Genomic DNA, 47517 nt, shown 5'->3' with positions numbered 1-47517 from the left:
CCGACCCCGCCGACCGGGTGCGACGCCTGGTCTCCGCGGCGGAGAGCGCGTGGCGCGCCGGGCTGCCGGACGCGGCCGTCGACCTGCTCGACCGGGCCTCCGCCCTGCCCCAGACTCCCGAGCTGCGCATCCGCGCGGCCGCGCTGGACGGCGCGGTCGCGATGCGCACCGGGTCGATCGAGCGCGCGCGCGACGTGCTCATCGCAGCAGGCCTCGCAGCCGCCCCCGACGACCCGGACGCCGCCATCTGGCTGCTCGCGGACGGGATCCTGGCCAGCCAGTTCGCGGGCGACATCGCGGCGGCCGCGAGCGCGGCGAGCCGCATCGGCGAGCTGGAGCCGCGCACCGCGAGGGCCCGGTGGGTGGGCATCATGGCGATGGCCGTGGCCGGCGTCCTGACCGGGCGCGGCGGGCCTGAGCTGCTGCGGACGGGCATCGCCCAGGCCGAGCCGTTCCTCGACGACCCCCAGGTCGCTCCGTGGCTGGTCGTCGGCCCCCTCTACCTGCGCGAGAGCGCGGTCGGCCGCGACGTGATCCCGACGGTCGTCGCCCACACGCGGCGCCGCACCGACATCGGCGGCCTGCCGCTCCTGCTGTTCTACGTCGCGCGCGACCAGGCGACCACCGACCGGTGGGACGACGCCGTCGCCTTCTACACGGAGGCCGTCCAGCTCGCCCGCGAGGCGGGGCAGTCCACGGACGTCGCCGCCTGCCTGGCGGGGCTGGCGTGGGTCGAGGCCCGCCGCGGCGAGGCGGACGCGTGCCGCGCCCACGCCGGCGAGGCGCTCGCGGTCACCCGCGCACACCACCTGGGGTTCTTCCAGGTCTGGGCGATGACCGCGCTGGCCGAGCTCGAGCTGGGCCTTGGCCGGCCCGACGCCGCGCTCGAGGGGTATCTCGCGCTCGAACGGCTGCTCGACGAGCTGGGCCTGGTGGACGTCGACGTGTCGCCCGCCGTGGAGATGGTCGAGGCGCTCGTCCGCCTGGGCCGCGACGACGAGGCGCGCGAGCTGGCGTCGTCCCTGACCGAGCGCGCCGAGCTCAAGGGCCAGCCCTGGTCGCTCGCGCGCGCCGCCCGGGCCGCCGGCCTCACGTGCCCCGACACCGACGTCGACGTCTGCTTCTCGGTCGCGCTGGCCTACCACGGGCACACGCCCGACGACTTCGAGACGGCCCGCACCGAGCTGGCCTACGGGGCCCGGCTGCGCCGCCTGAAGCGCCGGGTCGACGCGCGCGAGCACCTGCGTACCGCGCTCGGGACGTTCGAGCGGCTCGGTGCCGTGCCGTGGGCCGACCAGGCCGCCGCGGAGCTCCGGGCCAGCGGCGAGACGGCGCAGCGCCGCAGCACGACCGGCCTCGACCACCTCACGCCGCAGGAGCTGCAGGTCGCCCGCATGCTCGCGGGCGGCCGGACCACCCGCGAGGCGGCTGCGGCCCTGTTCCTGAGCCCGAAGACGATCGAGTACCACCTGCGCAACGTGTACCTCAAGCTCGGGGTGCGCTCCCGGTCGGAGCTCGCCGGCGCGATCACCGGATGACGGGTCTGTCCCGCTATGTCCCCGAGCGCTACGGTGCGAGGACCACCTCGGAGGGGGCCGACGATGGCAGACGTCGACACAGCGGGCACCGTCGTCCTCGACCAGACGACCCGCAAGACCTATCGCTACCTGCGCGTCGCGGTGGTGGGCATGACGCTGCTGCTGGTCACCTCGCTGGTCATCGAGATCGTGTGGGGCGACGGGCCGATGCTCGGCTCGATCAGCGCGTACTACTACACCCCGGTCAAGGCCGTGTTCATCGGTGCGCTGGTCGCCATCGGACCCGCGCTCGTCGCGATCAAGGGGCGGCCCGGCTGGGAGGACGCCGTGCTCGACCTCGCCGGCATGGTGATCCCCGTAGTCGCGTTCGTGCCGACGCCCCTCAAGCACGGCTGCGGCGCCGGCATCGCGACCTGCCTGCCGCCCGAGCTGGTGCCCGGGGTCGAGAACAACGTCAGCGCCCTGCTCGTGGTCGGGGCCGTCGCCCTGGTCTTCGCGTGGTGGAGCGCGCGCCCCCGCGGCCGGGCGATGACGATCGCCCTGCTGGTGGCGACCGGCGCGTGGCTGGCCTTCGGCCTCTGGTTCGTCCTCTCGCGCGACACGTTCCTCACCGGCGCGCACTACGCGGCGGCCATCACGTTCTTCGTGCTCATCGCCGGGGTCGCGTGGATCAACGGCCGACGCGCGCCCGAGCGCGGGAACGTGCGCGGCATGACGCCGCACGGCTACGCGGGCACGTACAAGGTGATCAGCCTGCTCATGGCGCTGACCATCGTCGTCGCCGGCGTGCTCTACGGCGGAGCGGCGCTGACCGGCCACAAGCTCTGGTTCGCGACGATCTTCGTCGTGGAGGCGATCCTGCTCGCGCTCTTCGTCGTCTTCTGGGTGCTGCAGACGGCGGAGAACTGGAACGAGGAGGCGGTCGAGACCGCCCCGCCCGTCCCCTGATCAGTCGGCGACCACGACCCGGATCTCGTTGTTCCACGGGTCCTCGAACGCGAGCACCTGGCCGTCGTCGCGGACCGCGATGCCGCGGCTCGCCAGCCGGGCGCCCAGGGCTCCCCGCTCGTCGGCTGTCGGCAGCTCGATCGTGACCTCGCCCAGCCCGAGCGCCGGCCACCGGCCCTGCGCCCCGCGGCTCTGCCACGTGTTCATCGCGAGGTGGTGGTGGTACCCGCCGGCCGAGACGAAGAGCGCCTGCGTGCCGTACATCGCGGTGACCTCGAAGCCGACCGTGTCCACGTAGAACTGCTGGGCGGTCGCGATGTCGCCCACCTTGAGGTGCACGTGGCCCACGGCCGCGGCGCCGTCGAGGGCGTCGGGGTCGGCGAGGTTCTCGCGCAGGAAGCCGTTCGGGTCGAGGTACTCGGTGGCCATGGCGACACGGCCGTTCTCCCAGCCCCACTGCTCGCGCGGCCGGTCCCAGTAGAGCTCGACGCCGTTGCCCTCGGGGTCGTCGAAGTAGAGGGCCTTGGACACCAGGTGGTCGGAGCTGCCGGTGAACGACGCCGGGAAGTGCCTCGCGACCGAGAAGACCGACGAGGCCAGGTCGGCCTGCTGGTCGAACAGGATCGCGGTGTGGAACAGCCCGGCGGCGGTCGACGGCGCGTGCTTGAGCAGCGGCGTGTGCTCGAGCACGACCGCCGGCACGCCCTGGCGGCCGAGGGTGACGCGGTCGCCCTCCTGGCCGAGCACGGACAGGCCGATGCCACGCGCGTAGTAGTCGGTCATGGCGTCGAGGTCGCCCACCTTGAGGGTGACGGCACCGACGTCGGTGCGGCCGTCGAGGATCTCGCTCATGACGTCAGCCCGAACCCGCCGGTCCACGACGTCTTCTCGGTCGCGGCCAGCGTGATCTGCAGGAACCCGAGGGCCTCGAGCTCGTGGGCCCGCTTGAGCGAGCCGGCGTCGACCGCGCGCAGCCCACCCGCCTCGACCACGGCGGCGAGGGCCGCCTTGGCGTCCGCGTCGTCGCCCGCGATGAGGACCGCCGTCTTCTGGTCGCCCACCTCGCCGGTGGTCAGCGTCGCGCCGAAGGTCGTGTTGAACGCCTTGAGCACGGAGGCGCCGGGAACGGCCTCCGCGAGGACCGCGGCGGCGGAGCTGCCGGCCGGGACGACGAGCCCGTCGAACGTCTCGGCGTCCACCGGGTTGGACAGGTCCACGAGCACCTTGCCGTCGAGCTGGCCCTCGTACTGCGCCAGCACCTCGTCGTAGGCGCTGTACGGCAGCGCCAGGACGACGATCTCGCCCGTGATCGGGTCGCCCACCGCGCCGTGCTTCGCGCCCGGGATGGCCGTCGCGACGGGGCGCCGCGTGAGCACCTGCGCCTCGTTGCCGCCGGCGATGACACGCCAGGCGATGGCCGCGCCCATGGTCCCGGCCCCGATGACCGTCACTGTGCTCACAAGGTCCTCCTCGTTTGTTGTTGCTACAACTACTGTACCGCTAATAGTTGTAGCGTCAAGTGTTTGCTACGATCGAGCGCATGACGGACGTGCGATGGCTCAGCGAGGACCAGCTGCGCGCCTGGAAGAAGCTCATCGCCGTGGTCGAGCTGCTCCCCGGTGCGCTCGAGTCGCAGCTCCAGCGCGACTCCAGCCTGAGCCACTTCGAGTACTTCACGCTCGCCATGCTCTCCGAGGCCCCCGACCGGACACTGCGGATGACCTCGCTGGCCGCGCACACGAACGCGACGCTCGCGCGGCTGTCGCACGTCGTCACGCGCCTGGAGAAGCGGGGCCTGGTCCGGCGCGAGCCGTGCGCCGAGGACCGCCGCGCGACCAACGCGATCCTCACCCCCGCGGGCTGGAGCACGGTCGTGGCGGCCGCGCCGGGCCACGCCGGGAACGTCCTGGCCACCGTGATCGACCCCCTGACCGACGCGGACGTCGCCGACCTGGACCGCATCATGGGCCGGATCCTCGAGGTCCTCGACCCCGCGCACGTCATGGTGGACGCCGTACCGACCGATGACTGAGGTGTGCTCCTCGCGATCCTGCTGACCGGCTTCCTCGCCCTCGCGGCGGGCATCGCCGTGCGGTGGCGGCTGCGCCGGGTCGACGTGCTCGGCCGGGTCGCGCCCTTCCCGACCATCCGGGTGGGCCTCTCGCTCGCGCTCGCGCTGGCCTGCGCCATCCCGTTGGGCATCCAGGCCCGGGTCGAGGGCCGGCTCGAGCGCGCCGCCACGCAGATCGCCGGCACGCCCGTCCAGGTCCACTGCCAGGGGCTCGGGCAGGCGTTCCTCGACCTCGGACCCGAGCTGGGCTTCGTCCGCTGGGGTGCCGACGGGGTGCCCGAGCACTCCACGCTGATCAAGATCACCCCGTGCGCGCGGTTGCGCGCGTGGCTGGACTCCGCGAAGGACCACCCGACCCTCGACCAGGTCATCGCCGTGCACGTGCTGACGCACGAGACCATGCACATGGTCGGCTTCACCGAGGAGGCCCACGCCGAGTGCGCCGCGGTGCAGCGGGACGCGGCGATGGCCCAGGCGCTCGGCGCGTCGCCGGCGGAGGCCGCGGCCCTCGCGCGCACGTACTGGACCGAGGTGTACCCGCGGATGCCGGAGGGGTACGTGGGCGGCTGCGGTGCCGGCGGCCAGTTCGACGAGAGGCTGCCCGCACCTCCCTGGTGACGCGCCGACCGCCGGGTGGAGCATGAGGGACATGGGCCGCAGGACGTCGACGTCCTCCCACCCCGGCAAAGGAGGCCGCCGTGTGCCGCTGGCTCGCGTACACGGGTTCGCCCGTGCTCATCGAGGACCTGCTCTACAAGCCGACCAACTCGCTGGTCATGCAGAGCCTGCACAGCCGGCTCGGCGCGGAGGCCACCAACGGCGACGGCGTCGGGGTCGGCTGGTACGACCAGCACTCCCCCACGCCTGGGGTGTTCCGCAGCATCGAGCCGGCGTGGAGCGACCGGAACCTGCGGGAGCTGGCCGGGCACGTGCGGTCGGGCGTCGTCCTGGCGCACATCCGCGCCACCAGCGGCTCCGCCGTGCAGCAGACCAACTGCCACCCGTTCCGGCACGGCCGGTGGTTGTGGATGCACAACGGCCTGCTCGCCGGGTTCTCCTCGATGAAGCGGGACCTGGTGCTCGCGGTGGACCCGGACCTGTACCCGCTGATCGAGGGGTCGACCGACTCCGAGGTGCTCTTCTTCCTCGCCCTCACGTTCGGGCTCGAGGACGACCCGCCGACCGCGGTGGCGCGGGCGGTCGGGCTGGTCGAGGAGGTCGGCCGCGCGCACGGCATCGCGTTCCCGGTGCAGATGACCGTCTGCGTCAGCGACGGCGCGCGCGTGTGGGCCTTCCGCTACTCCACCGAGGGGCAGAGCCGGTCGCTGTTCCGCAACGCCGACGTGGCCGTGCTCAAGCAGCAGTACCCCGAGAACCCCGTGCTGCACGACCTCGCTGACTGGACGCGCGTCGTCGTGTCCGAGCCGCTGGGCGACCTCAAGGGCGCCTGGCACGAGGTGCCCGAGAGCAGCTGCCTGCTCATCGACGAGGGGCGCGAGGAGCTGACGGCGTTCGCCCCGGCGTGACGCCGTCGGGGCTTCTCGTCACATGCCTGTCACGTGGGTACGGTTCACTCGGCAGACCATGGACCTGACCTCGCTGGACCGCATCCGCGCGGCACACCACCGGACCGACCTCGCGATCGGCCCCGGCAGCGCGCCCCTGGCCGGCGGCACGTGGCTGTTCTCGGAGCCGCAGCCCGACCTCACCGAGCTGGTCGACCTCACCACGCTGGGCTGGCCGGCCGTCGAGCACACGGCCGACGGGATCTCGCTGGCGGCCACCTGCACGATCCGGCAGCTGGTCGACCTGGCGCCGGTCGACGGCTGGGTGTCGCAGCACCTCGTGGTGCGGTGCGCGCGGTCGCTGGTGGCGTCCGAGAAGATCTGGGACTGGGCGACCGTCGGCGGCAACGTCTGCACGGCCCTGCCCGCGGGGGCGCTGACCTCCCTGGCCGTCGCGCTCGACGCGACGGCGGTGGTGTGGACGCCCGACGGGGGCGAGCGACGACAGCCGGTCGCCGCGTTCGTGACGGGCGTCCGGACGACGACGCTCGCGCCGGGCGAGGTGCTGCGGTCGCTCGAGCTGGCGTCGTCCGTCCTGGCCGAGCCCGCCGCGTTCCGCCGCGCCGCGCTCACCCGGCACGGCCGGTCGGGCGCGATCGTCGTCGGCCGACGGTCCGCCGCCGGGCTCGTCGTGACCCTGACGGCCGGCGTGACCCGCCCGCACCGGCTCGCGTTCCCGTCGTTCCCGGGTGCCGACGAGGTCCGCGCGGCGATCGAGCAGGTGGACGACTGGTACGACGACCCGCACGGCGCCCCCGACTGGCGGCGCGCCATGACGCTGCGGCTGGCCGAGCAGGTGCGGGAGGAGCTCTCGTGAGGCTCGAGGTCAACGGGTCGGCGGTGGAGGTGGAACCGGCGCCGGGCCAGGTGCTGCGCACGCTGCTGCGCGAGCAGGGGCACGTCGAGGTCAAGAAGGGCTGCGACTCGGGCGACTGCGGCGCGTGCACGGTGCTGCTGGACGGGCGGCCCACCCACTCGTGCCTGGTGCCCGCGTACCGGGCCGCCGACCGCGCGGTGACCACCGTGTCGGGGCTCGACCCGGAGGTCGGGGAGGCGTTCGTCGACGCCGCCGCGTTCCAGTGCGGGTTCTGCACGGCCGGGCTGGTGACCACGGTGGCGGGCCTGCACCTGCACGACGACGACGAGGAGACGGCCCGGCTGCTCAAGGGCAACCTCTGCCGCTGCACCGGCTACCGCTCGATCTGCGACGCGGTCGCCCGCCGTCGCAACACCGTCGACCCGGTCGCGGGGCAGGACGCCGGCCGGTCGGTGCGCTCGCCCGCCGCGCGGCGGATCGTGACCGGGCGCGAGCCGTTCACGCTCGACGTCGCCACCACGGCGCTGGCCCACCTGGTGGTGCTCGGCAGCCCGCACGCCCACGCCCGGATCGTCTCGATCGACGCGACCGACGCTCTGGCCGCGCCCGGCGTGCTGGCGGTCCTCACCCACGAGGACTCCCCCGCGACGCTCTTCTCGACCGCCCGGCACGAGAGCCGGCTCGACGACCCCGACGACACGCGCGTGCTCGACCCCGTGCTGCGGTTCCGCGGCCAGCGGGTGGCGGTGGTGGTGGCCGAGTCGGTCCGGGAGGCCGAGCGGGCCCGCACCCTGCTGCGCGTCGAGTACGAGGTGCTGCCCGCCGTGGTCGAGCCCGAGGCGGCGCGGGCGCCGGGCGCCCCGCTGGTGCACGGCGACAAGGGGCCCGAGGCGCGCATCTCCGAGCCGGGCCGCAACGTGGTCGCCCAGCTGCACGCCGAGATGGGCTCGGTGGGCGCCGCGCTGGCGTCGTCGGCCCACCGCGTCAGCGGCACGTACCGCACCAGCCGCGTGTCGCACGCCGCGCTCGAGACCCACGCGACCCGCGGCTGGCTCGACCAGGACGGCCGGCTCGTGCTGCGCACCAGCACACAGGTGCCGTACCTGGTCCGCGACGAGATCGCCCACATCTTCGGCCTCGACCCGGCCACCGTGCGGGTGTTCACCGGGCGCGTGGGCGGGGGGTTCGGCGGCAAGCAGGAGCTGCTGACCGAGGACGTCGTCGCCCTCGCCGTGCTGCGCACCGGCCGCGCGGTGCAGTACGAGATGACCCGAGCCGACGAGTTCACGATCACGCCCACCCGGCACCCCGTCCGCGTCGAGGTCGAGCTGGGTGCCGACGCCGACGGCGTGCTCACCGCGATGCGCATCGACGTCCTCAACAACACCGGCGCGTACGGCAACCACGGTCCGGGCGTCATGTTCCACGGCGTCAGCGAGTCGATGGCCGTGTACCGGTGCCCCAACAAGCGGGTCGACGCCGAGTCCGTCTACACCCACACGCTGCCGTCGGGAGCCTTCCGCGGGTACGGGCTGGGGCAGATCATCTTCGCCATCGAGTCGGCGATGGACGACCTCGCGCGGTCGGTGGGCATCGACCCGTTCGACCTGCGGCGCCGCAACGTCGTGGTGCCCGGCGACCGGCTGCTGGTGGTCGACGCCGAGGAGAAGGGCGACCTCGACATGCACTCCTACGGCCTGGACCAGTGCCTCGACCTGGTGCAGACCACGCTCGCCGACCGGTCGCTCGACGCCGTGCCGGTCCCCGCCGGGACGCGGGTCGGGTCAGGGATGGCGATCGCCATGATCGCGACCATCGCGCCGCGCGGGCACTTCGCCGAGGCGTCGGTGCGGCTGCTCGACGACGGCCGGTACCAGGCGAGCGTCGGCACCACCGAGTTCGGCAACGGCACCACGACCGTGCACGGCCAGCTGGTCGCGCAGGCGCTGGGCACCACCGTCGACCGCATCGTCATCGCGCAGTCCGACACCGACGTCACCGGGTACGACACAGGGGCGTTCGGCTCCGCGGGCGTCGTCGTCGCGGGGCTCGCCCTGCACCGGGCCGCGCTGCAGCTGCGGACCAAGATCCTGTCCGCCGCGGCCGCGCTGCGCGACCACCCCAGCGACGAGCCCCGCACCTGGGACGTTGAGGACCTGACGCCGGACGCGGCGAGCGGGGTGCCCCTGACCGAGATCGCGCGCGCCGCCCCGGGGCTCACGGGCCAGGGCACCCACGACGGCACCCCGCGGTCGGTCGCGTTCAACGTGCACGGCTTCCGCGTCGCGGTGGACACCGCGACCGGCGAGGTCACCGTGCTGCGCTCGATCCAGGCCGTCGACGCGGGGACCGTCCTGCACCCCGAACAGCTGCGCGGGCAGGTCGAGGGTGGCACGGGCCAGGCGATCGGCTCCGCGCTGTACGAGGAGGTGCGCCTGGACGACGAGGGCCGCGTGACCACCGCCTCGTTCCGCAGCTACCACGTGCCGCAGATGATCGACCTGCCCCGCACCGAGGTCCTGTTCGCGCAGACCAGCGACGGCCTCGGCCCGCTCGGCGCCAAGTCGATGAGCGAGGCGCCGTACAACCCGGTGGCCCCCGCGCTGGCCAACGCGATCCGCGATGCCCTCGGCACCCGCCCGCACGAGCTCCCGATGTCCGCCGACCGCCTCTGGCGCCTGACCCACCCCTGACCCCGCCCGCTCCCCGCCGTCCCCCGGACGTCCGCACGATCGAGCGCCCGGGCGACCGAATCTGCGGACGTCGCCCCCGACCCACGGCTGCGTCCGCACGATCGAGCGCCCGGGCGACCGAATCTGCGGACGCAGGCTTGGGAGCAACCAGGGACGTCCGAGCAGATGTGGCCCAGGGCCTCACCTTGCTCGGACGTTGCGGTCCCCCACCGCGGACGTCCGCGCAGATGTGGCCCAGGGCCTCTGTTTGCTCGGACGTTGTGGGGGTCGGGGCTGCCCCGTCGGGGCTGCCCCGTCAGGGCAGCGGGTGGGCCGTGGGGCGGTGGATCGGGCCTGCCAGGTCCGTGAGGGGGCGGCCCGTCGCGCCGGCGCGTGACGCCAGCACCTCCGCCAGCACCGAGATCGCGGTCTCGGCCGGGGTGGAGGCGCCGACGTCCAGGCCGATCGGCGCGTGCAGGCGGGCGAGCTCGTCGGAGGTGGCCCCCCGCGTCACCAGCGCGGCGGACCGGCGGTCCTGGGTCCGGCGCGAGCCCATGGCCCCCACGTACCCGGCACCGGAGCGCAGGGCGGCCAGCACGAGGTCGGCGTCGAACCGGTCGTCGTGCGCCATCACGCACACGACGTCGCGCGCGCCGAGCACCTGCTGCCCGAGGTGGCGGACCGGCCAGTCGACGAGCACCTCGTCGGCCCCCGGGTGCCGGCGCGGTGTGGCCAGCACGGCCCTGGCGTCGCACACGGTGACCCGGTACCCGACGGCGCGCGCGGCGGCTGCCAGCGCGGACGAGAACTCGAGCGCCCCGTAGACCAGCATCCGGGGCGGCGCGGCGGCCACCTCGACGAAGACCTCGACGCCGCCGTCGGGCCCGGCCGCGCGGAGCAGGCCCGAGCGGTCGACATCGGGCGCGAAGCCCTCGGGCAGCCTCCCGCCCAGCGGCGTCACCACGACCGCGTCCTGCCCGCGCGCGGCGGCCGCCAGCGGCGGCACGTCGGCCGGACCGAGCTCGCGCGCGTGCACCCGGAGCACGCCGCCGCAGGTCAGGCCCACGGCGAACGCGTCCTCGTCGGTGACCCCGTACTCCTGCACGCCGGGCGCGGCCCCCGCGAGGACCGAGGTGCACAGCTCGTACAGCGCGCCCTCGACGCACCCGCCGGCGACGCTCCCGATGACCGCACCGGTGTCGTCGACCGCCATGGAGGTGCCCACCACCGTGGGTCCGCTGCCGGTCATCGAGACGACCGTGGCGACGGCCACCCGGTGCCCGTCGGTCAGCCGGGCCAGCAACCGCTCCGCGAGCTCGAGCACTCAGGTCACCTCCCCGACACACGACGGTGCTACCAAGACCCCATGCTGACACTCACGGGCGCCCGGGTCGTCGTCGTCGATGCGGCGACCGAGCGCACCGGGGACGTGCACGTGACCGCCGGCGTCGTCACGCCGGAGCCCGCGCCCGGCGCGGAGCGGCTGGACGTCGACGGCTGCGTGGTGACGCCGGGCCTGGTCAACGCCCACCACCACCTGCTGCAGACCGCCTTCCGCACGCTGCCGGGGACCCGGGGCGTGCCGATGTCCGACTGGCTGCCGACGATGGCCGCGGCCTACGCCGCGGCCGGGGTGGACGGCGGCCTGAGCTCCGTGGCCGCCGCCGCCGGCCTGGCGGAGGCCCTGCTCAGCGGCGTGACCACGGTCGCGGACCACCACCTGACCTGGCCCGACGACCCGGCCGCGTCGGTCGACGTCGCGCGCGGGACGGCGGCCGCCGCCGAGCGCCTCGGGGCGCGGCTCGTCCTGGTCCGGGGCAGCGCGCGGGACGACCCGGAGCGCGCGGCCCTGTCCGCGGAGGCGATCGTCGGCGCCCTGCCGCAGAGCCCGATGCTGCAGCTCGCGGTGGGCCCGGCCGGCGTGCACAGCGATGGTCCGGAGACGTTCCGGCTGCTGGGCGAGGTGGCGGACCGGCACGGCCTGCGCCGCCGCACGCAGGCGAACGAGCAGGTCGACGTGGTCGCCGCCCAGGGGCGCTACGGCCGCCGACCGCTCGACCTGCTCGACGAGTGGGGCTGGCTGGCACCGGACGTCACGCTGGCGCACCTGTGCGGGATCACCGCCGACGAGCTGGCGCGGATCGCGGCGAGCGGCGCGACGGCGACGCACGCCCCCGGCTGCGACCTGCCGATGGGCTGGGGCGTCGCGCCCGTGGCGGCGCTGCTCGACGCGGGCGTGCCCGTCGGGCTGGGCACCAGCGGCGGTGGGAGCAACGACGCGGGCCACCTGCTGGCCGACGCGCGGCTCGCGATGCAGGTGGCGCCGCTGGTCGGCCGTCCCCTGTCCGCGCGCGAGGTGCTGGGCCTGGCCACGGCCGGGTCGGCGGCGGGACTGGGCCGCCCGGAGCTCGGTCACCTGCGCCCCGGCGCGGCCGCGGACCTGTGCGTGTGGGACGTGTCCGGCGTGGCGGACGCGGGCGTCGCCGACCCCGTCGCCGGACTGCTCTGGGCCGCCCCGGGCCGCCGGCCGCGACATGTGGTCGTCGGCGGGCGCGTCGTGGTGCGGGACTTCGTGCTGCAGACCGCCGACGAGGCCGACGTCGTCGCAGACCTGCGCCGCCGCGTCGGCCGCTGAGGGCTCACAGCTCGAGCACCAGGCCCGGGCCGGCGGCGCGCGAGACGCAGATCATCATGGTCGTCCCGCTGCCGCCGGGCCCGATCACCGAGTCGCGGTGCTCGACCGCCCCCTCGAGCACGGGGGTCTCGCAGCTGCCGCACGTGCCCACCCGGCACGAGGAGACGACGACGGCGCCGCTGTCCTCGACCACCTCGAGGACGCTGCGCCCCGGCGGCACGGTCAGCGTGGTGCCGGACAGGGCGAGCTCGACGTCGAACGGCTCGCTCCACACGGGCGGCCCGAACTCGCGCGCCTCGAACCGCTCGGCGTGCACCGACCAGCCCGGCACGGCATCGACGGCGGCCTCCGTCGCCTCCAGCAGCCGGCGCGGCCCGCAGCAGACCACCTGCCCCGCGGGGCCCACCGCGAGCGCGGAGACGTCGAGCCGGCGACCCTCGTCGGCCGCGTAGACGTGCACGCGGGGGTCGGCAGCCAGGTCGTCGACGAACGCCATCGTGGACCGCGAGCGCCCCGCGTAGTGCAGGGTCCAGTCGGCGCCGGCCGTGCCGGCCGCGGCGAGCATCGACAGGATCGGCGTGATCCCGATGCCGCCCGCGACGAACACCGTCGGGCCGTCGGGCGAGAACGTGTAGTGGTTGCGCGGTCCGCGCAGCCGCAGGGCGTCGCCCACCGCGAAGCCGTGCGCGGCGACCGAGCCGCCCCGCCCGTCGGGCTCCCGCAGCACCGCCACGCGGTACGTCCCGCGGTCCGCGGGGTCCCCGCACAGCGAGTACTGGCGCTCGAGGCCGTCGCCGAGCAGCAGGTCGATGTGCGAGCCGGGGGTCCACGGCGGCAGCGGCCGGCCGTTGGCGGGCACCAGGTCGAGCGCGACGATCCCGTCGGCGATCTCGGTGCGCGCCCGCACCACCACGGGCCGCTGGATGTCGCTGAACACGCTCACGGGCACTCCTGTGTTGTCGGTCGAGACCGGCGGAGCGTCAGGGTACGAGCCTCGTGTTAACGGGGAGCGGCGGCCCGTGACCTAGATGGAGTGCTGCGGTTACACGTCGGTAACTCGGCCTGCTTAGCGTGCGCAGAGCAGCGTCGAACGCTGCACACCCGCGACGGCGCACCCGCCCCGGGTGAGTCGCGCGCTCCGGCCGGAGGGACGCGATGTCGGCTCTGCCCCGCATCATCGAGCGGCTCACGCACGCGCGCCTGGCCGACGGCCGGACGGTCGACGTGCGGCTCGCGGGGCCGGTCGTCGCGGAGGTGGTCCCGGCGGGGACGCTGGCCGCGGGCGACCCCGACACCACGCTCGAGCTGGACGGCTTCCTGCTGCTGCCGGCGCCGGCCGAACCCCACGCGCACCTGGACAAGGCCCTCTCCTGGGACGCGATCCGGCCGCCGATGGGCGACCTGCGCCTGGCGATCGACTCGTGGCACGCGCACTCCGCGCGCATGACGGTCGACGACATCGCGACCCGCGCCCGCACGCAGGCCCTCACCATGCTGGCCCACGGCACCACTGCGATCCGCAGCCACGTCGACCTGCTGCACGGCGACGACCCGCTGCGCGGCGTCCGCGCGCTGGTCCAGGTCCGCGACGAGCTGCGCGGGCTGCTCGACCTGGAGCTGGTCACGCTCGGCGGGTACCTGACGCCCGTCGAGGACATGGAGGCCGCGCTGGCCGCCGGGGTCGAGCTGGTGGGTGGCGCACCGCACCTGGCGCCCGACCCCGTCGCCGAGCTGCACCGGCTGCTGGCCGTCGCGCGCCGGCACGGCGTGGGCGTCGACGTGCACACCGACGAGAGCCTCGACTGCGACGTCACGCTCGACGTCCTGGCCCGCGCGGTCCTCGACTGGGAGGTGCCGGTCAGCGCCGGGCACTGCGTGCGCCTGGGCACCCTCGACGGGCCGCGCCGCGACCAGGTGATCGCGGACGTCCTCGCGGCCGACGTCGGGATCATCGCCAACCCGATCACCAACCTGTACCTGCAGGGCTGGGAGTCCGACGTCGCCACCCCGCGCGGCCTGACCGCGGTGCGCGCGCTGGTCGACGCGGGCGTGCGGTTCGCCGCCGGCGCCGACAACGTGCGCGACCCGTTCAACCCGCTGGGCCGCTCGGACGCGCTCGAGACGGCGATGCTCCTGGTCGTCGCGGGCCACCTGTCGGTCGACGAGGCGTACGCCGCGGTCAGCACCGGCGCGCGGGACGTCATGGGCCTGCCCGCGGCCGGCGTCGAGGTCGGTGCGCGCGCCGAGCTGCTCGCGGTCCGCGGCGACGACCTGGTCGGCGTCGTCGCGACCGCCACCGCCGACCGGTACGTCCTGCACCGCGGACGGCTCGTCGCCCTCAGCGAGACGCACACCCAGGTCGCCGCCCCGGCACTCCTGGCCCCCTCCTACCCCGAAGCGAGGTGACCGTGTCCCTCACGACACCCACCAGCACCCCGTCGGCGCCGGCGCACCGCGCCGGACCCCTGCTGGGGTTCCACGACGTGGCGATGACGTTCCCCGACGGGACCACCGCGCTCTCGGGCGTCGACCTGACCGTCAGCCGGGGCGAGTTCGTCTCGGTCGTCGGCCCCTCGGGGTGCGGCAAGTCCACGCTGCTGCGCATCGCCTCGGGCCTGGAGACGGCCAGCGCGGGCGTCGTGGAGCTGGCCACGGACCACATCGGGTACGTGTTCCAGGATGCGACGCTGCTCCCCTGGCGCGACGTGCAGGGGAACGTCGAGCTGCTCGCCGAGCTCAAGGGCCGCGGCGTCAAGGCCCGGCGGGAGGCCGCGGCGACCGCCATCCGGCTGGTCGGGCTCGCGGGCTTCGAGAAGCACCTGCCCAAGCAGCTGTCGGGCGGCATGAAGATGCGCGCCTCGCTCGCCCGGTCGTTCACCCTCGACCCCGAGCTGTTCCTCTTCGACGAGCCGTTCGGCGCGCTCGACGAGATCACGCGCAGCCGCCTCAACGACGAGCTGCTCAAGCTCTTCACCGAGCAGCACTTCGCCGGGCTGTTCATCACGCACTCGGTCGCCGAGGCCGTCTACCTGTCGACCAAGGTCGTCGTCATGTCGGGCCGGCCCGGCCGGCTCGTCGGCACCTTCGACGTCCCGTTCCCGATGCCCCGGGACCCCGACATCCGGTTCTCCCCCGAGTTCGCCGCCGTCGTCGGCGAGGTCTCGCACGCCCTCAAGGAGGCGCACAGCTGATGGCCACCACCACGCTCGAGGACGTCACCGCGACCACCCGGCGACCCGTGCAGGCGGCCCGTCGCCGCCGGCGCCCGGTCATCACGTGGGTGGGCCCGGTCGTCGTGTTCATCGGCTTCATCGGCCTCTGGTACGCGCTCGCCGCCTACTACGCCTCACGCGGCCTGCCGTACTTCGTGCCGTACCCGCACCAGGTGCTGGCGGTCCTCACAGACCCCGAGGAGCTGCAGACGCTGGGCACGGCGCTGCTGCACAGCACCGAGGTCGCCATGACGGGTCTGGCCTTCGCCATCGTGCTGGGCACGGCCTGGGCGGTGATCATGTCGCAGGCCGCGTGGGTCGAGCGGTCCCTGTTCCCGTACGCCGTGGTGCTGCAGTGCATCCCGATCCTCGCGCTCGTGCCGCTCATCGGGATCCTGTTCGGCTACAACTTCCAGGCGCGCGTCATCGTCACCATCCTCATCGCCCTGTTCCCCATGGTCTCCATGACCCTGTTCGGCCTGCAGTCGGTGGCCAAGCAGCAGCGCGAGCTGTTCCAGCTGCAGGGCGTCAGCCGCGTGACCATGCTGCGCAAGCTCCAGTTCCCCGCCGCGCTGCCCTCGATCTTCGTCGGCCTGCGCACCTCGGCCGGGCTCGCGGTGGTCGGCGCGGTCGTCGGCGACCAGTTCTTCCAGCGCGGCAACCCGGGCCTCGGCGTCCTCATCCAGGTCTACGCCTCGCGGCTGCAAGGCCCGCAGCTGTACGCCGCGATCCTCGTCGCCTCCCTGCTCGGCGTGGCCGTCTTCGTGGTCTTCGGCTGGCTCGGACGGCTCGTCGTGGGCCGTTGGTACGACTTCACCTGATCCCCGGCCGCGGCCCACCCCCTCCCGCTGCCGTCGCTGCACCCTCCCCGCCCCTCCCCTGAAAAGAGCCCCCATGCGCACTGCTCCCCGCACGACCGCCGCGGCCGTCGGCCTCCTGCTCACCACGGCCGCCCTGGCCTCCTGTGCCGGCGGCGCCGGCGACGCCGAGACCACCGCGGCCACCGCGGCCGCGGGCGGCGTCGACCTGTCCGACGTCTGCCCCGCCACGGTCGTCGTGCAGACCGACTGGAACCCCGAGGCCGACCACGGCCACCTGTACGAGCTGGTCGGCCCGGGCTACACCGTCGACGCGAACCAGAAGTCGGTGACCGGCGACCTCGTGGCGGGCGGCAAGCCGACCGGCGTGAAGATCGAGGTCCGGGCCGGCGGCCCCGCGATCGGCTTCACTCAGGCGTCCGCGCAGATGTACCAGGACACGTCGATCACGCTGGGCTACGTCTCCACCGACGAGGCCGTGCAGCTGTCGGACAAGTTCCCGACGACGGCCGTGTTCGCCGAGAACGACAAGTCGCCGATGATGGTCATGTGGGACCCGGCGACGTACCCCGACGTCACCGACATCAAGAGCCTCGGCACCGCGCTGAAGGACTCGGGCGGCGTGATCCGGTACTTCAACGGCGCCGCATACATGAGCTACCTGCTCGGCTCCGGCACGCTCGACGCGTCCGTGACCGACGGCAGCTACGACGGCACGCCGGCGAACTTCGTCGCGGCGCAGGGCAAGGACGCGCAGCAGGGTTTCGCCACCGCCGAGCCGTACATCTACGAGAACGAGGTCACGGCCTGGGGCAAGCCCGTCAAGCTCGAGACGATCTACGACGCCGGGTTCCCGTTCTACCCCGAGGCCATGTCGGTGCGCAGCGGCGACCTCACGGACCTCACCCCGTGCCTCGAGAAGCTCGTCCCCGTGATGCAGCAGGCGGACGTCGACTACATCTCCGACCCGAGCACGACGAACGCGCTGATCCTCGACCTGGTCGACCAGTACAACAACGGCTGGGTCTACTCCGAGGGCGTCGCGGACTTCGCGGTCGAGCAGATGAAGAAGCTCGACATCGCGTCCAACGGTGACAACGACTTCGTCGGCGACATGGACGAGGCGCGGATCCAGAAGATCATCGACATCGCCGGCCCCATCTACACCGACGCGGGCGCCCCGCCGAAGGCCGGGCTGACGGCGAAGGACCTGTTCACCAACGAGTTCCTCGACGAGTCGATCGGCTTCTGACCACCGGGGTGGGGGGGGGGGCCGACGCTCCGCCCGCCACCCTCCCGCACGCTGGAGGGACTTCCATGGAGACGACGACGGCCGTCGAGGCGCTGACCGACGAGCTGCGCGCCCTGCTCGGCGAGGCCGGCGTGACCACCGACCCGCGCGTCCGCGAGCGCGTCAGCGTGGACGGCGCCACGATGTCGCCGCTGATCCTCGAGCTGCTGCCGCTCGGGCTGGCGGACGTCGTGGCGTTCCCGACGAGCGCCGAGCAGGTGGCGGCCTGCGTCGCCGCGGCGGTGCGGCACCGCGTGCCCGTGACGCCCCGCGGCAAGGGCACCGGCAACTACGGCCAGGCCATCCCCATGCCGGGCGGCCTGGTGCTGGACCTGACGCGCGCCCGGGCGGTCGTCGAGGTGGGCGACGGCTGGGTGACCGCCGAGGCGGGCGCGACGATGGTCGCCCTCGAGGCGGCCGCGCGCGAGACCGGCCAGGAGCTGTGGATGTACCCGTCGACCGCGCAGTCGACCGTCGGCGGCTTCCTGTCCGGGGGCTCGGGCGGTACGGGGACCATCGTGCACGGCGCCAACCACCAGGGCTTCGTCGTCGCGCTCGACGTCGTGCACGCGACCGGCGACCCCGTGCTCGTGCACGTCGAGGGCGAGGAGGCGCAGGCCTACGTGCACAACTACGGCACCGCCGGGATCCTCGCGCGCGCCACGGTGCGGCTCGACCCGCTGCGGGACTGGCGCGGGTTCTACGCCAGCTTCGCCGAGCAGCACGACGCCTTCCGGGTGCTGCGCGAGCTCGGCCGCCTCGACCCGGCCCCCCGTCTGGTGTCCGCCGACCACCCGGACGTCGCCGCGGCGCTGCCGCCCGACCCCGCGATCCCCGAGGGCCGCGCGAGCCTGCGCGCCATCCTCGACCCCGCCGCCGTCGACGCCGCGACCGCCCTGGTCATCGCCGCGGGCGGCCGGGTCGAGGACCTGCGCGACGGGCCGCAGGCCTCCCTCAAGCTCTCCGTCCTGTCCTACAACCACCCGATCGAGTGGCTGCAGAAGGCGGAGCCCGGCACGTACGTGCACCTCGAGGTCGGCGGCGACGCGCTGGTCGACCGGCTCGACGAGGTGCAGGCGACGATCCCCGGCGGCCTGCTGCACCTCGAGGCCGGCCACACCGTGCCCATCGGCATGCTCGCGGGCGTGTACGAGGGGCCCGAGCGGCTCGACGAGGTCATCCTCGCGCTCGGACGGCTCGGCGTCGGCGTGCACAACCCGCACCAGTGGAACGTCGACTTCGAGGTCGAGCGCACGCTGGCGCTGGCCCGGGACACCGACCCGCACGGCCTGCTCAACCCCGGCAAGCTCAACCCCGGCTACGCCGGCCCGCGCAAGGGAGCCATCCGATGACCCGCCTGCTGGCCGAGCTCTCCGGACCGGCCACCCGCACCGTGCTGGGCCCCGACTCCGTTCTGGTGGTCCCCACCGGCGCGATGGAGCACCACGGGCCGCACCTCCCCCTGATCACCGACGCGCTGATCGCGGAGAGCGTCGCCACGGCCGCCGTGCAGCGGGCCGCGGAGGCCGGGCTCGACGTCTGGCAGCTGCCCACCCTCACGTACACCAAGTCCGACGAGCACTCGTGGGCGTCGGGCACCGTCTGGGTCTCGTGGGACACGCTCATGTCGACGCTCGTCGACATCGGGCGGTCCGTGGCGGCGACCCCGGCGCGGCGGCTGGTGTTCCTCAACGGCCACGGCGGCAACACCGCGGTGCTCGGCGTGGCGCTGCGCGAGATCCGGCGGCTGCACGGGCTGCTGACGTTCTCGATGCCCGCGGGCGTGCAGGTCGCGGGCGCGGGCGGGGAGCACGAGCCCGACGAGCACGGCCTCGGCATCCACGCCGGCTACGGCGAGACGTCGCTGGTGCTGCACCTGCGCCCCGACCTGGTGGACCTCGCGCAGGCCCGGCGCAGCGTCCCCGAGCACATCGGCGCGCTGACCCACCTCGGCTTCAACGGGACCACGGCGCAGTTCGGCTGGCTGAGCGACGACTTCGGGCCCGACGGGGTGATCGGCGACCCCACGGGCGCCACCGCGGACGCCGGTGCGGTGCTGTTCGACGCGTCGGTCCGCCGCGCCGTGGACGTGCTGACCGAGATCGCGGCGTTCACGCACGCCGGTCCGGGCGCATGATGTGCCGATGACGCTCTCCCCCGAGCCGTGGTCACCGCCGGTCGCCCCCGACGACGCTCCCCCCGAGCACCCCGTGTGGGACCCCATCCCCGCGGCCGTGCCCGTCGACGCGGCCGACCCGCCCGAGGTGCCCGACGAGGCGCTCGCGCTCCTGCGGGAGTGGTTGCCGGCCAACGACGACCCCGACCGGCCGGCCGTCACCCTGGCGACGGTGGACTCGTCCGGCGAGCCCGACGCCCGGACCGTTCTGCTCAGCGAGCACGACCGGTCCGGCCTCTACGTCCACACGGACGCCGCGTCCCGCAAGGTCGCCCAGCTGACCGCCCACCCCGCGGTCGCGGTCGTGGCGCGCTGGGACGACCCCCTGCGCCAGCTGGTGGTGCGCGGCCTGGCCGAGCCCGCCGACCGCACCGAGACGGACCGCGCCTACGCGCTCCGGTCGCGCTACCTGCAGCAGCTGGCCTGGGTGAACACCCCGGAGGTCGCCGCGCTGCCGCCCGAGGAGCGGCGCGCCGCCTGGGACGCGTTCGCCGCCGAGCACCCGGTGCTCGAGCCGCCCGAGTCGTGGGTGGGCTTCCTCGTCCGGCCGACGAGCCTCACGTTCTGGACGGGCGACCCCGCGTCCGTCAGCCACCGCCGCGAGTACCGGCTCGTCGACGGCGCGTGGACCGTCACCGAGCTGCCCGGATGAGAGGACGAACCCCGCCCATGACGGCCCGTCTGCAGTCCCACCAGTACGGCAAGGCCGAGACGCGCGTCGTGCGCGTGGTGCGGGACACCCCGCGCCACGAGATCCGCGACCTCAACGTCTCGACGGCGCTGCGCGGCAACTTCGCCGAGGCCTACCTCGAGGGCGACCAGTCCGCGGTGCTGCCCACGGACACCCAGAAGAACATGGCCTTCGCCTACGCGAAGCGGCACGGGGTCGCCTCGCCCGAGCACTTCGCCACCCTGCTGGCCCGGCACTTCGTCGACGACGTCGCCCCCGTCTCGGGCGCCCGCGTGGACGTGCAGGAGTACGCGTGGGTCCGGGTCGAGGTCGACGGCGTGGAGCACGACCACACCTGGGTGCGCAGCGGCCAGGAGGTGCGGACCGCGTCGGTGACGGTCGACGACACCGGGACCACGGTCATCGCGGGCCTGAAGGACCTCACGGTGCTCAAGTCGACCGGCTCGGAGTTCCGTGGCTTCCTGCGGGACGAGTTCACGACCCTCTCCGAGGCCGACGACCGCATCCTCGCGACGTCCCTGGTCGCGCAGTGGCGGTACGCGCCCGACGCCGACCTCGACTACGACGCCACCTACGCCGCCGCCCGGGCCGCCCTGCTCTCCACGTTCGCCACCCGGCACTCGCTCGCCCTGCAGCAGACGCTCTGGCACATGGGCGTCGCGGTGGTCGACGCGATCCCCGAGGTGGTCGAGGTCCGGTTCGCCGCGCCGAACAAGCACCACTTCCTCGCCGACCTGCGCCCCTTCGGCCTGGAGAACCCCGGCGAGGTCTTCTTCGCCGCGGACCGCCCGTACGGCCTGATCGAGGCGGTCGTCGTCCGCGAGGGGGCGCCGGCTGCCGACGCGGCCTGGACCCGGTCGGTCGGGGCACCCTGATGACCGCCACCCTGCGCACCCCCGGAGGCCACCCGTGACGCCCGACGACGAGAGCTGGCTGTCCCAGGCCGTCGCGCTGGCGACCGCCAACGTGGCCGACGGCGGAGGCCCGTTCGGGGCGGTCGTGGTGCGCGCAGGCGTGGTGATCGGCGTCGGCCAGAACCGGGTCACCCGCGACAACGACCCCACCGCCCACGCCGAGGTCCAGGCGATCCGCGCGGCCTGCCGCACCATCGAGAGCTTCTCGCTCGAGGGCGCCACGGTCTACAGCTCGTGCGAGCCGTGCCCGCTGTGCCTGGCCGCGTGCCTGTGGTCGCGGGCCGACCGGGTCGTGTTCGCCGCCGACCGGCACGACGCGGCCCGCGCGGGCTTCGACGACCGCGCGTTCTACGAGCTCTTCGCCGCCGACCGCGACACCTGGCCGATGCCCGTCCTGGCCCACCGGGTGCCGACGGCCTCGGACCCGATCGAGGCCTGGCTGGCCCGCCCGACCAGGATCGAGTACTGACTCAGCTGCCCCGGTACGTCGAGTACGCGAACGGGCTCAGCAGCAGCGGCACGTGGTAGTGGCTGTCGTCCACGACATCGAACACGACCGCGACCTCGGGGTGGAAGGCCGCCTGCCCGGTCGCGGCGAAGTATGCGGCGGTGTCGAACGTGAACCGGTACCGGCCCGGGGCCACCGCGTCAGGCGCGAGGGAGCGCGCCCGGCCGTCGGCGTCGGTCACCCCGGACCCGACCGGCACCCACGCGTCGGCGACCCAGGAGTCCAGCGCGACCGGCACCCCGACCGCGGGGCGTCCGAGCGCGGTGTCGAGCACGTGCGTGGTCAGCTGGCTCATGAGGCCTCCTCGAACAGGGTGCGCAGGCGCAGGAGCGCGATCTGGCGGAGCTGGTCGGCCACCTCGGCGACCTCCGCCTCGTCGGACAGGGTGAGCCGGCGGCGGAGCTCGTCGAGGATCTCGGGGCGGCTGCGACCGGCGGCCCGGACGAGGAAGATGCGACCGAACCGCTCCTCGTAGGCCCGGTTGCCCGCGGCCATGGCCTCGACGAGCGCGGGGTCGTCCGTGGCGGACGCGGCCTGCTCGGACCGGCTCAGGCCGCCGGCCTGCTCGCCGATCCGCGGGTGGGTGGACAGCGCCTCGTCCACCTCCGCGGGGCTCAGCCGGCGGGCGGCCAGGTCCGCGACGGCGACCAGCGAGTCGACCGACGGGTACGGGCAGCCCGCGGCGACCTCGTCGACCCACCTCGCCACGTGCAGCGCGGTGGCCAGGCGCGACCGGGTCTCGGCGCTCTCGACGATCATCGTGTCTCCTTCCCTGCGCAGCCCTGCGATGGCACCGTACAGGCGTGCCCACCACCGACCGCAGCACCCTGTGCGGGATCGTCCTCGCGGCCGGCGCGGGCCGGCGGCGAGGCAGCCCCAAGGCGCTGGCGGTCGGCGCCGACGGCCCCTGGCTGGCCGAGGCGGTGCGGCTGCTGCTGGCCGGCGGCTGCGCGCGCGTCGTCGTCGTGCTGGGCGCGGGTGCCGACGAGGCGCGCGCGCTGCTGCCGGACGACGCCCGGGTCGAGGCGGTGGTCGCGCAGCGCTGGGAGGACGGCATCGGCGAGTCGCTGCGCACCGGGCTGGCCCACGCCACGGGCGACGCGGTCCTGATCACGCTGGTGGACCTGCCCGGCACCCCGGTCGCCGTGGTCGACCGCCTGCTCGCCGCCGACGGCGCCCTGCGGCAGGCGGTGTACGGCGGCCGCCCGGGGCACCCGGTCCTCGTCGCGCTGAGCCACTGGGCGCCGCTCGCGGAGACGCTCGACGGCGACCGCGGCGCCCGCGCCTACCTGCGGGCGCACGGCGTCACCGAGGTCGAGTGCGGGGACCTGCACGACGGGCTCGACCGGGACACCTAGGAGGCTCCCTCGAGCGACGCGAGCGGCAGCTCGACCCCCCACTGCTGGGCCGCCGCGGTGATCCGCGACCGCAGCTCCCCGGGCGCGGCCGACGCGAGCGGCGAGGTGGACCGCCCGTGCTCGGACACCAGCACGCCGCCGACGTAGACCTGCGCGAGGTTCCGCAGCCCGCACGCCATCACGTACGTCGCCGGCACGTCCCACACCGGCCCGGTGTCGGGCGACCGGTGGTCGACCACGACGAAGTCGGCGAGCTTGCCCACCTCGAGCGACCCGATCCGGTCCTGCACCCCGAGCACCTCGGCCGCGCCCAGGGTGTGCATCCGCAGCACGTCCGCCGGCATCAGCACCGAAGCGTCCGTGTGGAGCGCGCGCGTGGTGTAGAGGCCGATCCGCATGTTCCCCCACGGGTCGGAGATGTCGGTGCACGACTGGTCGTCCAGCCCGAGCCCCACCCGGATCCCCGCGTCGCGCAGCCGGACCACGTCGGCGAACCCGGAGCCGAGCCGCCCGTTCGACGTCGCCTGCCAGACCACCCCGCACCCGGTGGACGCCGCCACGTCGACCATGACGTCGGTCGGGTGCACGAAGTGGCCGAACAGGAAGTCCGGTCCCAGCGCACCCGCGGACCGGTACCAGTCGAACTTCTCCCGCTGCGTCTCGATGCCCTGCGCGGTCTCGACGAAGTGCGCCTGGTTGGTGATCCCGTGCTCGCGCATCACCGCCACCTCGAGCGCGGCCGACCGCGGCGCCGACGCCCACTGGACGGCCCCCATGACGGACGCCCCGAGGTGCTGGTCGGCGGGCGTGCGCAGCGCCGACTCCCGCACCAGGTCGCCGAACACCCCGAGCACCTCGTGCTCGGGGCCGGCCTCGTCGTCCAGCCGGACCGCATTGACCACGCGCAGCCCGGCGTCGGCGACGGCGTCGAACTGGCGCGTCACGAACTCGACGGGTGCCACGCGACCGAGCGCCGGCGAGGCGGTCACCGGGTCGTACCGCCACGTCACGCGCGAGCGCGTGAAGTTGTACGCGCTGGTCACCCCGTTGGCCAGGAAGTCGAGGGCGCCGTGCAGGGTCGACCAGTAGAGGTCGTCGGGCGAGCACTTGTCCATGACCTCGACCATCGACAGCACCCAGGGGTAGAGGGTCGACCCGGGCGAGATCCCGCGCATGCCCGAGGTGAACAGGTGCGAGTGCGCCGACACGAACCCCGGCGCGACCATCGCGCCGCCGGCGTCGAGCACCGGCACGCCGCTGACCAGCAGCGACGCCTCGGGCGCGCCCGGCCCCATCGCGGCGATGCGGCCGTCGTCGCCCACCAGGAACCAGCCGAGGAACCAGTCCGGTCCCGTGTCGGCGACGGGGATCAGCAGGGCGTCGTGCACGAGGAGGCGCATGGCCGTCATGGTCCCCGGCGCAGATGTCGGTGAGATTGCCGGGATGTCGCGTGTCGAGTTCGCGTGGTCGACTGCGTCATGGGGACGACAGCAACCCACGACCAAGGAGAACCGCCGTGAAGTACGTGATCCTCATCCACGCCAACCCCAAGCCCTGGGCCCACCCGACCTCGCGGTTCACGCCCGAGGGCCGCGCTGTGCCCGCCGACGAGCAGGCGGAGATGGACCGCCAGTTCGACACCCTGCTCACCGAGCTGTCGCAGTCCGGTGAGCTGGTGACGGCCGAGGCGCTGGCCGACCCCCGGGAGTCCACCGTCTACCGCTGGCGCAGCGGCGGCTCGCTGGCCAGCGAGGGTCCGTTCGCCGAGACGCAGGAGCAGCTGGCGGGGTTCTTCCTCATCGACTGCGCGTCGCGGGAGCGTGCCGAGCAGGTGGCGGCGCAGTTCGCCGGTCCGGGCAGCCCCGCGGAGCTGCGCCCCGCCTACGTGTGGGGGTGACCCCGGGAGGCTAGCCTCGGCCGGGTGAGGGCCCCCAGCACGCCCGACGCCGCCGTGGGGGCACCGCCCACCTACGTCGACGTCCGGCACCGACGCAGCGTGGCCGACGCCCGCGCGGCCTTCGTCTGGCTGGTCGTCCTGGTGGCGGGCGTGCTCCTGGCGACGGTCGCGGCCGAGACGATGCAGGGCTTCGCGCAGGACCTGCACCGCGGCATCGGCCGGGTGCCCCGCGCGGTGTTCGACGTCTTCCTGGTGCTCGTCCAGGTGACGTACATCCTGCTGCTCACCGTCACCCCGCTCGTGCTGGCCGCCACCCGGCGGTTCGCGCTGCTGGGCCGGGGTGCGCTCGCGCTCGCGCTCGGGCCGCTGCTCTTCCGGGTGGTCGAGCTGATCCCGCAGGTCCCGACGACGTCGCTCCAGCTCGGTGACGCCCTCGAGCTCACGCGCGTCTCGTGGCCGCCTACGGGCGTGCTGGCCGGGTGCACCGCGCTCGCGGTGGTCACCAGCCCGGCGCTGCGCCGGCCGTGGCGGCGCGCGGTGTGGGTGCTGCTCTGGGCCCTCGTCGCGCTCCGCGTGATCACCTCGGCCTCGGCGCCGCTCGACGTGGTCGTGGCCATCGGCGTGGGCGGCGTCGTGGGGTCGGCCGTCATGCTGGCGTTCGGCAGAACGGTCGGCGAGCTGACGCCCGCCGGCGCGCGGCGCACCCTGGCCGAGGCGGGGCTGGACCTGGAGGCCGACCCCGAACCGGTCGACGGCGGGTGGACGTTCCGCGGCCGGGCGGGCACGGGGCCGGTCGCGGTGCGGGTGGTCGGCGAGCACGACTGGAGCGCCGCGCGCCTGGACCAGGCGTACCGGCGGCTGCGGTGGCGGAACGTCGGCGACGACGAGGTCGAGCCCGAGCCCGCCCGCGCCGTCACGACCGAGGCGATGACGGCCCTGCTCGCCGCGACGCACGGCGTGCGCGTCCCCGCCGTCCGGGCCGTCGCGCGGGCCCCCCGCGGCGAGTCCCTGCTGGCGGTGGACGAGGTCCCGGGCCGACCGCTGTCGACCGTGGGGCCGGACGAGCTCACCGACGCCGTGCTCCAGTCCGCCTGGGCCCAGGTCGGCCTGCTGCGCTCGGTCCGCATCGCGCACCGCGAGCTCGACCTGACGCGCCTGAGCCTCGACGGCCAGGGGCGCGTCTGGTTCACCGACCTCGACCACGCCCAGCCGGCGGCCAGCGACGAGGTCCTGGCCTGGGACGTCGCCGCCCTCCTCGCCGCGACGGCACCCCTCGTGGGCCCGCAGCGCGCGGTCGCGGCCGCCGACGCGGCCCTGGGCCACGACGCGCTCACCGTCGCGCTGCCGCGCCTGGCTCCGGCGAGCCTGTCCGGCCCGACGCGGGCCGCGGTGAAGGCGGCGGGCGGGATCGCGCCGCTCGTCGAGGAGGTCCGGCGCGTCACCGGGGCGGGCGAGCCCGACTTCGAGAAGGTCGCCCGGTTCAAGCCGCGCACGCTCGTGATCTCCGCGTTCCTCGCGGTCGCCGTCTACTTCCTGGCCCCGCAGCTCGCCGACCTCCCGCGGTCCGTCCAGGCGATCGGGGGCGCGGACCCCCGGTGGGTGATCGCGGTGGTGCTCGCGTCCGCGGCGACCTACCTCGGCGCGGCGCTCGGGCTCGCCGGCGGCACGCCCGGGCGCGTCCCGGTCGGCGAGGCGACGAGCGTGGCCCTCGCCTCGTCGTTCGTCGCGACCTTCTCGCCGCCGGGCCTCGGGCAGGTCGGGCTGAACATCCGCTACCTGCAGAAGCGCGGCTTCCCGACGCCCGTCGCCGTCTCGGCCAGCGCCGCCAAGGAGAGCGCGGTGCTCGTCGTGCACCTGCTGATCCTCGCCACGTTCGCCATCCTGGCGGGGTCCACGGGCGCGCTGTCGGCGGAGGTCGACAAGCTGCCGCCGGCGGGGGTCGTCGTCGCGATCGTCGCGGGCGCGCTCGTCCTTGCCGGCGTGGCGCTCGCCGTCCCTCGCCTCCGGGCGCTGCTGCGCGACCGGGTGGTGCCGGCCGTCCGGTCGTCGGTCGACGCCATGCGGGTGGTGGTCTCCAGCCCCGTCAAGCTGGTCACGCTGCTGGCGGGAGTGGCGCTGCTGCCGCTGGGGTTCGCGACCGCGCTGTACTTCTCGGTCCGCGCGGTCGGGGTGCACGACGCGAGCTTCGTCGCCGTCGCCCTCGTGTCCCTGACCGCCGGCGCGATCGCGACCGCCGCCCCGACGCCGGGCGGCGTGGGCATCGTCGAGGCCGTGCTGCTGGCGTCCCTGACCGGGATCGGCGTGCCCTCCGGCCCTGCGCTGGCCGCGGTGCTGCTCTACCGCCTGGGGACGTTCTGGCTCCCGATCGTCCCCGGGCTGGTCTCGTTCCGCGTGCTCTCGCGGCGCGCCGTGATCTAGCGGCTCAGTCCGCGACCGTCCGCGAGCGCGTCGCGAACTCCTCCGACACCGGCGGCAGCAGGCAGAAGAGGAGCCCGGCGGGGTCGGCCAGGACGGCGTAGTCGTCGTACCGCGTCCGCACGGTCGCACCGAGCGCGGTGAGCCGGGCGATCTCGGCCTCGAGGTCGTCCGTCTCGATGTCCAGGTGGTAGCGCGGTACCGGGTCGTCCCCGATGTCCTGGGTGGCGACGTGCGGCAGGGCCGCGGCGTCCCGCAGGCCGACGAACGGCTCGCCCGGGACCGGGTGCGGGGTGGCCGCCAGGGCGCCCGACCAGAACGCGGTGACCGCGTCGAACCGGTCCGCCGGGGCGTCGATGATGACCTCGCGAAGCATGATCCGGTGCACCCGCCCGAGCGTAGTGTCAGACCCGTGATCGAACATGTGTTCGTGTCCGCCGCCACCATCCTGCACGCCGACCTCGACGCCTTCTACGCCTCGGTCGAGCAGCGCGACGACCCGCGCCTGCGCGACCGCCCCGTCGCGGTCGGCGGCGGCGTGATCCTGGCCTGCTCGTACGAGGCCAAGCGCCGCGGGGTCCGCACCGCGATGGGCGGGCGGCAGGCGCGGGCGCTGTGCCCGGACCTGGTGTTCGTCCGGCCGAGGTTCGACGCCTACGTCGAGGCGAGCAAGGCCGTGTTCGAGCTCTTCCACCAGACCACCCCCCTGGTCCAGGGCGTGTCCATCGACGAGGCGTTCCTCGACGTGGCGGGGCTGCACCGCATCGACGTCCCGCCCGTGGATATCGGCGCCCGCCTGCGCGCCCGGGTGCGCGCCGAGGTCGGGCTGCCCATCACCGTGGGGGTCGCGCGCACGCCGTTCCTGGCCAAGGTCGCGTCGCGCGTGGCCAAGCCGGACGGCCTGCTCCTGGTGCCGCCGGACGCGGAGGACGCCTTCCTGCACCCCCTGCCGCTCGAGCAGCTCTGGGGCGTGGGCGAGGTGACGGCGCGCAAGCTGCACTCGTACGGGCTGGTCACCGCCGGGGACGTCGCGGCGCTGCCGTCGTCGGTGCTCGTCGGCACGCTCGGGCCCGCCGCCGGGCGCCACCTGTACGCGGTGGTGCACGGGCGCACGCCGGCGGCCGTGGTGGTCGGTCGGTCCCGCGGCTCGATCGGGGCGCAGCGGGCGCTCGGGCACGGGCCGCACGAGCCCGAGGCGGTGCGCGCGGCCCTGCTCGGGCTGGTCGACCGCGTGTGCCGCCGCCTGCGCACGGCCCACCGGACCACCCGGACGGTGGTGCTGCGGCTGCGGTTCGAGGACTACACCAAGGCGACGCGGTCGCGGTCGTTCGCGCAGGCCACCGACTCGGGCGAGGACATCGCCGCGGCCGCGGTCGCCCTGCTCGAGTCCGCCCGGCCCCTGATCCGCGCCCGCGGCATGACCCTCGTCGGGGTGGCGCTGACCGGGCTGGCGTCCGCCGAGTTCGTGCAGCCCGCACTGCCGCTCGACCACCCCGACCGCGGCGGCCTGGACCACGCGGTCGACGCGGTCGCGCGGCGGTTCGGCACCCAGGCGGTGGTGCGCGCCAGCCTGCTGCGGCGCGGCGAGGGCATCGCGGTGCCGCTGCTGCCCGACTGACCGGGCCTACAGCGACACCGTGTCGGCGTACACCAGCCGCGGCACCGGCACCGCCGGCGCGCCCGGCACCCCGGGATCGGCGTCGAGCAGCTCGTGCTCCTCCACCAGCACGCGCCAGTCGGACTCGGCCGCACCGGGCTGCCGGAGGTCCGGGGCGCCGCCGGGCAGCACCACGGAGCCGGTCCACGTCGCGCGGAACCCGCCGGCCTCCTCGACGCTCACGGCGAGCAGGTCGGACGCCGTCATGGTCGACCACTCCAGGTCACCCGCACCCGCGGCCCGGGTCTGCACGGTCGCCCGGACGGTCCGCGACTGCTGCAGCCGGGACGCCCGCACGCCGGCGTCGCCGGTCGGGCTGTCCGCGCTCAGGTCCTCGCCGGCCAGCTCGGGAGCGCCGTGCGGGTCGAACCGCAGCCAGCTGACCACGCCCGTCAGGGTCACCTGGACGTGCCGCGGGTCGGGCCGGCTCACGGTGAGCGTGCGAGTCGGCAGGGGCTGCACCCAGCCGGTCAGCGCGACGGGCGAGAGCGAGCAGCCCTCGATCGAGTGCGGCTGGAAGCGCGCGACGGCGAGCCGCACGAACGGCCACAGGGCCGGCGTCTCCTGCAGCGCCACGTCGACGAACCACCGGCCCGAGGCCTCGTCGAACTCCGGCTGGTAGCCCAGCACGCGCACGGCCGGATGGAGCCGCACGTCGCGCAGCGGCACCGCGGCCGCGACGGCGACGGGGTTCCCCGGCCCCTCGGGCCAGCCCCGGTCGCGCCCACCGACGACCCGTCCGTCCAGGGGCGGGTGGATCCCGACGGCCTCGGACGCGCCCGTCTCGACGACGTCGAGCACCAGCTGCCCGAACGTCAGCAGCGGGGGCACGGTCGGGTTCGCGGTCGGCCCGCCGTGCTGCACGATCGGGTCGGCGGCCCAGAGGCTGGTCGCGCCGTCGGGCGCCTGGGTCGCCTTGGGCTGCCTCGTCCACGTGCCGTCGCCGCCCCGCACCCACTCGTCGGTGTCGAACACCAGCACCCCGAGCAGCTCGCCGTCGCCCGAGGAGAACCACGGCCGGGCCAGCCAGACGCGCACGCCGGAGCGGCGCACCTGCCGCCACGCGAACGGGTCGGCGGGCTCCGCCTGGCTCTCCCAGCGCAGCAGCGGCAGCGCGTCGAGCACGGTGGGCGCCGCCGGCCGCGCCGACGACGGGATGTCGAGCACGACCGCCTCGCCCGGCACGGGCTCCGCGGGGAGCTCGGCCGGGGAGAAGAACTCCGCGTACCGGGTGGTCCCGCTCGGCACGTAGGTGACCCGGCGGTAGTGGGTGTCCTCGAACGTCTGCAGCATCCGGTGGAACCCGATCCCGCCCAGCGCCTGGGCCAGCGGACCGGTGGGCAGGAAGTCGTAGAGGAACAGCACGCCCGAGGTCTCGCGCTCGGCGACGGACGAGCGCACGACGACATCGGACTTGACCGCCACCTGCGGGGTCGAGGCGGCAGGGTCGTCCACCGTCTCGGTCCAGGACGCCTGCACCACGAGCGTGTCGGTGCTGGCCCCGTGCACGTCGACCAGCCCGGTGAACGCGGCGACCGAGCGGCCCTGCGGCCGCAGGAACACCTCGAGGGCGGACAGGGCCGGCGGGTGCACCGGCGTCGGCACGGCGTGCACCAGGCGCACATCGGTCGACGGGGTGAGCCACCAGGTCCACCCGGACGACGCAGCGCGCATGAGGGCCGCCGCGGCGATCACCTCGTCCGTGGTGTACCCGTCGGCCGGGTCGGCGACGCTGGCCAGGTGCGAGCGCCACAGCCCGAACCGGTCGAGCGACCGCACGTCGAGCGTGCTGGACACCGCGACCCGCACCTGCTCGCCCGGCGGGAGCTGCACGTGCACCTCGTGGCCCACCACCTGGGCGCCCAGGCGCTCCCCGGGCTCGACGACGAGGCGCAGCGGCTGCAGCGACGGCCACGCGCCCGGGTAGGGCACCGTGACGGCCTGCAGGGCGCGCGGCTCGGGCAGCACGTGCGGCGCGCCCGCCTCGTAGAACACGAGCGAGACGCCGGTCGCGTACGGGTCCGGCAGGTACGGCAGCCGCAGCGCGTCGGTGCCGTGCACCACGTACTGCCCCTCGCCGATCGGGCGGCCGCGGTCGGCCGTGATCTCCGCCAGCGTGGCCCGGTGCGCGGACCCGGTGTCGGCGCCGGGGCGGTCCTTCAGCGCGATCCCCGGCTGCTCGTCGGTGGCCGTCGCGTCGGTGAGGCTGGGCACGTGCTGGTCGAGCAGCGTGCCCCGCTCGGCGAGCGCGATCGCGTAGAGCCGGCGGATCTCGGCCGCGTCGCCGGTGCCGATCGCCGCGTCGAACAGGCCCGCGGTCTCGGCCTCGAGCTGCGTGGACTTGGGCGGCGCGACGTGCCGCTCGGACGTCGCCGGGCTGCCGCTGCGCACCACCAGCGCCGCGGGCTGCTCGCCCGGCGTGAGCTCCTCCTTGACCACCAGCGCGGGCGCGGGGACGGGCTCCCACCGCAGGTACGGACGCGGCGTGGTGACCACGGACCGGGCCGGCAGGCGCAGCTCGTCGGGGAGCAGCAGGTCGTCGTTGGCCGCGAGACCCGCGAAGTCGCCGGCGTCGATCCGCAGCTGCGGCCGCACGCGCAGCGCTCCTCCGTTCTCGGCGAGGATCCGCGACGCCGCCGCGACGTCGTCGAACACGCGCTGGGCGGGCGGCGGCTCGTCGGGCGTGGCCGCGCGGGCCACCAGGTTCTCCAGCGTGGCGTCGATCCGCGCGTCGCCGGACAGCAGCTCGTCGGGCAGCCGGACCACGCGCGGCGACCCCGCGCGCAGGTGCTCGATCACCGTCTGCCGCCGCGCCTCGGCGACGCCGCCGCGGTCCCGTCGGGCGTAGGCCGCGCGCACCCGGTCGAGGTGCCCCTGGGCGGCATCGATCTCATGCGGGCCAACGGGGAGGCGGCGCCGACGCGCGGGCGGCACCTGCGGCACGGAGTTGCCGGCCAGGTCCACGGCCAGCACGCGGAAGCTGTACGACGTGCCGTACCGCAGCCGCGGCAGGCTCAGCGGCTCCACCCGCGAGACCGTGTGCGCGCCGTCGATGGGCTCGTCGGGCAGCGTGTCGACGACGGCCTCGGTCGCGCCGTCGGGACCGGGCGGCTCCACGTGCACGATCGTCAGCCCGGGCCGCGGCGCCGACAGGCTCCACCCGTCCCAGCCGGCGACCACCTCGTGCAGGTAGTACCCGTTGACGACGTCGCCGGGCGCCCGGTTCAGCGCCGACAGCTGCAGGAACCCCACGTCCGGCTCGTCCGTGAGCACCGGGACGCCGCCGGGCTCGCCGGTGACCGTGACCCGGCGCCGGTGCAGGCTGTGCCAGTCCTTCGTCACGTCGTCCCACACCTCGACCCGGATGCCGCGGACCAGGTCGTCCAGCAGCAGCTCGCGCGTGCCGTCGTCGACCGCCAGGGCCTCCGCCTCCTGCACGCGCGCCCGCAGCTGCGCGGCCCGCTCGCGGCGGGCGAGCGCGAAGCCGGTCGAGCGCAGCGTGCCGGGCGCGGACGTCGCCGGGTCGCCGTTGGCCTCGCTGGCGTACTGCCGCGCGAGGTTGCGCGCGTGCTGGTCGAGCTTGAGCCCGGACGCGTCGGGGTCCACGTCGAGCACGACCCACTCGTCGTCGCCCAGCGGCAGGGCCCCGCCTACCCACGCGGCGCTGGACCTGGCCGCGAAGACCTGCCCGTCGACGACCACTCCGGTCTTGCGGGGCGGCAGCACCTGCAGATCCGCCGCCGGGGACGTGAGCGTCACGCTCACCCAGGTGGCGCCGGCCAGCGCGGCCCGCGCCGCGGCGGCGTCGAGCCCGTCGAGCACCACGTCGACCGCGAGCCCGAGGCGACGCAGCAGGGCGGGCGTCGACCCGAACGACCCGACCTTCGCGTGGAAGTCGTGCGCGGGCCGGTCGGGCCGCGGTGTGGGCGGCGCGTCCGGCTTCGGCTCCTTGAGCGGCGTCTGCTGCGGCTGCTCGGGCCGCTCGTAGTAGCGCCGCATGGCGTGCGCGTCGGCCAGGAGCTGCAGCTGCGGGTCCGCCGACAGGTCCTGCCCGGCCAGCCCGTCCAGCTGGCGGGTCACCCGCGTGTCGGCCTCCGGGTCGTCCAGCAGCACCTGCACCGGCGAGGGGCGGTCGACGATCTCCGACTGGTAGGGCGGCAGCGGCGGGACCTCCCGGCCGTGGCCGCGCTCCGGGTCGGTCTCGTCGGGCTCCGTGAGCGGCCCGATCGTGGTCAGCGCGTCCTGGAGGCGCTGCCCGGCCACCTGCAGGGAGCGGCGCGCGCGGCCGGCCTCGTCGTCGAGCAGCCGCCACAGCGGGCCGCCCTGGTCGAGGTTGGCCAGCGTCCGCAGCAGGCCGCCCGCGACCGGGTCGCCGGCGAGCCCGGGCCGGCCCAGCGGCGCCGCGGTGATGGCCGCGACGTGGAGGTCGACCGCGTGGTCGCTCATCCGGCTCGCGGGGTTGGTCCGCCAGGTCTGGTCGGACAGCGCGGGCGTCGGGAACCCGTCGACGGGCGTCCCCGGCGGGAGGACCGCGGCCCAGGAGCCGGGGTCCGCCGCCGAGACCACCCGCAGCGGGAGCGACGTGCCGAGGGAGGTCTCGAGCGCGAGCGTGCAGCCGGCCAGGGTCGTCGGCCAGTCCGCCGCGGCCGGGAAGTCGGAGAGCAGCGCGCCGTCCACCAGCTTGTGGGTGAGGAAGACCGTGAGCTGGAACGGGGCGTCGTCGGCCAACGAGTGCGGCAGGGCGGTCGCCAGGACGGTGGTGGGCATGTGTCCTCCTGCCTCTAGGCCGGCACGGGCGCGAACGCGCCGCAGTACTCGGCCCAGTCGGCGTTCATGCCGGTCCCGTCCGGGGGCATGACCTGGTACATCGTCGGGTCGCCCTTCGAGCCGGCCAGCTTGCGCTCGACCGAGATCTCGACGGACGCGGAGAAGAACAGCACCTCGACCTCGACCACCAGCGACGCCCGGCCGATGAGCTTGCCGGTCTCGAAGTGGTAGGTCAGCGACAGCTCGAGGGTGATCGACGCGCTGATCAGGCCGAGCACGTCGACCTCGCCGCGGATGCGGAAGTACGCCGTGAACAGCCCCTTGTCCGCCTCGAGCCGCAGGTACACGCCGACCGAGATCGACACCGACCCGGACGCGACCCCGAGGTCCACGGACAGCGACGCGCACGCCTCGAGCCCCAGCTCCAGCAGCACGAGCCCCTTCGGCGCCGCGCGCAGCACCAGCCACCCCCCGCCGCCGACGCACATGACCGTGAGCCGGAACGGCGCGTCCTTCGCGCAGAAGTGGAACCCGACCGTCATCGCGTCGCCCAGGAACGGCACCCGCGCGTCGGCCCCGAGCGAGATGTTCTCCAGGCTGAACACGCCGACCGACACGTTGGGCAGCGTGAGGTCGAACCCGGCGGTCACCCCCTCGGGCGCGACGTCGACGTAGGGCGGGTCGGAGAAGCCGTCGAACGGGATGAGCTCGCGCAGCCGGTCGACGAACGACAGCGGCCCGAGGAAGCCGAGCCCGCCGAACACCACGTCGACCTCGGGCTTGCCCGACGACCCCGCGTGGAACCCGATCCGCCGGAACATCAGCTTCATCAGGCCGGCCTCGCCGTCGCCGATGAGGTTGAGGTCGAAGTCGACGAGCTCCGCGACGATGTCCACCGCTGGCGGCGCGCTCGCCGACGCTCTGACCTCGACGTCGAGGTGCAGCGAGTCGGGCTTCGGCTTGAAGATGTTCGGCGCGCCGGGCAGCAGCCCCCACGGATTGATCCGCGGCCGCCACGACATCCGCGCGGTGACCTGGCCGCCCGCGACGCCCTCGAGCATCTGGGCCAGCCCCGCGGCGTCCTTGGCCAGGTCGGTCAGGGTGGTCAGGGTCTGGACCGGCTTCTGCAGCGCGGAGCGCACCGCGGCGGGCACGCCGGGCACGCCGATGGCGTCGAGCAGTGGTTGCAGGTCGCCCGCGAGCGCGACGGCCGAGGCGCTCACGGCGTCCGGGTTGCCGGGCAGCCCCTGCACCGCGGTGACCAGCGCGTCGAGGTGGGCCTGCAGCGTGCCGACGAGAGCGTCGAGCTGGTCCTTCGCGTGCTGGGCGACCGCCTGCGCTCCCCCGTGCGCCGCGGCGGCCACCTCCTGTGTGAGCCGCGCCTGGGCGTCGTCCAGCGCCTTCTTCAGCCGCTGCGCCTCGGTGAGCAGCTTGGTGACGGCGTCGAGCGCATCGGACACGAACGCGGGGGCCTCGCCGAGCAACGCCGGCTCGAGCAGCTCCGCCAGGCTGAACAGGCCGAACAGCTTGGGCAGCGCCCCGGCCAGGAACGACGTGGGGTCGAACTTTCCGGCGTCGAACGGCGAGGGACCGCTGCCGCTCTCGCCGATCGCGCCGAGGGCACGGGAGATGCCCTTGACGGACAGGTTCGGCGCGACGAACCCGCCGGCCCGGTCGGACCCGTGCGTGAAGTCGACGGCCGCGGGGGCGCTCTTGAGCGCGAGGATCAGCTCCCCCATGTTGGGTGCGCCCGGGACCGGCGGGGCGTCGAGCGCGCGGCCGGGCAGGCCGTGGGCGAGGTACGGCTTCGCGAACACGAGGTCGACGGCCGGCGCCTGCGGCGCGAGGTGGCGCATCGAGGGCACGACCGCACGCGCCTCGGTGAGGAACGGCCGGCTCGTCACGTTCGCCTCGTCGATGGTCCCGTCGAAGATCAGGTGCGTGACCTCGACGGACGTGTCGCCGGCCTTCACCGGCTCCGCCATCGCCAGCGTCTGCCCGCGCCCCTGCATCTGCCGCACGGGCAACCAGCGCGCGGGCACCTCGTTGGCGAAGTGCACGAACGACTGCGGGCCGTCGCTGTCCGCCTGGACGAACACCAGCGGCGCCGGCCACGTCCGGGTCTGGCCTCCGCGGTCGACGGTCGTGAGGGTGAACGGGAACGGGACGCCGTCCCGGCTGGGGACGAACGGGTGCTGGTCCTTCGGCGGCGCGTCGATGTCGGGCGTCACCAGCGGGCTGACGGTGACCTGCCCGAACGGGTTGTCCAGGTCCGTCGTCGGATAGGTGCGCGTCGGCTGGCGCACGATGATGAACCACCGCTTCCACAGGTACGCCACCGGGGTGTCGCGGTGCTTGATCTCGCGCTCGGTGATCTCCACCAGGTAGCAGCGGTGCCCGAACGGGAACAGGAACCCCGGGTACACCACGCGCACGTACCCGTCGCGTCCCATGAACGCCTGGTGCCGGTAGTCGGCGACCTTGGCCGGGAGCTCCCAGGACTGCTTCCAGTCGAACCAGGCGCCCAGGCTCGACAGCGAGAGTCGGCTGACCAGCAGGGGGCTGTCCGCGTTGCGGGGCTCCCCGCCGCGGGTCTGCTCGACGATGGCGTCGCGGGCGTACTCCGACAGCGGCTGGTCGAACTCCGGCGGGGGGACGTCCTTGTCGCGGTTCCACAGGGCGCGGACGATGCGCTGGTCGGCGTCGTCGTCGTCGAACGTGCCGTCGTCGCGCCGGACCGTCAGGTGCGTGCGCCAGAGCTCGGTGCGGTCCGGCGGGCCGACCGGGGTGCTCGCGTGCCGGAACGCTCCGCGCGTGCCCGGGGAGACGACCAGGTGGTACGGGGCCTCGATGGCGGTCTCGAGGTCGGTCGGCCGCTCCAAGCCGCTGTCCTCCGCTTCACCCGCGGAGGTCGCCCCCCGCGAGAGCCGCAGCCGCAGGCTCGGGAGCGCCTCGAGCACCTTCTCCAGCGTGTAGGTGATCCGCGTGCCCTCGGGCACCTCGTAGACCAGCCGCGTGGGCCCGGCGGCGACGTGCGCCGAGGGACCCGACGGCTTCGGTGGCGGCGCCGTCGCCCCGGCCGCCCAGGCCTGCTCGCCCAGGTGCTGCGGCGGGAAGTGCACCACCAGCGACGCGTCCGGGCCCGCGACGAGCTCCGCGCCGCCTTCGGTGGGCTCGATCGTGCAGCCGGGCGCCTCGAGGCGCAGGTCGACCAGGTCGCGCGGGCGCAGGAGCCTCGCGTCCACCGGCTCGGGTCGTTCGTCGGGCTCGCCCATGCGGCACCGGCCCCCTCGCTGCGTCCGCTTCGTCGTACTTTGCGTGCCTTCGGGCGATCATGCTCCGCTTTGGCGGCGCCCGCTACGCCTTTCGGGTGAACGTCGGGGGTGCGCGCCCGGGCCGGGCCCTACGTCCCGGCCGACGCCCGGGGGTCGGGAGGACGATCGACGGGTGAACGCACCGTGGTGGCGGCTGGCAGCCGAGCGCCAGCAAGGATCCGAGACCGCGACCCGTGGCCCGCAGGGAGACGTCGACACGATCGACGCGCCCGCCGACCTGGCCGACCTGCTCCCCCCGTTCTTCGACTAGCGCCAAGTCCGCCGCGAGGGGTGCGGCGCAGGTGGTCGGCGTGGTGCGATGAGACTCCACCACGAGGAGGATCGATGACGACCCCGACCACCCGCACGCTCGACGTCCCGGGCGCCTCGATCGCCTACGACGTCCGCGGTCCGCTCCCGACCGCCGACGGCCGCCCGGCGCTGCTGCTCATCGGGCAGCCGATGGACGCGTCGGGCTTCGCGACGCTGGCCGGCCTCCTGGCCGACCGCACCGTGGTGACGTACGACCCGCGGGGGCTCGGACGCAGCACGCGGAGCGACGGGAGCACGGAGAACAGCCCGCAGCAGCAGGCCGAGGACCTGCACCGACTCATCGGCGAGCTGGGCCCGGTCGACCTCTTCGGCAGCAGCGGCGGCGCCGTCACCGGCCTGCAGCTGGTCTCCACCCACCCCGAGGACGTCCTGACGTTCGTGGCGCACGAGCCGCCGCTGCTCGGCGTCCTGCCCGACGCGGAGCAGGCGTTCGCGGCGGAGCGCGCGGTCCAGCAGGCGTACCACCAGCGGGGCTGGGGCGCGGGCATGGCGGCCTTCATCGCCCTGACGTCGTGGCCCGGCGAGCTCACCGCGGCCTTCGGCGACCAGCTCCCCGACCCGGCCGCCTTCGGGCTGCCCACGGGCGACGACGGGTCCCGCGGCGACCCGCTGCTGTCGGGCGTCTCCAACGCCGTGACGGGCTACGTGCCGGACCTGGCGGCCCTGCGCGCCGCCTCGACGCGCGTCGTCGTCGCCGCCGGCATCGAGAGCAAGGACCTGCTCACCTGGCGCTCGTCGGCCGCCCTGGCGGACGCGCTCGGCCAGGAGCTCAGCGTCTTCCCCAGCCACCACGGCGGGTTCTCCGGCCCCGAGTTCGGTCACGCGGGCCAGCCGGAGGCGTTCGCCGCACGGCTGACGGAGGTGCTCGGCTAGATCACCACGGCGCTCGCACAGACCGCCACGACGAAGGAGTCACGATGGGATCGAACGAGGGACGCTCGCGGGGACCGGGCGACATCCAGAAGCTGGTCCGCCTGGTCACGCTCGGGCTGGCCGTCTTCGCCGTGGTCAAGGAGCTGCGCACGCCGCCGGAGGAGCGCGAGTGGCACGGCGTCGTCGGCTTCGTGCCGTACGACTTCCGGGTGCCGACGTTCGAGCGGTTCAAGGAGCGGTTCTGGGACCCCGAGGGCGCGCACCTGCTCAGCCCGCGGGTCTTCGGCGTCGGCTGGACGCTGAACGTCGGCCGGATCGTCGAGCTGGTGCGGCAGCGGGTCTCCGCCTGACGCGTCGCGCCGCGGCGACCCGTCCGCTTATGGTCGATCCGTCCGGTTGGCTCCCGACCTCACGGAGGACGTTCATGGGCACGATCACCACGACCGACGGCACCGAGATCTTCTACAAGGACTGGGGCTCGGGCCAGCCCCTGGTCTTCAGCCACGGCTGGCCCCTGTCGGCCGACGACTGGGACACCCAGCTGCTCTTCTTCCTCCAGCACGGCTACCGCGTGATCGCGCACGACCGCCGCGGCCACGGGCGCTCGACGCAGACCAGCGACGGGCACGACATGGACCACTACGCCGACGACCTGGCCGCGCTCACGACGGCCCTCGACCTGCACGACGCCGTCCACATCGGCCACTCGACGGGCGGCGGCGAGGTGGTCCACTACATCGCCCGGCACGGCGAGAGCCGCGTGGCCAAGGCCGTGCTGATCAGCGCGGTGCCGCCGATCATGGTGCAGACCGACGCCAACCCCGGCGGCCTGCCGAAGAGCGTCTTCGACGGCCTGCAGGAGCAGGTGGCCACCAACCGGTCGAACTTCTACCGCGAGCTGCCGTCGACCGCGTTCTACGGCTTCAACCGCCCGGGCCGCGAGCCGTCGGAGGCCATCATCGAGAACTGGTGGCGCCAGGGGATGATGGGCGGCGCGAAGGCCCACTACGACGGCATCGTCGCCTTCTCCCAGACGGACTTCACCGAGGACCTCAAGAAGATCACCGTCCCGGTGCTGGTGATGCACGGCGACGACGACCAGGTGGTCCCGTACGCCGACTCAGGCCCCCTCTCGGCCGCCCTGGTACAGAACGGCACTCTCAAGACGTACGCCGGTTTCCCGCACGGCATGCCCACCACCGAGGCGGCGACCATCAACGCCGACCTGCTGGAGTTCCTGAAGTCCTGACGGGCCACGGTCCCGCTGCGCGCGCTCGGGCGCAGCGGGATCGCCTGTGCACAACCGCCGCAGCGCTCCCGACGCCTTGGCTAGCGTCCGCCACCTGACACAGGACCGGCGTGGGGAGCACGGGCATGGACGACTGGCGGATCGACGGCTTCACGGTCGACCTCGAGGAGCTGCGCACCGCGTCGAACCGGCTCGCGGACCTGGGCGACGCGCTCGACGGCGTCCGCGGCCGCCGCCTCATGGACCGGGCCGACCACTGGGGCGACGTGGCGGCGCTCGAGTCGGGCCGGCGCTTCCGCGACCGCTTCCGCCACCTGCTGGCCGGCCTGGCGAGCGAGGCGGACGACGCCCGCGTCCACCTGCGGCAGACCGCGAGCGCCTACGAGGCGGCGGACGAGAGCTCCCGCGCCGCCCTGCGACACCTGGGCGAGGCGCGGTGAGCCTCTGGACGCTGGCCGACACCCGCGACCCCGCGCGCCTCGTCCCCGGTGGGGTCGACGACGTCGAGGCCGACGCCGACGACGCCGACGCGCAGGCCGCGACCCTCGAGGCCCTCTCGGAGGACGCCACCCGGTCGACGGCCACGCCGTCCTGGTCGGGCGACGCCGCCGCCGGATGGGCGCGGCGGCGCGAGCAGCTGGTGCCCGCGCCGGCGGCGATCGCCGCGGCCTACCGCGCCGCGGCGACGGCGCTGCGGGCGCACGCGACCGTCCTCGCGTGGGCCCAGGGCCGGGCCGGCGTGGCCGTCCGGCTCTGGGGCGACGACAGCGCGTCCTGCTCACCCGTGGACACCCGCGCGCTGGCCGTGGCCGTCCTGTCCGAGGCGCGGGCTCGCGCCACGGCGTCGGCGCACACGCTCGCCCGGGTGCTCGACGACCTCGGTGACGGCCTGCCCGACGGGCAGCTGCACGCGGACGACTTCTTCGCCGGCGTGCGTGACTGGGCGTCCGGGCTCGGCTCGGCCGTCCTGGCGAACGATCCGATGCGCGCCGCCTACGACCCCCTCGGGTACTGGCGGCACCAGGTCGACCAGGTGCGGGGGCTCGGCACCGTCGGGCGGGCGCTCGCCGACGACCCCGGCGGCGCGGTCCGCGCGCTCGCCGACACCCGGACGCTCGACGACGCGCCGGGCCGGTGGTGGGGGCGGCTCGCGCCGGACCTCGCGCTGACGGTCGGGTCGGCCGGAGCCGCGGGGGTCGGCGCGCGGTCCGCAGCAGTCGCCGGCCGGGCGGCCGTGATCGCCGAGCGGCCGCCGCTGGTGATCGAGGTTCCCGGGACCGAGCCGACGCCGTACCTGGGTCTCAGCGCGACCGACAGCTGGGCGAAGGAGTGGACGCTGGGATGGCATCTGGACAAGCACGGTGCCCAGTTCGGCGTCACCACGGCGGAGGACTACGCGCGCCTGGGCTCGGAGTTCTTCCAGAGGGCCGGCCTGGAGGGCCTGCCGACCCGGATCGGCGACGACGGCGTCATCCGGATCTTCGACCCGGACACCAACACGTTCGGGGCGTTCGACTCAGCTGGCAGCACGATCACGCTGTTCAAGCCGAAGAGCAGCACCTACTGGGATCGACAGGATGGGATGCTCCTGCCATGAGCTACGAGTGCCCCGCCTGCGGCTACCCCGGTCTGGAGGCACCCCCGCGGACGTCGGCCGGCAGCGGCTCCTTCGAGATCTGCCCGTGCTGCTACTTCCAGTTCGGCGTCACCGACGACGACGAGGGCTTCACGTACGCGACCTGGCGCGCCCAGTGGATCGCCAAGGGCACGCCCTGGGAGTCGGGCAGCCACCAGGATCCCCCGGCGGGCTGGGATCCCCAGGCGCAGCTGCTCCGCGTCCAGCCCTAACCTCGTCGGCCGTCAGGGCCGCGGCGGCCGGCAGACCACGACCTGCAGGTGGTCTCCCTCGAGCGTCACCGGGCCGGCGGCCGCGGGCAGCAGCACGGTCTGCCCGCGACGCAGGGGCGACGACTCGCCGCCGGCCACCAGCGCGCCGCTCCCGTCGACCACGACGAGCACCGCCAGCCCCGCGTCGAGGTCCCGCGCGCCGGTCCACCGCTCGACCCGGAAGAACTCCGCCACCTCGGGCAGCAGGTCCCCCGACGACTCCGCGGTCGCGCCGCGCAGACGCCCGATCTCGTCGGCGGTCCACCCGCGCCGGTCCACGGCCGCGAGCGCGACGTCGAACCCCAGGCCCAGGTGCCCGTCGGCGGCGCCGTCGATCTCGAACCCGGACCACTCGAGCAGGATCGACAGGTCGGTCGGCTCCTGGAGCTCGACCACGAGGGCGCCCTCGCCGATCGCGTGCGGGAGCCCGGCGGGCACGAGCACGGCGTCCCCGGCGGCGAGGTCGAGCGCGTGCATCGCGCCGAGCATCGCGTCCGTGTCCTGCGTCCGCACCCACGCGGCCAGCTCGTCCACCCCCACGTCCCGCGTGAACCCCAGATGCACGCGGGCGGGCTCGAGCACCACCCAGGCCTCGGTCTTGCCGTGCGCGAGCCCCAGGTGCTCGGCCGCGAACGGGACGTCGGGGTGGGCGTGCACGGGCAGGCGCTGGCCCGCGTCCAGCAGCTTGACCAGCAGCGCGGGGTCGGAGCCGTAAGCGGCGACGTGCGCGGCGCCGAGCCAGCCGGCGGGGTCGGCCGTGATCGCGTCGCGGAGCCGGCGCCCGTCGGGCAGCACGGTCAGGCCCACGGGCTCCTGCCCGAACACCGACGTGCTCGAGCCCACCCAGTCCTCGGGCTCGTGGCTGGCCGCAGGCCCGGTGCCCCGGAACGCGGCGATCTGGCGGCCGCCGGCGTAGAACCGGTCGGCGGGCTGGTTGGCGGGCAGGAACAGGGGCTTCATGCCTCTCCTCGGTCGCGGATCTCGATGCGCACCCCGGTGTGCCAGGTCGCGCCGGGCTCGAGCACGGGTGCGCCGGCGTGCGGAAGGTCGCGCTCGGGGCCGAACAGGGGTGCGTTGGTGGGCTCGACGCCGAGCACGTAGGCGCCGCGGGCGGGCCAGCTCCAGGTGCACAGACGGGGCAGGGTCGCTCCGGTCCAGGTCACGACGACGTCTGGGTGCTCGTCGTCGCCGTCGAGGACTGCCTGCGCGCCGCGCACCCCCACGTGCTCGGCGACGACCGGCGCGAGACCCGGCCCCGGCGCCGGCGTGAGCAGAGGGTCACGACCCGGCGGGAGAGGCTCGCGCACGACGGCGGTGTCGGCGTCGACCCGCAACCGGGCTCCCGGCCGCAGCAGCGGGGCGCCGAGGTTCACGTGGTAGAGCAGCGGGACACCGACGGGCTCGTCGCCGACGTTGCGGACGACGTCGCTCACCTCGACGGCGGGCACCCCCGTCGTCGCCACGATCGACCGTTCGACGAGGATCCGGGGGCCGCCCAGCGAGGTGTGCGGGACCGTGCCCGTCACGTGCACCTGCCAGGCGGCCCCCACCCGCTCCCGCGACCAGTGCACGTCGGTCGCGGGCGTGAGGTGGTGCGTGCCGTGCTGGCCCGACGAGCCGCGCGGCTCGCCGATGTTGTCGGGGCCGCACGTCGCGAGCAGCCCGCCCAGGAAGCGCTCCTCCCAGCCGCGGCCCGGCCCGGGGTCCACGGGGTTCGGCGAGCGCCAGGCCACCGGCGTCGAACCCCACCAAGCCGCACCGAGGTCGAGGCCACGGTCCGGCAGCACGTCGAACGCCAGGCCGCCGGCCAGCCGCACGGCGATCACCCCGCCGCGCTCCTCGACGCTCGCGAGCGCGGACGGCTGGGAGACCCGGCCGTCGTCGGTGAGCTCGGTCCACGACGTCACGATCGGTCCAGCGCGGCGAGGAAGCCGCCGACGAACGAGTCGCCCAGCCCGATGGTCGTCGGCGCCGCGACGTCCGTCAGGTCCAGGGCCGGCACGATGCACGCGTCGGCGCCGAGCAGGTCCGCGACGTCCGCCACCAGCCGTTGCGCGGTCGAGCCGGGCGCGAGGGCCGCCGTCGCCGCGTAGTCGTCGGCCGTGAAGCCGTCGCCCATCCAGTAGCGGGTGCTCGCCATCGTGATGCCGCCGACGAGCGCCGGCCGCAGCGAGGCCGCCCTCTGCCCGACCGCCAGCGCCCAGTACTTGGTGTGCACCACGAGCGTCGGTGCCGGGACCACCTCGTGCAGCTCGCGCACGGCCTTCGCCACGGTCGCCGGGTCGAGCAGGTCCACCGCGCGCCCGAGGTACGCCTGCATCTCGTCCTCGTTCAGGCTGTAGACGTCCACGGACCACACCATCTCGTCCCGCACCCGCCGGCTCAGCGCCGGCACGTGGTAGCCCGCGTCCTCAAAGACGACCAGGGCGTCCGCGGGCAGCGACCGCATGGCCTCGCGAACCTGCGTCAGGCGGGACTCGAGGGTGGCCGGGTCCTGGATCACGTTGAACGACGAGAGCAGGAAGATGTCGGCCGTGCGCAGCGCGTCGGGCAGGTCGGCGGCGATCTCCAGCTCGCGGTGCGGCGGGTCGTTGGCGTAGATGACGCGGTTCGGGTGCGGGGCCACCAGCTCGACGTCACCGAGGCGCACGCGCGCCCCCGCCGGGTACTGCACGATCAGGTGCGGGTCCAGCGAGTCCTGCGCCGCGCTCGACACGTAGTCGACCGACGCCGGGAGCAGCCGCCGCACGGTGTCGTCGATCGACACCAGGTGCATCGTGCTGGGCACGCCGAGCACGTCCATCGCGATCGCCGCCCGCACGCACGTCCCGCCCAGCGTCACGGCCTTGTCGAACCGTGCGGCGACGGCCTCGACGATGTCGGAGGAGGCGACGAACCGCTCTCCCCCGACACCGTCGCGGACGAACGCGAGCAGGCTGCGCACCAGGTCGCGCACCGAGTCGACCGGGGTGGTGCGGTCGAGGTCCTCCGGGCCGACCCCGTGCTCCGCGGCGAGCGCCTCGAGCACGGCCGAGTCCCAGCGGATCTCGTAGTCGACCGTCCCACCCATGCCCAGCACGAACCTCATCGGTCGGCTGCCCCTTCTCGCGTCGTGACGGGCGGTCAGTACAGGTCGGCCTTGCCGGCCGCGTCGAACAGGTGGATCTTCTGCGCCGCGACCTCCTGCATGGCAGCGATGCACGGCGGCTGGATCGAGTTGGGCTCCCGCAGCGAGGTGTCCGCGAGGACCTCCCGCATCTTGTCGTGGTACGCCACCTTGATGTCGCTCGAGATGTTGATCTTGTTGACCCCGAGCTTGACGGACTGACCGATCTCGTCGTCCGGGTTGCCGGAGCCGCCGTGCAGCACGAGCGGGATGGGCAGGAGCGCCTTGATCTGCTGGAGCAGGTCGAGCTTCAGCTGCGGCGTCACGTGCTTGGGGTACAGGCCGTGAGCGGTGCCGATGGCGATCGCCAGGCTGTCCACGCCGGTGCGCTGGACGTACTCGACGGCCTCGGCCGGGTCGGTGAACGCGATCTGGTCCACGAGGACGCCGTCCTCCGCCTGCTCGTCGAGCTTGCCGATGGTGCCCAGCTCGCCCTCGACCGACAGGCCGACCGCGTGCGCGGTGTCGACGACCTTCTTGGTGATCGCGACGTTGTCCTCGAACGGCTGCATGGACGCGTCGATCATGGCCGACGTGAACCCCAGCTGGATGGCCTCGAGCACCTGCTCGTACGTGCCGCCGTGGTCCCAGTGGATGGCGACCGGCACGGACGAGCGGTGCGCGCGCTGGATGAGGGCCGCGAGCGCGTCCCCACCGATGTGCGACACCTCGTCGGGGTGGATCGCCACGATCAGCGGGGCGTTCAGCTTCTCGGAGATCTCGAAGATCCCCTTGCCCATCGCGTAGTCGCTGATGTTGAAGGCGGGGATGGCGAAGTAGTTCTCGTTCGCCACCGCGAGCAGGTCTCGGCCGTTCATCAACATGGTGTGTATCAACTTCCTGTGTGGGTGTTGCAGAGGTGTGGGGGGTCTAGATCTTCACAGCGCCGGCGGTCATCCCCCCGATGAAGTAGCGCTGGAAGAAGAGGAAGAGAATGAGCACGGGAATGCACCCGAGAATGCTCATCGCCATCATCTCGTTCCACTCGTACGAGTGCTGTCCCATCAGGAGCTGGATGCCGATGGGCACCGTGCGCATGTCTTCCGTGCGCGTCAGCGTCAGGGCGAACAAGAATTCGTTCCAGCAGATCATGAACGTGTAGACGCCGACCGAGACGAGGCCCGGGACGGAGATGGGGACGAGAATGCGCCACAATGCAGTCATCGGGCCGGCGCCGTCCACCTTGACGGCCTCGTCCAGCTCTTTGGGAAGGGTATTGAAATAACCCGTGAGCATGATGATCGCGTAGGGCAGCGTGAACACCATGTAGGTGAGGATCAGGCCCTGGTAGGTGTTGTAGAGCTTCAGTGCGACGACCAGGCCGAAGTACGGGATCAGCAGCGTGATCGGCGGCACCGCCTGGACGGAGACGACGATGACGTTGATCGTCTTCTTGCCCCAGAACTCGTACCGGCTGAACGCGTACGCGGCATGCATGCCGACCACGAGCGACAGGGCCGTGACCGACAGCGCGATCACGTAGCTGTTGAAGAAGAACCGCAGCTTGACCGGGTCCGTGAGGATCGTGGTGTAAGCGTCGAACGAGAAGCCGGGCGTGATCAGTCGCGGCGGGAACTCGAAGATCTCGGGGTTCGTCTTGAAGGAGCTCGAGAGCATCCACAGGACGGGCAGGGCCGAGAAGCAGGCGCCGAGGATCAGCGCGACGATCAGCGCGGCCTTCTTGCCGGTGTGCTTCGGCGGGACGCGCAGCGGGGGCTGGTCGGTGGTGATGACGGGCGCGGTCAGCGTGACCATGGCTCAGTCCCTCGCCTTCTGGTGCCGGACGTAGAAGAACGCGAGCACCATCGACATCAGCAGCACGAGAACGGCGGCCGCGGAGGCGACCGAGAACTCGTACTGGGTGAACGCGAGCTTGTAGGTGAAGGTGGAGAGCACCTCGGTCGCGGTGATGGGTCCGCCGCCGGTGGTCATCCAGATGAGCGCGAACTGCTGCGTGGTCCAGATGAAGTCCAGGAGCGCCATCGAGATGATGATCGGGCGCAGCATCGGGATGGTGACGTTGCGGAACTGGGCGACCACGCCGGCGCCGTCCACCCGGGCGGCCTCATAGAGGTCCCTCGGGATGCCCTGCAGACCCGCCAGCAGCGAGATCATGAAGAACGGGTAGCCCGACCAGATGTTGATGAACGTGACCGCCGCGAGGGCCGTCGACGGGTTGGCCAGCCACTCGGTCTGACCGTCCGTGAGGCCGGCGGTGCCGAGCAGGTAGTTGATGACGCCGTTGGGGCTGAGCAGCAGCCGCCACAGGACCGCGACGATCGCCACCGTGAACAGCCACGGGAGGATGTACAGGACGCGGAAGAGGCCCTTGGTGCGGTTGCCCAGCAGCGGCGAGTTGAGCATCAGGGCGAACGCGAGCCCGATGACGAAGTGCACGATCACCGAGCTGATGGTGAACACGAGGGTGTTCCGCACGGCGGTGACGAACACGGGGTCCGTCAGGACGTCCATGTAGTTCGCGAACCCGACGAACGCGGGGTTCTTGTTGGTGATCACCCCGTCGAGCAGGGAGTAGCTGACGACCATGATGATCGGCGTGATCATCAGGATGATCAGCAGCACCCCGGTGGGGCTGAGGAATCCGTAGGGCGTCAGCGTCCGCCGCAGGCGACTCAGCGTCCGCGACCGCGTCGCCGCTGCCGGAGCCGGCGTCGTCGCCTGCTGCGGTGGCGCGTCCTGCGCCTGGCTGGTGGTGTGCGTCATGAGCTCGGGCTCTCTCCTCGG

At 74.1% G+C, this 47517-nt stretch carries 44 protein-coding genes; 28 read left to right on the top strand and 16 right to left on the bottom strand.

Annotation, left to right across the window (positions count from 1 at the left end; translation table 11 throughout):
- The coding region (locus AB5970_RS15915; RefSeq protein WP_370504924.1) for a helix-turn-helix transcriptional regulator at positions 1-1538 on the top strand (1538 nt) is incomplete at its 5' end.
- 63 nt (positions 1539-1601) lie between these two features.
- Positions 1602-2486 (top strand): hypothetical protein, encoded by an 885-nt coding sequence (locus AB5970_RS15910; RefSeq protein WP_370504923.1) that lies wholly within the window; start codon positions 1602-1604, stop codon positions 2484-2486.
- On the opposite strand, the gene AB5970_RS15905 is transcribed toward AB5970_RS15910, so the two are convergent.
- Entirely contained in the window at positions 2487-3338 is an 852-nt protein-coding gene (locus tag AB5970_RS15905; RefSeq protein ID WP_370504922.1) for a VOC family protein, read from the bottom strand. It abuts the gene before it with no gap.
- Complete coding sequence (locus AB5970_RS15900) at positions 3335-3946, bottom strand: NADPH-dependent F420 reductase (RefSeq protein WP_370504921.1); 612 nt, start codon at positions 3944-3946, stop codon at positions 3335-3337. The genes AB5970_RS15905 and AB5970_RS15900 overlap by 4 nt, the downstream gene beginning before the upstream one ends.
- An 80-nt stretch (positions 3947-4026) precedes the next feature.
- Here AB5970_RS15900 and AB5970_RS15895 point away from each other — a divergent pair, with 80 nt between their 5' ends.
- The 5 genes from AB5970_RS15895 to AB5970_RS15875 all read left to right on the top strand — a co-directional run bounded on the left by AB5970_RS15895 (position 4027) and on the right by AB5970_RS15875 (position 9632).
- A complete protein-coding gene (locus AB5970_RS15895) occupies positions 4027-4518 on the top strand; it encodes a MarR family winged helix-turn-helix transcriptional regulator (RefSeq protein WP_370504920.1) in 492 nt (163 codons plus the stop codon).
- Positions 4519-4521: 3 nt separating this feature from the next.
- A complete protein-coding gene (locus AB5970_RS15890) occupies positions 4522-5175 on the top strand; it encodes a hypothetical protein (RefSeq protein ID WP_370504919.1) in 654 nt (217 codons plus the stop codon).
- 80 nt (positions 5176-5255) lie between these two features.
- Positions 5256-6083: a class II glutamine amidotransferase gene (locus tag AB5970_RS15885; protein WP_370504918.1), complete on the top strand. Its 828-nt coding sequence runs from the start codon at positions 5256-5258 to the stop codon at positions 6081-6083.
- A gap of 58 nt (positions 6084-6141) precedes the next feature.
- Positions 6142-6939, top strand: a complete 798-nt coding sequence (locus tag AB5970_RS15880) for an FAD binding domain-containing protein (protein WP_370504917.1) — start codon at positions 6142-6144, stop codon at positions 6937-6939.
- Positions 6936-9632 (top strand): molybdopterin-dependent oxidoreductase, encoded by a 2697-nt coding sequence (locus AB5970_RS15875; protein WP_370504916.1) that lies wholly within the window; start codon positions 6936-6938, stop codon positions 9630-9632. Before AB5970_RS15880 ends, AB5970_RS15875 begins: the two co-directional genes overlap by 4 nt.
- Positions 9633-9927: 295 nt before the next feature.
- Here the strand turns inward: AB5970_RS15875 and AB5970_RS15870 are convergent, their stop codons facing one another.
- Entirely contained in the window at positions 9928-10935 is a 1008-nt protein-coding gene (locus AB5970_RS15870; protein WP_370504915.1) for an XdhC family protein, read from the bottom strand.
- Positions 10936-10977: 42 nt separating this feature from the next.
- Between AB5970_RS15870 and AB5970_RS15865 the strand changes: the two genes are divergently transcribed.
- On the top strand, positions 10978-12246 hold the full coding sequence (locus AB5970_RS15865; protein ID WP_370504914.1) for an amidohydrolase family protein: 1269 nt from the start codon (positions 10978-10980) through the stop codon (positions 12244-12246).
- 4 nt (positions 12247-12250) lie between these two features.
- Here AB5970_RS15865 and AB5970_RS15860 read toward each other — a convergent pair whose 3' ends face one another.
- A complete protein-coding gene (locus AB5970_RS15860; RefSeq protein WP_370504913.1) occupies positions 12251-13189 on the bottom strand; it encodes a PDR/VanB family oxidoreductase in 939 nt (312 codons plus the stop codon).
- A gap of 212 nt (positions 13190-13401) precedes the next feature.
- Between AB5970_RS15860 and AB5970_RS15855 the strand changes: the two genes are divergently transcribed.
- From AB5970_RS15855 to AB5970_RS15815, 9 genes are all read left to right on the top strand, one after another.
- Positions 13402-14652, top strand: coding sequence for an amidohydrolase family protein (locus AB5970_RS15855; protein ID WP_370504912.1), 1251 nt, complete (start codon positions 13402-13404; stop codon positions 14650-14652).
- A gap of 2 nt (positions 14653-14654) precedes the next feature.
- Positions 14655-15437 (top strand): ABC transporter ATP-binding protein, encoded by a 783-nt coding sequence (locus AB5970_RS15850; protein WP_370504911.1) that lies wholly within the window; start codon positions 14655-14657, stop codon positions 15435-15437.
- Positions 15437-16279, top strand: coding sequence for an ABC transporter permease (locus AB5970_RS15845; RefSeq protein WP_370504910.1), 843 nt, complete (start codon positions 15437-15439; stop codon positions 16277-16279). Before AB5970_RS15850 ends, AB5970_RS15845 begins: the two co-directional genes overlap by 1 nt.
- Positions 16280-16352: 73 nt before the next feature.
- A complete protein-coding gene (locus AB5970_RS15840) occupies positions 16353-17528 on the top strand; it encodes an ABC transporter substrate-binding protein (protein WP_370504909.1) in 1176 nt (391 codons plus the stop codon).
- Between the two features lie 65 nt (positions 17529-17593).
- Positions 17594-18919 (top strand): FAD-binding oxidoreductase, encoded by a 1326-nt coding sequence (locus AB5970_RS15835; RefSeq protein WP_370504908.1) that lies wholly within the window; start codon positions 17594-17596, stop codon positions 18917-18919.
- Positions 18916-19704 (top strand): creatininase family protein, encoded by a 789-nt coding sequence (locus AB5970_RS15830; protein WP_370504907.1) that lies wholly within the window; start codon positions 18916-18918, stop codon positions 19702-19704. Before AB5970_RS15835 ends, AB5970_RS15830 begins: the two co-directional genes overlap by 4 nt.
- A 7-nt stretch (positions 19705-19711) precedes the next feature.
- A complete protein-coding gene (locus tag AB5970_RS15825; RefSeq protein WP_370504906.1) occupies positions 19712-20395 on the top strand; it encodes a pyridoxine/pyridoxamine 5'-phosphate oxidase in 684 nt (227 codons plus the stop codon).
- A 17-nt stretch (positions 20396-20412) separates the two neighbouring features.
- Positions 20413-21309 (top strand): factor-independent urate hydroxylase, encoded by an 897-nt coding sequence (gene pucL, locus AB5970_RS15820; RefSeq protein WP_370504905.1) that lies wholly within the window; start codon positions 20413-20415, stop codon positions 21307-21309.
- Between the two features lie 34 nt (positions 21310-21343).
- Entirely contained in the window at positions 21344-21817 is a 474-nt protein-coding gene (locus AB5970_RS15815; RefSeq protein WP_370504904.1) for a nucleoside deaminase, read from the top strand.
- Between the two features lies 1 nt (position 21818).
- On the opposite strand, the gene uraH is transcribed toward AB5970_RS15815, so the two are convergent.
- Both uraH and uraD read right to left on the bottom strand, forming a co-directional pair.
- A complete protein-coding gene (gene uraH / locus AB5970_RS15810) occupies positions 21819-22151 on the bottom strand; it encodes a hydroxyisourate hydrolase (protein ID WP_370504903.1) in 333 nt (110 codons plus the stop codon).
- Positions 22148-22615, bottom strand: a complete 468-nt coding sequence (gene uraD, locus AB5970_RS15805; RefSeq protein WP_370504902.1) for a 2-oxo-4-hydroxy-4-carboxy-5-ureidoimidazoline decarboxylase — start codon at positions 22613-22615, stop codon at positions 22148-22150. The genes uraH and uraD overlap by 4 nt, the downstream gene beginning before the upstream one ends.
- A 44-nt stretch (positions 22616-22659) precedes the next feature.
- On the opposite strand from uraD, the gene AB5970_RS15800 reads away from it, so the two are divergent.
- Complete coding sequence (locus tag AB5970_RS15800; protein WP_370504901.1) at positions 22660-23214, top strand: nucleotidyltransferase family protein; 555 nt, start codon at positions 22660-22662, stop codon at positions 23212-23214.
- Here the strand turns inward: AB5970_RS15800 and AB5970_RS15795 are convergent.
- Positions 23211-24614 carry an amidohydrolase family protein gene (locus AB5970_RS15795; protein ID WP_370504900.1) on the bottom strand — a complete coding sequence of 468 codons (1404 nt, stop codon included), beginning with the start codon at positions 24612-24614 and terminating at the stop codon, positions 23211-23213. The two genes, AB5970_RS15800 and AB5970_RS15795, sit on opposite strands and share 4 nt — an antisense overlap.
- A gap of 116 nt (positions 24615-24730) precedes the next feature.
- On the opposite strand from AB5970_RS15795, the gene AB5970_RS15790 reads away from it, so the two are divergent.
- Complete coding sequence (locus tag AB5970_RS15790; protein ID WP_370504899.1) at positions 24731-25111, top strand: YciI family protein; 381 nt, start codon at positions 24731-24733, stop codon at positions 25109-25111.
- Positions 25112-25135: 24 nt separating this feature from the next.
- Positions 25136-27529: a lysylphosphatidylglycerol synthase domain-containing protein gene (locus AB5970_RS15785; protein ID WP_370504898.1), complete on the top strand. Its 2394-nt coding sequence runs from the start codon at positions 25136-25138 to the stop codon at positions 27527-27529.
- Between the two features lie 4 nt (positions 27530-27533).
- Here the strand turns inward: AB5970_RS15785 and AB5970_RS15780 are convergent, their stop codons facing one another.
- The gene (locus AB5970_RS15780; protein WP_370504897.1) at positions 27534-27914 is read right to left on the bottom strand and encodes a VOC family protein; all 381 of its coding nucleotides are present in this window, start codon (positions 27912-27914) and stop codon (positions 27534-27536) included.
- 24 nt (positions 27915-27938) lie between these two features.
- On the opposite strand from AB5970_RS15780, the gene dinB reads away from it, so the two are divergent.
- Positions 27939-29144: a DNA polymerase IV gene (dinB, locus tag AB5970_RS15775; RefSeq protein ID WP_370504896.1), complete on the top strand. Its 1206-nt coding sequence runs from the start codon at positions 27939-27941 to the stop codon at positions 29142-29144.
- A gap of 6 nt (positions 29145-29150) precedes the next feature.
- On the opposite strand, the gene AB5970_RS15770 is transcribed toward dinB, so the two are convergent.
- On the bottom strand, positions 29151-33950 hold the full coding sequence (locus tag AB5970_RS15770) for a hypothetical protein (protein ID WP_370504895.1): 4800 nt from the start codon (positions 33948-33950) through the stop codon (positions 29151-29153).
- Between the two features lie 14 nt (positions 33951-33964).
- Positions 33965-37225: a hypothetical protein gene (locus AB5970_RS15765; protein ID WP_370504894.1), complete on the bottom strand. Its 3261-nt coding sequence runs from the start codon at positions 37223-37225 to the stop codon at positions 33965-33967.
- Between the two features lie 172 nt (positions 37226-37397).
- Here AB5970_RS15765 and AB5970_RS15760 point away from each other — a divergent pair, with 172 nt between their 5' ends.
- The 7 genes from AB5970_RS15760 to AB5970_RS15730 all read left to right on the top strand — a co-directional run bounded on the left by AB5970_RS15760 (position 37398) and on the right by AB5970_RS15730 (position 41567).
- On the top strand, positions 37398-37535 hold the full coding sequence (locus tag AB5970_RS15760; RefSeq protein WP_370504893.1) for a hypothetical protein: 138 nt from the start codon (positions 37398-37400) through the stop codon (positions 37533-37535).
- Between the two features lie 74 nt (positions 37536-37609).
- Complete coding sequence (locus AB5970_RS15755; RefSeq protein ID WP_370504892.1) at positions 37610-38470, top strand: alpha/beta fold hydrolase; 861 nt, start codon at positions 37610-37612, stop codon at positions 38468-38470.
- A 44-nt stretch (positions 38471-38514) separates the two neighbouring features.
- The gene (locus AB5970_RS15750) at positions 38515-38820 is read left to right on the top strand and encodes a DUF5808 domain-containing protein (RefSeq protein WP_370504891.1); all 306 of its coding nucleotides are present in this window, start codon (positions 38515-38517) and stop codon (positions 38818-38820) included.
- Positions 38821-38894: 74 nt separating this feature from the next.
- Positions 38895-39719: an alpha/beta fold hydrolase gene (locus AB5970_RS15745; protein ID WP_370504890.1), complete on the top strand. Its 825-nt coding sequence runs from the start codon at positions 38895-38897 to the stop codon at positions 39717-39719.
- A 125-nt stretch (positions 39720-39844) separates the two neighbouring features.
- Positions 39845-40159, top strand: a complete 315-nt coding sequence (locus tag AB5970_RS15740) for a hypothetical protein (RefSeq protein WP_370504889.1) — start codon at positions 39845-39847, stop codon at positions 40157-40159.
- Positions 40156-41316: a putative T7SS-secreted protein gene (locus AB5970_RS15735; RefSeq protein ID WP_370504888.1), complete on the top strand. Its 1161-nt coding sequence runs from the start codon at positions 40156-40158 to the stop codon at positions 41314-41316. The genes AB5970_RS15740 and AB5970_RS15735 overlap by 4 nt, the downstream gene beginning before the upstream one ends.
- Positions 41313-41567, top strand: a complete 255-nt coding sequence (locus AB5970_RS15730; protein ID WP_370504887.1) for a hypothetical protein — start codon at positions 41313-41315, stop codon at positions 41565-41567. The genes AB5970_RS15735 and AB5970_RS15730 overlap by 4 nt, the downstream gene beginning before the upstream one ends.
- 12 nt (positions 41568-41579) lie before the next feature.
- Here the strand turns inward: AB5970_RS15730 and AB5970_RS15725 are convergent, their stop codons facing one another.
- From AB5970_RS15725 to AB5970_RS15700, 6 genes are read right to left on the bottom strand one after another with little or no spacing between them, the layout of a single operon-like run.
- Positions 41580-42566, bottom strand: coding sequence for a class I mannose-6-phosphate isomerase (locus AB5970_RS15725; RefSeq protein WP_370504886.1), 987 nt, complete (start codon positions 42564-42566; stop codon positions 41580-41582).
- Positions 42563-43513 carry a DUF4432 family protein gene (locus tag AB5970_RS15720; protein ID WP_370504885.1) on the bottom strand — a complete coding sequence of 317 codons (951 nt, stop codon included), beginning with the start codon at positions 43511-43513 and terminating at the stop codon, positions 42563-42565. Before AB5970_RS15720 ends, AB5970_RS15725 begins: the two co-directional genes overlap by 4 nt.
- The gene (locus AB5970_RS15715; RefSeq protein ID WP_370504884.1) at positions 43510-44694 is read right to left on the bottom strand and encodes an ADP-dependent glucokinase/phosphofructokinase; all 1185 of its coding nucleotides are present in this window, start codon (positions 44692-44694) and stop codon (positions 43510-43512) included. The genes AB5970_RS15720 and AB5970_RS15715 overlap by 4 nt, the downstream gene beginning before the upstream one ends.
- Positions 44695-44729: 35 nt before the next feature.
- On the bottom strand, positions 44730-45590 hold the full coding sequence (locus AB5970_RS15710; protein ID WP_370504883.1) for a ketose-bisphosphate aldolase: 861 nt from the start codon (positions 45588-45590) through the stop codon (positions 44730-44732).
- 52 nt (positions 45591-45642) lie between these two features.
- Entirely contained in the window at positions 45643-46527 is an 885-nt protein-coding gene (locus AB5970_RS15705; RefSeq protein WP_370504882.1) for a carbohydrate ABC transporter permease, read from the bottom strand.
- A gap of 3 nt (positions 46528-46530) precedes the next feature.
- Entirely contained in the window at positions 46531-47496 is a 966-nt protein-coding gene (locus AB5970_RS15700) for a carbohydrate ABC transporter permease (RefSeq protein ID WP_370504925.1), read from the bottom strand.
- Positions 47497-47517: the final 21 nt, after the last annotated feature.

Origin of the sequence: Cellulomonas sp. ICMP 17802, from assembly GCF_041295535.1 — a bacterium.
Classification (GTDB): domain Bacteria; phylum Actinomycetota; class Actinomycetes; order Actinomycetales; family Cellulomonadaceae; genus Cellulomonas.
This window is presented reverse-complemented; position numbering and strand designations above follow the sequence as displayed.

Bases quoted from the DNA above. Each gene is read 5' to 3' on its own strand.
- AB5970_RS15910 (WP_370504923.1), top strand. From the start codon at position 1,602: ATGGCAGACGTCGACACAGCGGGCACCGTCGTCCTCGACCAGACGACC.
- AB5970_RS15905 (WP_370504922.1), bottom strand. From the start codon at position 3,338: ATGAGCGAGATCCTCGACGGCCGCACCGACGTCGGTGCCGTCACCCTC.
- AB5970_RS15895 (WP_370504920.1), top strand. From the start codon at position 4,027: ATGACGGACGTGCGATGGCTCAGCGAGGACCAGCTGCGCGCCTGGAAG.
- AB5970_RS15880 (WP_370504917.1), top strand. From the start codon at position 6,142: ATGGACCTGACCTCGCTGGACCGCATCCGCGCGGCACACCACCGGACC.
- AB5970_RS15865 (WP_370504914.1), top strand. From the start codon at position 10,978: ATGCTGACACTCACGGGCGCCCGGGTCGTCGTCGTCGATGCGGCGACC.
- AB5970_RS15855 (WP_370504912.1), top strand. From the start codon at position 13,402: ATGTCGGCTCTGCCCCGCATCATCGAGCGGCTCACGCACGCGCGCCTG.
- AB5970_RS15845 (WP_370504910.1), top strand. From the start codon at position 15,437: ATGGCCACCACCACGCTCGAGGACGTCACCGCGACCACCCGGCGACCC.
- AB5970_RS15840 (WP_370504909.1), top strand. From the start codon at position 16,353: ATGCGCACTGCTCCCCGCACGACCGCCGCGGCCGTCGGCCTCCTGCTC.
- AB5970_RS15835 (WP_370504908.1), top strand. From the start codon at position 17,594: ATGGAGACGACGACGGCCGTCGAGGCGCTGACCGACGAGCTGCGCGCC.
- AB5970_RS15830 (WP_370504907.1), top strand. From the start codon at position 18,916: ATGACCCGCCTGCTGGCCGAGCTCTCCGGACCGGCCACCCGCACCGTG.
- AB5970_RS15825 (WP_370504906.1), top strand. From the start codon at position 19,712: ATGACGCTCTCCCCCGAGCCGTGGTCACCGCCGGTCGCCCCCGACGAC.
- pucL (WP_370504905.1), top strand. From the start codon at position 20,413: ATGACGGCCCGTCTGCAGTCCCACCAGTACGGCAAGGCCGAGACGCGC.
- uraH (WP_370504903.1), bottom strand. From the start codon at position 22,151: ATGAGCCAGCTGACCACGCACGTGCTCGACACCGCGCTCGGACGCCCC.
- uraD (WP_370504902.1), bottom strand. From the start codon at position 22,615: ATGATCGTCGAGAGCGCCGAGACCCGGTCGCGCCTGGCCACCGCGCTG.
- AB5970_RS15795 (WP_370504900.1), bottom strand. From the start codon at position 24,614: ATGCGCCTCCTCGTGCACGACGCCCTGCTGATCCCCGTCGCCGACACG.
- AB5970_RS15770 (WP_370504895.1), bottom strand. From the start codon at position 33,950: ATGCCCACCACCGTCCTGGCGACCGCCCTGCCGCACTCGTTGGCCGAC.
- AB5970_RS15765 (WP_370504894.1), bottom strand. From the start codon at position 37,225: ATGGGCGAGCCCGACGAACGACCCGAGCCGGTGGACGCGAGGCTCCTG.
- AB5970_RS15755 (WP_370504892.1), top strand. From the start codon at position 37,610: ATGACGACCCCGACCACCCGCACGCTCGACGTCCCGGGCGCCTCGATC.
- AB5970_RS15750 (WP_370504891.1), top strand. From the start codon at position 38,515: ATGGGATCGAACGAGGGACGCTCGCGGGGACCGGGCGACATCCAGAAG.
- AB5970_RS15745 (WP_370504890.1), top strand. From the start codon at position 38,895: ATGGGCACGATCACCACGACCGACGGCACCGAGATCTTCTACAAGGAC.
- AB5970_RS15740 (WP_370504889.1), top strand. From the start codon at position 39,845: ATGGACGACTGGCGGATCGACGGCTTCACGGTCGACCTCGAGGAGCTG.
- AB5970_RS15730 (WP_370504887.1), top strand. From the start codon at position 41,313: ATGAGCTACGAGTGCCCCGCCTGCGGCTACCCCGGTCTGGAGGCACCC.
- AB5970_RS15725 (WP_370504886.1), bottom strand. From the start codon at position 42,566: ATGAAGCCCCTGTTCCTGCCCGCCAACCAGCCCGCCGACCGGTTCTAC.
- AB5970_RS15715 (WP_370504884.1), bottom strand. From the start codon at position 44,694: ATGAGGTTCGTGCTGGGCATGGGTGGGACGGTCGACTACGAGATCCGC.
- AB5970_RS15710 (WP_370504883.1), bottom strand. From the start codon at position 45,590: ATGAACGGCCGAGACCTGCTCGCGGTGGCGAACGAGAACTACTTCGCC.
- AB5970_RS15705 (WP_370504882.1), bottom strand. From the start codon at position 46,527: ATGGTCACGCTGACCGCGCCCGTCATCACCACCGACCAGCCCCCGCTG.
- AB5970_RS15700 (WP_370504925.1), bottom strand. From the start codon at position 47,496: ATGACGCACACCACCAGCCAGGCGCAGGACGCGCCACCGCAGCAGGCG.